The sequence below is a fragment of the Methanomassiliicoccales archaeon genome (assembly GCA_038740345.1).
GTDB lineage: Archaea > Thermoplasmatota > Thermoplasmata > Methanomassiliicoccales > UBA472 > JAJRAN01.
In genome coordinates this window covers 1-56,338 of record JAVYMA010000008.1, presented here as the reverse complement: position 1 = coordinate 56,338, position 56,338 = coordinate 1, and the positions used below count along the sequence as shown (strand labels likewise).

General features: G+C 48.4%; 66 protein-coding genes, 2 tRNA genes and 1 rRNA gene (1 of these 69 cut by a window edge). 19 read left to right on the top strand and 50 right to left on the bottom strand.

What is annotated here, in order from left to right; translation table 11 throughout:
• The 19 genes in view from QW520_04205 to QW520_04115 are tightly spaced (at most 11 nt apart) and all read right to left on the bottom strand, a layout consistent with a single transcriptional unit that may run on beyond the window.
• A protein-coding gene (locus tag QW520_04205) for a 50S ribosomal protein L32e (protein MEM0449006.1) crosses the window boundary here: on the bottom strand, positions 1-687 show its 5' portion. It extends 39 nt beyond the left edge of the window; the window shows 687 of its 726 coding nt (coding positions 1-687); the start codon lies at positions 685-687; its stop codon lies off the left edge, out of view.
• A complete protein-coding gene (locus QW520_04200; GenBank protein MEM0449005.1) occupies positions 684-1,235 on the bottom strand; it encodes a 50S ribosomal protein L6 in 552 nt (183 codons plus the stop codon). Before QW520_04200 ends, QW520_04205 begins: the two co-directional genes overlap by 4 nt.
• 9 nt (positions 1,236-1,244) lie before the next feature.
• Positions 1,245-1,634 (bottom strand): 30S ribosomal protein S8, encoded by a 390-nt coding sequence (locus QW520_04195; GenBank protein MEM0449004.1) that lies wholly within the window; start codon positions 1,632-1,634, stop codon positions 1,245-1,247.
• Between the two features lie 11 nt (positions 1,635-1,645).
• Positions 1,646-1,792 carry a 30S ribosomal protein S14 gene (locus QW520_04190; GenBank protein ID MEM0449003.1) on the bottom strand — a complete coding sequence of 49 codons (147 nt, stop codon included), beginning with the start codon at positions 1,790-1,792 and terminating at the stop codon, positions 1,646-1,648.
• On the bottom strand, positions 1,789-2,301 hold the full coding sequence (locus tag QW520_04185; GenBank protein MEM0449002.1) for a 50S ribosomal protein L5: 513 nt from the start codon (positions 2,299-2,301) through the stop codon (positions 1,789-1,791). Before QW520_04185 ends, QW520_04190 begins: the two co-directional genes overlap by 4 nt.
• On the bottom strand, positions 2,298-3,008 hold the full coding sequence (locus tag QW520_04180; protein ID MEM0449001.1) for a 30S ribosomal protein S4e: 711 nt from the start codon (positions 3,006-3,008) through the stop codon (positions 2,298-2,300). The genes QW520_04185 and QW520_04180 overlap by 4 nt, the downstream gene beginning before the upstream one ends.
• A complete protein-coding gene (rplX, locus tag QW520_04175) occupies positions 3,005-3,379 on the bottom strand; it encodes a 50S ribosomal protein L24 (protein MEM0449000.1) in 375 nt (124 codons plus the stop codon). Before rplX ends, QW520_04180 begins: the two co-directional genes overlap by 4 nt.
• Positions 3,380-3,390: 11 nt before the next feature.
• Positions 3,391-3,789: a 50S ribosomal protein L14 gene (locus tag QW520_04170; GenBank protein ID MEM0448999.1), complete on the bottom strand. Its 399-nt coding sequence runs from the start codon at positions 3,787-3,789 to the stop codon at positions 3,391-3,393.
• Positions 3,790-3,794: 5 nt separating this feature from the next.
• The gene (locus QW520_04165; protein MEM0448998.1) at positions 3,795-4,124 is read right to left on the bottom strand and encodes a 30S ribosomal protein S17; all 330 of its coding nucleotides are present in this window, start codon (positions 4,122-4,124) and stop codon (positions 3,795-3,797) included.
• 4 nt (positions 4,125-4,128) lie between these two features.
• Positions 4,129-4,392, bottom strand: coding sequence for a ribonuclease P protein subunit (locus QW520_04160; protein MEM0448997.1), 264 nt, complete (start codon positions 4,390-4,392; stop codon positions 4,129-4,131).
• 7 nt (positions 4,393-4,399) lie between these two features.
• Entirely contained in the window at positions 4,400-4,699 is a 300-nt protein-coding gene (gene yciH, locus QW520_04155; protein MEM0448996.1) for a stress response translation initiation inhibitor YciH, read from the bottom strand.
• Entirely contained in the window at positions 4,699-4,899 is a 201-nt protein-coding gene (gene rpmC, locus QW520_04150; GenBank protein ID MEM0448995.1) for a 50S ribosomal protein L29, read from the bottom strand. Before rpmC ends, yciH begins: the two co-directional genes overlap by 1 nt.
• Positions 4,899-5,645, bottom strand: a complete 747-nt coding sequence (locus tag QW520_04145) for a 30S ribosomal protein S3 (protein ID MEM0448994.1) — start codon at positions 5,643-5,645, stop codon at positions 4,899-4,901. Before QW520_04145 ends, rpmC begins: the two co-directional genes overlap by 1 nt.
• 1 nt (position 5,646) lies before the next feature.
• Entirely contained in the window at positions 5,647-6,093 is a 447-nt protein-coding gene (locus QW520_04140) for a 50S ribosomal protein L22 (protein MEM0448993.1), read from the bottom strand.
• A gap of 11 nt (positions 6,094-6,104) precedes the next feature.
• Complete coding sequence (locus QW520_04135) at positions 6,105-6,569, bottom strand: 30S ribosomal protein S19 (GenBank protein MEM0448992.1); 465 nt, start codon at positions 6,567-6,569, stop codon at positions 6,105-6,107.
• A gap of 5 nt (positions 6,570-6,574) precedes the next feature.
• Positions 6,575-7,276 carry a 50S ribosomal protein L2 gene (locus QW520_04130; GenBank protein MEM0448991.1) on the bottom strand — a complete coding sequence of 234 codons (702 nt, stop codon included), beginning with the start codon at positions 7,274-7,276 and terminating at the stop codon, positions 6,575-6,577.
• A gap of 10 nt (positions 7,277-7,286) precedes the next feature.
• On the bottom strand, positions 7,287-7,577 hold the full coding sequence (locus QW520_04125; GenBank protein ID MEM0448990.1) for a 50S ribosomal protein L23: 291 nt from the start codon (positions 7,575-7,577) through the stop codon (positions 7,287-7,289).
• Positions 7,574-8,341 (bottom strand): 50S ribosomal protein L4, encoded by a 768-nt coding sequence (gene rpl4p / locus QW520_04120; GenBank protein ID MEM0448989.1) that lies wholly within the window; start codon positions 8,339-8,341, stop codon positions 7,574-7,576. The genes QW520_04125 and rpl4p overlap by 4 nt, the downstream gene beginning before the upstream one ends.
• Before the next feature lie 3 nt (positions 8,342-8,344).
• Positions 8,345-9,343, bottom strand: a complete 999-nt coding sequence (locus QW520_04115; GenBank protein ID MEM0448988.1) for a 50S ribosomal protein L3 — start codon at positions 9,341-9,343, stop codon at positions 8,345-8,347.
• A gap of 42 nt (positions 9,344-9,385) precedes the next feature.
• Between QW520_04115 and QW520_04110 the strand changes: the two genes are divergently transcribed.
• Entirely contained in the window at positions 9,386-9,538 is a 153-nt protein-coding gene (locus tag QW520_04110; GenBank protein ID MEM0448987.1) for a hypothetical protein, read from the top strand.
• A 399-nt stretch (positions 9,539-9,937) separates the two neighbouring features.
• Here QW520_04110 and QW520_04105 read toward each other — a convergent pair whose 3' ends face one another.
• Positions 9,938-10,258, bottom strand: a complete 321-nt coding sequence (locus QW520_04105) for a DUF5611 family protein (protein MEM0448986.1) — start codon at positions 10,256-10,258, stop codon at positions 9,938-9,940.
• A gap of 55 nt (positions 10,259-10,313) precedes the next feature.
• Positions 10,314-11,318, bottom strand: a complete 1,005-nt coding sequence (locus QW520_04100) for an archaeosine biosynthesis radical SAM protein RaSEA (GenBank protein ID MEM0448985.1) — start codon at positions 11,316-11,318, stop codon at positions 10,314-10,316.
• 741 nt (positions 11,319-12,059) lie between these two features.
• On the opposite strand from QW520_04100, the gene QW520_04095 reads away from it, so the two are divergent.
• On the top strand, positions 12,060-13,415 hold the full coding sequence (locus tag QW520_04095) for an FAD-dependent oxidoreductase (protein ID MEM0448984.1): 1,356 nt from the start codon (positions 12,060-12,062) through the stop codon (positions 13,413-13,415).
• Between the two features lie 92 nt (positions 13,416-13,507).
• Here QW520_04095 and glnA read toward each other — a convergent pair whose 3' ends face one another.
• Positions 13,508-15,007, bottom strand: a complete 1,500-nt coding sequence (gene glnA / locus QW520_04090) for a type I glutamate--ammonia ligase (protein ID MEM0448983.1) — start codon at positions 15,005-15,007, stop codon at positions 13,508-13,510.
• 352 nt (positions 15,008-15,359) lie between these two features.
• Between glnA and QW520_04085 the strand changes: the two genes are divergently transcribed.
• Complete coding sequence (locus tag QW520_04085) at positions 15,360-16,400, top strand: tyrosine--tRNA ligase (protein MEM0448982.1); 1,041 nt, start codon at positions 15,360-15,362, stop codon at positions 16,398-16,400.
• A gap of 5 nt (positions 16,401-16,405) precedes the next feature.
• Here QW520_04085 and QW520_04080 read toward each other — a convergent pair whose 3' ends face one another.
• The 13 genes from QW520_04080 to QW520_04020 form a co-directional block, all read right to left on the bottom strand.
• A complete protein-coding gene (locus tag QW520_04080) occupies positions 16,406-17,353 on the bottom strand; it encodes a DHH family phosphoesterase (protein ID MEM0448981.1) in 948 nt (315 codons plus the stop codon).
• A gap of 101 nt (positions 17,354-17,454) precedes the next feature.
• Positions 17,455-17,823, bottom strand: coding sequence for a prefoldin subunit beta (locus QW520_04075; protein MEM0448980.1), 369 nt, complete (start codon positions 17,821-17,823; stop codon positions 17,455-17,457).
• On the bottom strand, positions 17,824-18,057 hold the full coding sequence (locus QW520_04070; GenBank protein MEM0448979.1) for a KEOPS complex subunit Pcc1: 234 nt from the start codon (positions 18,055-18,057) through the stop codon (positions 17,824-17,826).
• A gap of 4 nt (positions 18,058-18,061) precedes the next feature.
• Positions 18,062-18,196 carry a DNA-directed RNA polymerase subunit P gene (locus QW520_04065; protein MEM0448978.1) on the bottom strand — a complete coding sequence of 45 codons (135 nt, stop codon included), beginning with the start codon at positions 18,194-18,196 and terminating at the stop codon, positions 18,062-18,064.
• Positions 18,197-18,469 carry a 50S ribosomal protein L37ae gene (locus QW520_04060; protein MEM0448977.1) on the bottom strand — a complete coding sequence of 91 codons (273 nt, stop codon included), beginning with the start codon at positions 18,467-18,469 and terminating at the stop codon, positions 18,197-18,199.
• A 5-nt stretch (positions 18,470-18,474) separates the two neighbouring features.
• A complete protein-coding gene (gene rrp42 / locus QW520_04055) occupies positions 18,475-19,254 on the bottom strand; it encodes an exosome complex protein Rrp42 (GenBank protein MEM0448976.1) in 780 nt (259 codons plus the stop codon).
• Entirely contained in the window at positions 19,251-20,021 is a 771-nt protein-coding gene (gene rrp41 / locus QW520_04050; protein MEM0448975.1) for an exosome complex exonuclease Rrp41, read from the bottom strand. Before rrp41 ends, rrp42 begins: the two co-directional genes overlap by 4 nt.
• Before the next feature lie 4 nt (positions 20,022-20,025).
• A complete protein-coding gene (rrp4, locus tag QW520_04045; protein MEM0448974.1) occupies positions 20,026-20,739 on the bottom strand; it encodes an exosome complex RNA-binding protein Rrp4 in 714 nt (237 codons plus the stop codon).
• Positions 20,740-20,801: 62 nt separating this feature from the next.
• On the bottom strand, positions 20,802-21,497 hold the full coding sequence (locus QW520_04040; GenBank protein MEM0448973.1) for a ribosome assembly factor SBDS: 696 nt from the start codon (positions 21,495-21,497) through the stop codon (positions 20,802-20,804).
• Between the two features lie 10 nt (positions 21,498-21,507).
• Positions 21,508-22,233: an archaeal proteasome endopeptidase complex subunit alpha gene (gene psmA, locus QW520_04035; protein MEM0448972.1), complete on the bottom strand. Its 726-nt coding sequence runs from the start codon at positions 22,231-22,233 to the stop codon at positions 21,508-21,510.
• A 149-nt stretch (positions 22,234-22,382) separates the two neighbouring features.
• A complete protein-coding gene (locus tag QW520_04030; protein ID MEM0448971.1) occupies positions 22,383-22,688 on the bottom strand; it encodes a hypothetical protein in 306 nt (101 codons plus the stop codon).
• A 4-nt stretch (positions 22,689-22,692) separates the two neighbouring features.
• Complete coding sequence (gene ftsZ / locus QW520_04025) at positions 22,693-23,742, bottom strand: cell division protein FtsZ (protein MEM0448970.1); 1,050 nt, start codon at positions 23,740-23,742, stop codon at positions 22,693-22,695.
• Between the two features lie 105 nt (positions 23,743-23,847).
• Positions 23,848-24,618, bottom strand: coding sequence for a zinc ribbon domain-containing protein (locus QW520_04020; protein ID MEM0448969.1), 771 nt, complete (start codon positions 24,616-24,618; stop codon positions 23,848-23,850).
• Positions 24,619-24,832: 214 nt separating this feature from the next.
• Here QW520_04020 and QW520_04015 point away from each other — a divergent pair, with 214 nt between their 5' ends.
• The 5 genes from QW520_04015 (at position 24,833) to QW520_03995 (ending at position 31,278) form a co-directional block, all read left to right on the top strand.
• Positions 24,833-25,093 carry a hypothetical protein gene (locus QW520_04015; protein MEM0448968.1) on the top strand — a complete coding sequence of 87 codons (261 nt, stop codon included), beginning with the start codon at positions 24,833-24,835 and terminating at the stop codon, positions 25,091-25,093.
• 129 nt (positions 25,094-25,222) lie between these two features.
• Positions 25,223-28,246: a CoB--CoM heterodisulfide reductase iron-sulfur subunit A family protein gene (locus QW520_04010; protein MEM0448967.1), complete on the top strand. Its 3,024-nt coding sequence runs from the start codon at positions 25,223-25,225 to the stop codon at positions 28,244-28,246.
• Positions 28,247-28,717 carry a hydrogenase iron-sulfur subunit gene (locus tag QW520_04005; GenBank protein ID MEM0448966.1) on the top strand — a complete coding sequence of 157 codons (471 nt, stop codon included), beginning with the start codon at positions 28,247-28,249 and terminating at the stop codon, positions 28,715-28,717.
• Between the two features lie 15 nt (positions 28,718-28,732).
• Positions 28,733-29,770 carry an oxidoreductase gene (locus tag QW520_04000; protein MEM0448965.1) on the top strand — a complete coding sequence of 346 codons (1,038 nt, stop codon included), beginning with the start codon at positions 28,733-28,735 and terminating at the stop codon, positions 29,768-29,770.
• Positions 29,767-31,278, top strand: coding sequence for a Ni/Fe hydrogenase subunit alpha (locus QW520_03995; GenBank protein MEM0448964.1), 1,512 nt, complete (start codon positions 29,767-29,769; stop codon positions 31,276-31,278). The genes QW520_04000 and QW520_03995 overlap by 4 nt, the downstream gene beginning before the upstream one ends.
• A gap of 128 nt (positions 31,279-31,406) precedes the next feature.
• Here the strand turns inward: QW520_03995 and QW520_03990 are convergent, their stop codons facing one another.
• Genes QW520_03990 through QW520_03980 form a run of 3 tightly spaced genes read right to left on the bottom strand, consistent with a single transcriptional unit; the run spans position 31,407 to position 34,319 of the window.
• The gene (locus QW520_03990; GenBank protein ID MEM0448963.1) at positions 31,407-32,174 is read right to left on the bottom strand and encodes a metallophosphoesterase; all 768 of its coding nucleotides are present in this window, start codon (positions 32,172-32,174) and stop codon (positions 31,407-31,409) included.
• Positions 32,175-32,182: 8 nt separating this feature from the next.
• Positions 32,183-32,860, bottom strand: coding sequence for a metallophosphoesterase family protein (locus tag QW520_03985; GenBank protein MEM0448962.1), 678 nt, complete (start codon positions 32,858-32,860; stop codon positions 32,183-32,185).
• A gap of 16 nt (positions 32,861-32,876) precedes the next feature.
• Positions 32,877-34,319, bottom strand: coding sequence for an NAD(P)H-hydrate dehydratase (locus QW520_03980; protein MEM0448961.1), 1,443 nt, complete (start codon positions 34,317-34,319; stop codon positions 32,877-32,879).
• Between the two features lie 88 nt (positions 34,320-34,407).
• Between QW520_03980 and QW520_03975 the strand changes: the two genes are divergently transcribed.
• Complete coding sequence (locus QW520_03975; GenBank protein MEM0448960.1) at positions 34,408-34,698, top strand: DUF211 domain-containing protein; 291 nt, start codon at positions 34,408-34,410, stop codon at positions 34,696-34,698.
• Here the strand turns inward: QW520_03975 and QW520_03970 are convergent.
• From QW520_03970 to QW520_03955, 4 genes are all read right to left on the bottom strand, one after another.
• Positions 34,686-34,973, bottom strand: coding sequence for a signal recognition particle subunit SRP19/SEC65 family protein (locus tag QW520_03970; protein ID MEM0448959.1), 288 nt, complete (start codon positions 34,971-34,973; stop codon positions 34,686-34,688). The genes QW520_03975 and QW520_03970 overlap by 13 nt on opposite strands.
• Positions 34,974-35,010: 37 nt before the next feature.
• Positions 35,011-35,391 (bottom strand): 30S ribosomal protein S8e, encoded by a 381-nt coding sequence (locus QW520_03965; protein MEM0448958.1) that lies wholly within the window; start codon positions 35,389-35,391, stop codon positions 35,011-35,013.
• Positions 35,392-35,592: 201 nt separating this feature from the next.
• Positions 35,593-36,237, bottom strand: coding sequence for a metallophosphoesterase family protein (locus tag QW520_03960; protein MEM0448957.1), 645 nt, complete (start codon positions 36,235-36,237; stop codon positions 35,593-35,595).
• Positions 36,238-36,768: 531 nt separating this feature from the next.
• The gene (locus QW520_03955) at positions 36,769-37,686 is read right to left on the bottom strand and encodes a presenilin family intramembrane aspartyl protease PSH (protein MEM0448956.1); all 918 of its coding nucleotides are present in this window, start codon (positions 37,684-37,686) and stop codon (positions 36,769-36,771) included.
• A 132-nt stretch (positions 37,687-37,818) separates the two neighbouring features.
• Between QW520_03955 and QW520_03950 the strand changes: the two genes are divergently transcribed.
• Entirely contained in the window at positions 37,819-38,340 is a 522-nt protein-coding gene (locus tag QW520_03950; GenBank protein MEM0448955.1) for a hypothetical protein, read from the top strand.
• 204 nt (positions 38,341-38,544) lie between these two features.
• Here the strand turns inward: QW520_03950 and QW520_03945 are convergent, their stop codons facing one another.
• From QW520_03945 to QW520_03930, 4 genes are all read right to left on the bottom strand, one after another.
• Complete coding sequence (locus QW520_03945) at positions 38,545-39,213, bottom strand: translation initiation factor IF-2 subunit beta (protein ID MEM0448954.1); 669 nt, start codon at positions 39,211-39,213, stop codon at positions 38,545-38,547.
• Positions 39,214-39,243: 30 nt separating this feature from the next.
• Positions 39,244-40,851, bottom strand: coding sequence for a CTP synthase (glutamine hydrolyzing) (gene pyrG, locus QW520_03940; GenBank protein MEM0448953.1), 1,608 nt, complete (start codon positions 40,849-40,851; stop codon positions 39,244-39,246).
• 222 nt (positions 40,852-41,073) lie between these two features.
• A 16S ribosomal RNA gene (locus QW520_03935) occupies positions 41,074-42,541 on the bottom strand.
• A gap of 30 nt (positions 42,542-42,571) precedes the next feature.
• Entirely contained in the window at positions 42,572-42,769 is a 198-nt protein-coding gene (locus QW520_03930) for a hypothetical protein (GenBank protein MEM0448952.1), read from the bottom strand.
• Between the two features lie 458 nt (positions 42,770-43,227).
• Between QW520_03930 and QW520_03925 the strand changes: the two genes are divergently transcribed.
• Positions 43,228-43,311 (top strand) — tRNA-Ser (locus tag QW520_03925).
• Between the two features lie 859 nt (positions 43,312-44,170).
• On the opposite strand, the gene QW520_03920 is transcribed toward QW520_03925, so the two are convergent.
• Complete coding sequence (locus tag QW520_03920) at positions 44,171-44,566, bottom strand: hypothetical protein (protein MEM0448951.1); 396 nt, start codon at positions 44,564-44,566, stop codon at positions 44,171-44,173.
• A 420-nt stretch (positions 44,567-44,986) separates the two neighbouring features.
• On the opposite strand from QW520_03920, the gene QW520_03915 reads away from it, so the two are divergent.
• The 5 genes from QW520_03915 (at position 44,987) to QW520_03895 (ending at position 49,808) form a co-directional block, all read left to right on the top strand.
• Positions 44,987-45,364, top strand: a complete 378-nt coding sequence (locus tag QW520_03915; GenBank protein ID MEM0448950.1) for a YbaN family protein — start codon at positions 44,987-44,989, stop codon at positions 45,362-45,364.
• Positions 45,365-45,717: 353 nt separating this feature from the next.
• A complete protein-coding gene (gene crtI, locus QW520_03910; protein ID MEM0448949.1) occupies positions 45,718-47,196 on the top strand; it encodes a phytoene desaturase family protein in 1,479 nt (492 codons plus the stop codon).
• 1 nt (position 47,197) lies between these two features.
• Positions 47,198-48,058, top strand: a complete 861-nt coding sequence (locus QW520_03905; GenBank protein MEM0448948.1) for a phytoene/squalene synthase family protein — start codon at positions 47,198-47,200, stop codon at positions 48,056-48,058.
• An 8-nt stretch (positions 48,059-48,066) separates the two neighbouring features.
• A complete protein-coding gene (locus QW520_03900; protein ID MEM0448947.1) occupies positions 48,067-48,921 on the top strand; it encodes a prenyltransferase in 855 nt (284 codons plus the stop codon).
• A 296-nt stretch (positions 48,922-49,217) separates the two neighbouring features.
• Positions 49,218-49,808, top strand: a complete 591-nt coding sequence (locus QW520_03895; protein MEM0448946.1) for a hypothetical protein — start codon at positions 49,218-49,220, stop codon at positions 49,806-49,808.
• A gap of 37 nt (positions 49,809-49,845) precedes the next feature.
• On the opposite strand, the gene QW520_03890 is transcribed toward QW520_03895, so the two are convergent.
• Entirely contained in the window at positions 49,846-51,429 is a 1,584-nt protein-coding gene (locus QW520_03890; protein ID MEM0448945.1) for an aldehyde dehydrogenase family protein, read from the bottom strand.
• Between the two features lie 726 nt (positions 51,430-52,155).
• Here QW520_03890 and QW520_03885 point away from each other — a divergent pair.
• On the top strand, positions 52,156-53,400 hold the full coding sequence (locus QW520_03885; protein ID MEM0448944.1) for a tRNA (N(6)-L-threonylcarbamoyladenosine(37)-C(2))-methylthiotransferase: 1,245 nt from the start codon (positions 52,156-52,158) through the stop codon (positions 53,398-53,400).
• Between the two features lie 139 nt (positions 53,401-53,539).
• A tRNA-Gln gene (locus QW520_03880) sits at positions 53,540-53,612 on the top strand.
• A 4-nt stretch (positions 53,613-53,616) separates the two neighbouring features.
• Here the strand turns inward: QW520_03880 and QW520_03875 are convergent.
• Entirely contained in the window at positions 53,617-54,135 is a 519-nt protein-coding gene (locus QW520_03875; GenBank protein MEM0448943.1) for a nitroreductase family protein, read from the bottom strand.
• 112 nt (positions 54,136-54,247) lie between these two features.
• Here QW520_03875 and QW520_03870 point away from each other — a divergent pair, with 112 nt between their 5' ends.
• A complete protein-coding gene (locus QW520_03870; GenBank protein MEM0448942.1) occupies positions 54,248-54,505 on the top strand; it encodes a KEOPS complex subunit Pcc1 in 258 nt (85 codons plus the stop codon).
• Here the strand turns inward: QW520_03870 and tgtA are convergent.
• A partial coding sequence (gene tgtA / locus QW520_03865) for a tRNA guanosine(15) transglycosylase TgtA (GenBank protein ID MEM0448941.1) occupies positions 54,470-56,338 on the bottom strand: 1,869 nt, incomplete at its 5' end. The two genes, QW520_03870 and tgtA, sit on opposite strands and share 36 nt — an antisense overlap.

The window sequence follows — 56,338 nt, the reverse complement described above, 5'->3', positions numbered from 1 at the left end:
AGCGCGCTTCTCGATGGCGAGCCTCTTCTTATAACCCACCGTGCCGCCTACGCGGACAGCCTGAGTCTTGGGATTCACCTTCTCCAGCTGTGATGGGTTGTGCACGATCACTTCCTCGAAGCCTGAGGAGTGATAGCCTCTCACCTCCTTAGGTCCGCGGTAGCCAATGCTTACCACTGGGGGTCGATAGCCATAATGTCGGCGCATCTTGCTGTGGATTCCCTTTGGCCTTCTCCATGTCTCACCTAGGCGTTTGAAGCGGAACCATTCCTGACGGCGGAAAGCGGGACGGCGAGAATCTATCTCCTCTCTGATCGCCAATGCCCTCCTTTTCTCTGGTGTGAGCTCTGGCTTCTTGTGGGCCACATATGCCTTTTGCTCTACCACTTCAGCCGCCTCTTGCACCACTTCCGCCTTCTTTTCCACTTCCACATCAGTTATCTCCACAGACATGCTCTCGGCGCCCTGGGCTAAAGCCTCCTCGATTACCTCTATCCAGTGGTCAGCTACCCTAGGCCCTACTCCTTTCAACTCATCCACAATTTTTTTGTACTGGGCCTCATCGTTAAGGGCATCTAGAAGTTGCTCTAGAGTCTCTATGCCCATGCCCTTGAGCTGTTCCGTAAACTCTTCCTTGTAATAAGGCAGGTCGGAAAGCTGTTTGATCTCCTTCTTGGGTTTACTCATGCCTTCACCTTCCTAGCCTTCTCCACGATGTATATCCCATCCTGAAAGACGCGGGGGTCATACCCCTTTATCCTGCAGGCGCGTTCGATATTCGCTGCGGTCTGGGAGACCTCCTCCAGATTGATGCCTGACACCACCACCTCTGCGCCCTTGACCGCTACTTTGGTCTGGCCGATGATGTTGGCGTATCGTGGCGACTTCTCACCCAAGAAGTTCTCGATCACGAACTTGTCTCCCTTAACTGAGGTCTTCATGGGGAAGTGGGAGTAGACCACCTTCATATGGTATTCGAATCCTCCCTGTACCCCATCTATCATGTTCTGGATATGAGAGGCAATAGTGCCCACCATGGCCTTGTCTTTTATTTTAGGGTACTCACAGCGGACCACCACGTGTCCTTCGGAGGTGAGTATTTCTATCCTTGGACTCTCGAATCTGCGCTTAAGCTGCCCGGCCTTTCCAGCTACTGTAACCTCTGGCCCGTTGATGGTGACATTCACTCCTTTGGGAATCGTCACCCTCTCCTCTATCACGCCAGTTATCGTCATGTCAATCCCTCAATACACATATGCGAGCAGCTTGCCACCCACACCCAACTCCTTAGCCTTGGTGTGCGATATCACACCCGCCGTGGTGGTGAGGATGAGCACGCCGAAGTCCTGTGCTGGGAGGTACCTTGACTCCCATTTTTCCAGCTCAGTCTTCTTAACAGCATAGCGGGGCTTTATGACGCCGCAATTGTTTATCTTGCCCTGCAGCGTGACCTTGAACTGCCCGGCCTTGCCGTCCTCAATGAATTCGAATTGATTAATGTATCCTGATTCCTCCATGACCTTCAGCACGCGTCCGATGAGCTTGGAGGAGGGCTTTATGGTGCACTCCTTCTTTCCTACTACGGAGGCGTTCTTGATTGTTGACATGGCATCGTTTAGGGGGTCGTTCTGCATCTTGGCTCACCTCACGAATATTTCTTGAATCCTATCTGCGGCGCGATCTCCCGGAAGCACTGGCGGCACAGATGCATGCCATACCTCCTCACTATGCCTCTTTTTCGACCGCAGCGGGTGCAGCCTACTGACCTTCCGAACTTCTTCTTTGGCTTCACTCGACCACCTCTGCGTTGAACTTCGCCTTCATGAAATTGATGGCCTCTTCCCGTGTCATGCGGTGCTCTTTCGGCAAGCGTCTCTTCATGACGCGCCTTTGCGTTATACGGTAACCCGGCCTCTGGATCACGACATTTACATCCATTCCGAAGATGCCGATCTCAGGGTCATATTTCATGCCCTCGAAATCGGTATAGTCGGGAATGCCGAAGGAGAGATTGCCCTCAGGGTCGAAAGAGTACCAGGCCACTTTCCTGCCTCTGGTGCTTAGCGCCTTAACCAAGAATTTCTCGGCCTCCTCGCCGCGCAGGGTCACCTTACAGCCGATGGGCATTCCCTTTCTCACTCCCAGCTCACGGTTGGTTATTTTGGCGTGCGTAACCATTGGCTTATGGTTGGTAACCATTTGAAGCACTTTCTGTGCCTTCTCCAACCTCTCACCGGCATCGCCCACTCCGATATTGACGACAACCTTCACGATGCGGGGCTGTCTCATTATTTCGCTCATAATACGCTCGCCTCCGGAAGCTCGACTTCAGGGGCCTTTGACCCCACCACGAAGACGTTGTCCTTGATAGTTACTTTTCCATCCCTGAATTTCACCAGATTGGGAGCCACTGTCCTTTGAACGATGTATTCTTCAACCACTTCTAGCTGGCCGACGTTGGATCCGGAGGTGATGAGCGCGGTAGATCCTTTAGCCAGCTTGTATGTGTCCAATATCTTTTGAGAAGGAACTTCTAACTTCAGCACATCTCCTACCTTGTAAACGTCCTTAGAGACGAGCAGATTGCGCCCATCATGCAGATTCAACTGCGTCCTGCCTCCGGAAACCGTGGTCTTACCTTCTATCCGACACAGCTTCCAGGTATGCTTTCCCTCCGGCACCTTCACGGGTCGGAACTTGCCATTACGGTCCAACATCATGCGGTAATGTTGTCCCAGCTTGGGTATCGAGAGCACGTCCATGAGTCCTAGGGGGAATTCGTGGTCCGTTACAACACGGCCATCCACCAAAACGTCCCTGTTCCTAAGGATGCGCTTGACCTCCTTGGCAGTATCCGCTACCTTCAGGATATCGCGCAGCACCACCACCAGCGGCATGCTCTCCTCCACTCCATGTGGACCAGGAGAGGGCTTGGCTATCCAATGAGCGACCTTTCTCGGCACGGGCCAAGAGCGTGGGGCGGTTAATCTTTTCATATCCCTCGTCACGCTGAACCCTCCTTGCCCCTCTCAAGGCTTTCCTTACGCCAGGCGTCGGTGAGGTCCAACTTCGTTATCATAAGATTCGAAGAATGCACTGGACGGGCTTTTAGCGTGCCATCGGCTTTGGCGATGGTCACGCCCTCAACTATCACCCTTCCCGTTTTTGTATCCACTTTTGTCACCTTCCCCTCCATGCCCTTCACCTTTTCATCACCGCGCATTATTTTCACAGTATCGCCCACGATCACCATGGCCGAACGGGTTCCATATTGCTTCCTTAACTCCTCGCTGAGGTGGGACGCCACCATCCTGCGGCGGATATGCAAGGGAGCATTCGCCTGCGCCTTGCGCTGCTTTCTAGCCTGCTTGCTTACCATTTGCTCTCACCTCAAACGATCATGGAAGCGGTGGCTGCGATGCGTGGCCATCTTTCTGCCGCTTCTCTAGCAACCGGTCCTTTGATATCAGTTCCTTTTGTCTCGCCTTCCTCAGTAGTTATCACCGCGGCGTTGTCCTCGAACATGACCATAGTGCCGTCTGGTCGACGGAAAGGTCTCCTCTGCCTGACAATCACGGCATATACCACTTGGCGTCTCATCTCAGGGGTTCCCTTCTTGACAGAGGCTACTATTATATCGCCCACTGCCGCCGAGGGCTGCCTTCGGTTAACACCATGGTATCCAGGAACTGCGATGACAGAGATGGTCTTGGCACCGCTGTTATCTATAACGTCTAGAACGGTACCAGTCATTATGCCCCTAGTCTGTTTTCCCGCTAGTCCCTTCATCCCGCTCACCTCTTCTCCACTATCACGAAGGAAACCGTCTTACTCAACGGACGGCACTCCATTATACGAACCTCATCCCCCTCCTTGACTTGCAGGCAAGGGGGGCAATGCGCGGAGTATCTGGAGGTCTTCTTGGCATATCTCTCATACTTCGAGTCGTACTTCAGAAAATTCCGCTCCACCACCGCGGTGTTAGTCATCTTCTGGGAGACGACCTTACCGTCGATGAGCTGGCCGCGGACGGATAAGCTTCCGTGGAATGGGCAATGCTTATCCTGGCAAGCGGTAGCTGGAGCCTTGACGTCGATGCCTATGTCTCTGGCCTTTTTCTCCATAACATCACCTGATTTTCTTGATCCTATCCTCGGGCCGGTGTTGGATTTCCGTGCCCTGCACGGTTATCTTCTCGCTGCCCCATGTGAACTGGAAAGTGTTCGAGGGCTTGGGTACCATAACCTCCTTCTTTCCTGTGGCTATGGTGATGGTGTTCTTGGTCTCGTCCACCACCGTCCCTGCGATATGCAGATATCCGGGATGGTTGGATTCGATGACCTCAACTTCCAAGCCTATGAACTCCATTCTCATGAAATCCCTCTTCTTCATTCGCTCCTCATCTGACCTCGGTCTTGAAGCCCATGTCCTCCAAGGCCTTCTGCACCTTCTTCTTGTGGTCGCCTTGGAGTTCGATCTTGCCGTCCTTGGCGGTTCCACCGGCGGCACATTTGGTCTTCAGCTTACGCGCTAGGTCCTCAATGTCGATATCATTGGGGTCGAATCCTTCCACTATCGTAACGACCTTGCCATAGCGTCGTGAATCGGTGCTTATCTTCACCGTCTGCTGCTCACGTGCGATCTCCTCGCACATGCACAGTTCCTTCGGCAGTCCACACGTGGAGCAAATCTCTGCCATTACTTCTTCTCCTCCCTCTGGACGGTCAGGATACGGGCGATGTTGGTCCGGATGGCCCTGATCCTGCCGGGATTGGCCGGGGCTCCACCCATCGCCGCTGTTCCTCGCTCATGCATGAGCTCATCGCGGAGCTCCCGCAGCCTTTTGGCCCTATCCTCTGGGGACATTTCTCTTATCTCTTTTGTCCTTAGAAGCGCCATTAGCTCGTAACCTCCTTGTTCGTCTCAGCCTTGGCTACTTCTGTTGAAGCTGGGTTTGGCTCGCTCTCAACCCGCACCGCCTCTGCCAAGGCGCTCTCCTCCTTTGGCAATATCTTATCTGCCATCTCTGGCAGGATCTTTACCGCCTCTTCCACTGGCACCACATCGGTCTCATCAGGAAGTCGAGCGTCAGGAGCCATGATCTCCACTTTTACGCCTATCACTCCTGGTTTTAGCTTGGCCACGGCGAACCCCTGTCGCACAAACCTGAGCTTGGGCTCACCGCAGAACTTGATGTAACCTTCTTTGAATTTCTCTGTGCGATGCCTTTCTCCTGTAAGCTTTCCAGCGATGACTACATGGCAACCTCTAGCGCCCGCGTCCATCACACGACGGACCGTAGAGTGCCCGGCGCGGCGGAAATGCCAACCTCTTTCCAATGCAAAGGCCAGCTTCTCTGCCATGATTTGAGCGTTGAGATTGGGATTGTCAACCTCCTGAACTTCTACCTGTGGGTTGTCGAACTTGAAATCCTTTTCTATGGCGGTTGTTAGCGTTTTAATGGCCGCTCCACGGCGGCCGATGACTATCCCTGGCCGCTCGGTAATCAAGGTCACTCTGGTGCCCATAGGCGTGCGCTGCACATCAACACCGCCAAAACCAGCTCGGTCTACGGCTTTCATCAGGTACTCCTTGAGCAGCACCCTGCGAATGTTCTCCGTTACGAATTTCCTTTCATTGGCCAAATCACTCGACCTCCTCAAGAATCACCTCGATGTTTACCGTCTGCTGATTCCAGGGGCTGCTCCGTCCGTAGGCCCTTGGCATGTATCCGGGTATAGTTCGGCCGAGATGTGCCGCTACTACCCGTATCCGCATATTGTCCGCATCGAGTCCTTTGTACTCAGCGTTAGCCTTGGCGTCCTCCAACACCTTGCGAATGGCTCTCGCTGCTTTTTTTGGGAACCGCCCCGGCCCTACCCCCTTTTTATGAGCGATCCCTTTTTTGTAACGGGCCATTGGAACCGGTCTTTTCAGAGCTTCTACTTCTTCAAGCATAGAAATTGCCACTGTGACGTTCTTACCACGGATCATCCGGCATATCTCGCGCGAGTCTTTGGGAGAGATAGGCATTTCCTTGCCAATCGCGCGCGCCGTTTTGTCGGGGTCCGTTTGTTGAGTATACCCTGCCATATTTCAACACCTCACTTGAGTGGCAGGAACTTCGAGGATCTAGTAGCACCAACACCAGGGCCACTGTGGGTGACTGGCTTGCGAGTCATGGCGAACTCTCCTAGGTAGTGCCCAATCATCTCGGGTTTGATCTCGAATTCCTTGAACTCCTTGCCGTTGTGTACGGCAACTTTCTTGCCCACGAATGCAGGAACAATGGGGATATCGCGACGATGGGTGCGCACCACCTCAGATTCAGCTGCCACGATTTTATCGAACGTCACCTTCTGTTCCTCGTTCAAGCCTCTGTTGAAGGTGCGGCGGACACGTGACGGCATGAGCCCCAGGACCTCTTCAAAAGGCATTTCCAGGAGCTCGTCCAAGGTATATCCACGATAGGTGAATTCCTTCTTTCGCCTGGCTTGGATCGCGCCCTTCTTCTTTCTTTGCTTCCTTCTCGAGGCCTTGGTTCCTGTCAGCGGTTTTTCCTCAGCCATCAGGTTCACTTCTCCTTCTTCCTCTTCTTAGGCGAGAGCCGGCCTACCTTCCTTCCTGGAGGGGCATTCCTTCCTACTGTGCTCGGTTTGCCAACATGGGGATGCCCTCCACCTCCATGAGGATGGTTGACCGCGTTCATCGCGATGCCTTTTACTTTGAAATAGGCTTTAGCACGCGAACGATAGGCATGGAATTTGTTACCTGCCTTGCCGAAAGGCTTTTCTGTATGCCCTCCTCCCGCAACAGTGCCGATGGATGCGCGGCACCGAGGGTCGAAACTCTTGAACTCTCCGCTAGGCATGAGCACTATAACCTTCTCGCCACGACTGACCAGAGTGGCTGCACTACCAGACGTCCTGACGAACTTACCCCCATCGCCTGGCCTAGCTTCTATATTGTGCACCAACGTCCCTTCCGGTAGGGAGGCCAAGGGCAGAACATTGCCTGATGCTATCGGTGCGTTGCCTCCTATCACGATTTCCTGTCCTACCATCATCCCTTCTGCGGCGAGTATATGCTGTACACAATTTGCGAATTGCACCTTAGCCAAGGGACCAGAGCGACCTGGAGCGTGCACGATGTCGATTATCTTACCTATGACGTTATCACCCTCAGGGTGCCCAACGGCACCCAGGTGCCTATGACTGGGAGATCTATATACTGGTCCTCCTCGACCCCGTCTTTGCTGTCTGAGTTGTTTCCCCATTCATCCCACCTCAGAACACTCCTATCCTCATGCCGATATCTTCGGCAGAGTAACCTTCTGCCAGTTTGATGATCGCATGCTTCCCTTCCTTGTCTATCTTTGTCCAGACCTTCTCTACCTTGACCTCGAACCTTCTTTCAAAAGCCGCTTTAATCTCTGCTTTGGTGGCATCGCGTTTGACGATGAACTCCAGTCTATTTCCGTCTTTGAAATTCTGGGTGGGCGTGCCCGTCATCTGATTCATGGTCTTCTCTGTAACATAGGGATGTAATAGTATCTCATCTAGTTTCGACACGCTCACCACTCTCCTAACTTCTTAAGGGCGGATTGTGAAAAGACTGCCAATCTCCCCGCCGCTCCCCCTGGGGCCAAGATACCCGTGCTCAATTCCCCAGGAGCAACCACTTCAACTCCAGGCAGGTTCCTAGCGCTTCTGTACAGGGGAGCATTCTTGTCCGTCACTACTATTAAAACTGATCGTGCCGCCTTATAGCGCCTTCCGCGCATTTTTCCCCTGCCAGGGCGGACCTTCTTGCTGTCCTTGGCCCGGACCAAATCATCGTGGAGGCCGACAGATGCAAAGGCAGAGATGACCTCCGCGGTGCTATCTAACTGCTCCACTGCATCCTCGAATACTACTGGTAGTGTTATCTCCTCTTTGACTTGATGCCCTCTTGCCTGGACCATCTTTATATCTGCCATAGCGGCAAGGGCTGATTTTCTGGCCAAAGCCTTTTCTTTCTTATTCACTTTCAACTTCCATGACCTCTCAGGCTTGGGTGGGAAGGCCCTTCTACCTCCCACGTTGTTAGGCGACTCTGCCGCTCTTGCCCCTTGGCTCAAGCGCTGCACACGGGCTACACCCCTTCCCTTACCCCATGTGGATACAGCGTGCCTCATCCCCGCCTCAAATTTAGAACCATATGGTTGCCGGCGGTTCGATTCTTCAGCGATCACTGCCTTCCTTATGACATCTGGGCGGTGAGCGGTTGAGAAGACAGAGGGCAACTCCTCTTTCCCTACGACCTCACCTTTCAATGAGTACACATTGACATTCTTTTTCATTCCTTATGCCCCCTGCTTGCTCTCTGTGGAGATGTATACGATGTTCGGAGCCTCTTTCAAGGGAGGACTCTTTCTTACTGGATCACGCAGGCGAACCAATCGCTTGGCTGGTCCTGGCACAGAACCGTGAATGAGTACGTACGAATTCACCACCTGCCCATAATGGAGGAATCCTCCCTTGGGAGTGACTTCCTCTCCTTTTTCACCAATCTTAATAATCCTCTTGTTCAACTCTGTGCGCTGATGGTATCCCATCTGACCTGCTTGAGGAACGGTAGGTCTTACATAACCCGGTCGCTTGGGGGCCAATGTCCCAATCATGCGTCGGTGTTTACTGTTCTTGTGATGAAGAAGCTTTAGGCCCCATCTTTTGATGGCGCCTTGGAAGCCTTTACCTTTCGTGATCGCGGCGACATCAATCATTCCCCCATCCTTGGCAAAGTCGTTTATGGTTATCTCTTTGCCCAGTATGGATTTAGCATACTCTAACCTAGCCTCCATGTTGCCACCGCCAATCCGCAGCTCCATAAGTTCAGGCTTTTTCTTCGGCACCCCTTTGACCAATTTTGGCTGTGTATATGCAAGGATGCGGACATCTTCAATGTCCACATTCTTTAATTTGGTCCATGCCTCTTCGGCATTAACCTGCTTTGGGATGGGCAGCAGTCGAGCTAAAGTCTCATCGACACTGGAAGTCCAAACTTCCCCAGCAGTCCTCAGGCCATAGCGCGTATTTTCGTAGACTCTAACCGCTGCCACTTTCATTGGTGGCACTTCAAGCACTGTCACTGGTATTTTTATTTCCTGACCAGCAGTAGTGCTCTGGGAACGGAAGTCTGTTATGAAAGCATGGGTCATACCAGCCTTGTAGCCGGCGAAACCCTGCACCTTAGGGCCTTCGCTAATCTCTGGCCAAGCCTCCAATCTGGGTACTTGGCGTTTCGCCCTAACTCGAGGCGAATACCCTTGTGATCCTTTCTTAGGACGTCTTTTGTTTGGCATGGTTCCCCCTCTGCGCAATTTGCGAGAGAGCACACTCTCTAATTGGCTAACGCATGCAAGAGTGCATTTGTTCGAACCTTCGACCGTGACACCGTTTCAGCCTGCCAGAATGGTTGGCAGGAAGTAGAGGGTTGCTTCCGCATTGCCCATGGAGTCTGGTCGAACGTCCTCAGCGCGTTGAGCAATGTCGCATAAGGGTTTCCATATTTAATCTATTCGGTGGGGAAAAGCATTACCATATACATGTCTGGCTCTTAACATCAAGGTAACTTTCCATAAAAAGATGGCCGTTCGACCATTCCTTCGATGAAACTCGATTTTATCTTTTTTCCTCACATACATTATTAGCCAATATCCCAAGTGAATCTTAATAAACATTCACTCGCATTCCAGGTGTAAAAGTATCTTCCACAAACTGTTTTCGGGCTCTTTGATTTTAATGTCATCGAAAGCTCGTATAGCCAATCAATTTGATTCTCTTGTCTGACACAAACCAGCATGTCTGGTATAGGTGCATGACTAATCGCTCATCCTTTCGAAATATACTATAAGGACTGAATTTTTAAATTAATTATTTTAATATATAAATTTATTTCAGAGCTTTCCTTCTTTGGCTTTCTTTTGTAGGCGCTTTAATCTTTCTTTTGCCGTATAACCGGTAGCCTCTTCAAGGAACATGTTCCAATGCTTGATGGTGTCAACCTGGACATCCTCAGATGCGTTCTTGTCGGTCTGGGAAGTAACTTCGAGGGCTGTCTTGCTGACTAGTTTAGCTTCCACCCTAATAATAGCTCCATAAGAAGACACCAATTTGCCATCTTCTTCCTTAACATTGCCGAAGGCTCTTTTCATCACTTCTTTCAGTCCTTGCCCCTCAATTTTTTGATAATGACCCTTTCTAATCTCATATTCCATAAAATCCCTTCTGAGGGAACCTTAAATCAGAACAATAATTTAAAATCGATTGGGGTTAAGCCTGATTAAATCCTAGGTCATCGGAAAGATATTTATCTATGTCCACTGAAGTTCTCATGAAATTCTGAAGTTCAAGCTGGGCTTTCCAAATCCTCTGACAATCACATGAAAGCCCCTGAAAGACACTTATATCTTGGGAAAATGAAAACTGGTGTAAAGCTGAAATAACATCAGGGTCGCACCGAAAACAATTGTGGGCGCCTCGGGGGGTACCAGCGCCGCTAGGTATGGAAAAAACTCTGGAATCACACCCCTCCTTTCCTCGTTTCAAGACCTCCACTACCGACCAAAGCCAAGGAGGTCGATAGTCTCCGCGGCGGAACAAGGATTCAACATGCGTTTCTTTCTGCACATTTACGGGATTGAGAGAGATGTTTTCGGAATACGACGACGCGAATCTTATGGATGAGATTGCATCATCCAAGGCCTGGAGCTCGGTAAGGTATGGAGGTTTCAGGAGTAAATAGGTACGGAGTCTCATGCCCATTTGACGGATAAGTTTGGCCGCTCTTTCATAATCCTTCACACCGAATCCCTTATTTATGCAATTGTGCAGGATCTCATCACTACTGCTCTCCAGGCCAATGGCAATCTCCATTCTGTCTCTGGGTAACGAGGATAAGGCCTTTTCAGTAACAAACTCAGGTCTACTCTCTATGAGAAAATTTTGGCATGAGGGGAATGCATTGAACAGCCTTTCTCTCACATCAGCAGGCACCTCGCGCTCGTCAAGAAAGCTGCCCGATGTATAGACCTTGACCATTTCCTCCCCATCGTAGGACTCCATTGCGACCTCCAATTGGCTCATGAGTTCCTTAGTTCCGATTCCCTTTTCACTCGTTGCTTGGTTATAACCACACATGAGGCACCCCTTCTTTTGCGACCACCAGCAACCTACCGTTCTAAGTATAAGTACCATGGTGCGGACCTTCCGACCACTGATCATATCTTCCTCTTTCCAGATGGCTTGGGGAGTTTGCTTACGGTCTCGCGATTCCATATTAATGCCTAATTAAGTTGCAGGAGTCTCTCATAGATAAATCATCCCTCAAGTGTTCCTGCTTCATAATCGTTCAAGCATGTTAAAACGCGATTCGTTCAGTACCATTTTCCTTTCCATTTTAAGCAAACAATTTCCTCCAATCAGAAAACATTTAAAAAGCGTTTACTGGTATCCGACCTTTTCTTGTAGCAATTTATTTTATGGTTAAAGCTGAACTAGGAATTAATCTGCAAATGATCTTCATAATTTAGAGCTATCTTGAAGAAAGCCAGGCTTATGTAATCGAACTATCCATTTGATTTCATCAAATGATTAAAATGTAAAGGTTCTGAAATGAAGTTTATCGTTCTTTGATATGCAAAGAAAACTTGTTCAAAGTTCATAATCCAACCCTTAAATGCTTATGGATCTAACTAATATCAAAATTTTATCGATTTCAAGCTTCAGAAGATGGATCAGGATGGTAGGATGGTAGGGGTGAAGTTTTTATGAAGAATGAATGCAAAACATTTACATTTAAATTTTATAATATATAAATTTTATAAAAACATAAATTCTCGTGTGAAGACTTAAGACAATAGCCAACATCATGATTACATCTTTGTTATTTATCCGGTTGATGGTCGCAGTAGAAGTAAAGAGTGAGAACCCATCGAAAACATAATAACTCTGGATTCAGTCATAGACCGCAAATCTTTATATGGCCTTTTGGTGAATCGGCCGTGGAAGGTTCGCAGCATGGCGAGGAAAATTGTGGTAATAGGGTCAGGAGCGGCAGGATTAACTGCGGCCTCAGCCGCGAGGAGGCACGATCCCACGGCGGAGATAACTGTATTCACCATGGACGAATTTATTGCTTATTCGCCATGCGCCATACCTTATGTGATCGAGGGCAGGATAAAAGATTTTGATTCCCTCGTGATGCACACTCCAGAGTTCTATAAAGAACGAAGAAAAATCGATGTGCGCACGAAAGTCAAAGTCATTGCTTTAGATGTGGATAAAAAAACCTTGACCACGAGTGAAGGGCGGTCATATGATTTTGACAGCATAGTTATCGCGACTGGTGGAACTGTTTTTCTGCCTCCCGTTGAGGGGATCGACCTCAAAGGCGTATTCTCTGTAAGAACTATTTCAGATGGCAAGGGAATAAAAGAAATGCTTCCTAAAGTGCGCTCGGTAGTGATTGCTGGCGCAGGTGTCATAGGTTTAGAAATGGCTGTCGCCATGCGCAAGACCGGAAAAGAGGTTACAGTGGTAGAGATGCTCCCACAAGTGGTACCGCGGATAATGGACCAAGACATGGCTAACATGCTGCAATCCAAGCTCGAGTCTTTGGGTATAAACTTCGTGCTGAACGCCCCTATTAAGGCCATAAAGGGCAAGGAAAAGGTGGAAGCGGTGGTAGCAGGAGCAGAGAATTACCCATGCCAGATGGTAATAATGGCAACAGGGATAAGAGCTAACCTCGAGATTCCTAACATGATAGGCTTAGATATTGGTCCATTGGGCGGTGTGCGAGTGTCTGCAACATTACAACCCTATCGGAAGGGGCGAATGGTGAGTGATGTGTATTTAGCAGGGGACATCATCCAATGTGAGAGCGCAGTGGCGCCTGGACCTACAATGAGTCAGCTGGGTTCTAGCGCGGTCCGTCAAGGCGAAGTGGCTGGAATCAATGCTGCCGGTGGGTATGCGACATATCCAGGCGTGGCATCGGCATGGGTCAGCTATTTGGGAGAGGTCCAGGTCGCTGGAACTGGCCTTTCTAAAGCTCTGGCAGAATATTATGGCATCAGGGTGGTGGAAGGCTTAGCTAAAGGCCTCACCAGAGCACGATACTATCCCGATGGGAAGGAATTAATAGTCAAAGTGATAGCTGATGCTTCAACTCACAAGCTGATTGGGGCTCAGATATTGAGCGGAGAAGAAGCTACAGGCAGAATCAATTGGCTCACTGCAGCCATCATCAAGGGAGTGACCGTTGAGGAATTCAGCAATGCCTTCGAAAATGCCTATTGCCCGCCCACCTCCATGGTAAAGGATGTAGTGAATCAAGCCATTGATGAACTTCTGTCTCGATTGAAAGACTGAAGGAAAGAGGTTTAGGGGGAGGGGCAGGGAGCACCCCCTCCCCCAACGAGCGTCCAACTCATAGACGGCTCGTTGTTCTTCCATTTCGTGCATTAGGCATCGAAGTAAAGGAAGAACTCGTAGGGATGAGGTCTCAGTCTTATTGCATCGTTTTCTTTTCGCCTCTTATAGTCTATCCATGTTTCTATCAGTCCCTTAGAGAATACGCCTCCTCTCAGCAAGAAATCATGATCCGATTCCAAAGCATCCAGAGCCTTATCCAGACTCCCTGGCACTTGCTTTATCTTCTTGGCCTCCTCACTGTCAAGATCGAATAAGTCCATGTCGTATGGTTCTCCTGGATGGATCTTCCGCTTTATTCCATCTATTCCAGCCATGAGCATGGCCGAAAAGGCGAGATAGGGGTTACATGTACAGTCAGGCGGTCTATACTCTATCCTCTTTGCTTTCTTACTCCTGGAATACACTGGTATGCGGATGGCTGCGGATCGATTCCTCATCGAATACACTAGATTAACCGGTGCCTCATAGCCTGGTACCAGCCTTCGATATGAATTGGTCGAGGGTGAGGTCAGGGCAAGAAGGGCGGGGGAGTGCTCCAAAAGACCTCCAATATAATACAATGCAGTCTCTGAGAGGAGAGCATATCCATTCTCATCGAAGAAGATATTCTCATCCTTGAGTGATAGGCTCTGATGCACATGCATACCTGTGCCGTTGTCACCGAATAGCGGTTTGGGCATGAAGGTTATGGTCTTCCCCTTCTCTCTGGCCACGTTCTTCAAGATGTATTTGTACATCATTACCTGATCAGCCATTTTTGTCAGCGTCTGAAAGCGCATCCCTATCTCGCCCTGACCGGCTGTGGCCACCTCATGATGGTGCACTTCGCACTCGATTCCGGCTTCCATCAGCCTCATTACACATTCAGAGCGGAAATCCTGCAGTGTATCAACTGGTGGGGCCGGGAAATATCCTTCTTTATTTCTCGGTCTATGCCCGAGGTTAGGGCCATTTCCATTATCAGAGCTACGACCAGAATTCCAAATGCCTTCATCTGAGTCTATGTAGTAGTAACCATAGTGTTGATTCTGATCAAAGCGAACGGAATCAAATACGAAGAACTCAAGCTCTGGCCCGAAATAAGCGGTATCTGCTATACCGGTCTCCTTTAGATAATTCTCTGCTTTGCTGGCAACGAAACGGGGATCGCGATCGAATCTTTCACGGGTTACAGGATCTACCACATTGCAAATCATAGAAAGCGTTGGGACTTTATACACTGGGTCCACTACAGCCGTTTGTGGATCAGGCAGCAATAGCATATCGCTCTCATTTATAGCCGAAAAACCGCGAATGCTCGAACCATCAAACCCGTGCCCCTCAGTGAATTTTTCTACAGTAAGCTTGCTAGCTGGAATACTGACATGTTGCAGGGTTCCTGGAAGATCGATGAATTTGAAATCCACCATCTTGACCTTGCCCGATGTCACCATTTCCATGACATTTTCATAAGGTTCACTGGCTTTTCTGACCTTTTTCGAGGAAAGGCCTGATGCTTTTAGAGCATCTCCTTCTGATGTTGCCATCATTTTTCATCTCCCTATTTTTAAGATTTTTTCTTTTTCGAGGGTAGTATCCCTTCTAGCCGGCATAATATACATATTGCTAATTAAAACTTTCTTTTTTAGATGAATATTGTAATATTTTCTAAATTAATAGACGAATGTAAAGAAGGAATCAAATTATCATGTACATTATCCGTATCATAAGATGGCCAGATAGAGCTAAGGTTAGATCGCAGAATTGTCTGGCCATTTTGAGTCTTTTAGGAATATATAATCCTTCGAGAATCTATACTCGTGCTCCAAAAAGGGAAAAGGGTTGAAGTCTGCTGCAGAAACTAACATTAAAATAAGCTGGGCCTAATCCTCGGGTGATAGCATGGACATTGAGGCGCGCTATGAACTGGTAATTCGCAATAGTGAGGAAATAGTAACGCCAGATGAACTCAGGAGTCTATTGTCTTCCAATAACCATCCTCGTGCCTATATCGGCTTCGAACCATCAGGCTTAGTTCACGCAGGTTGGATGGTCTGTGCCAGCAAAATTGTAGATCTGATAGAGGCGGGCTTCGACATGACCATTTTCTTCGCGGACTGGCATGCTTACATCAATGATAAGCTGGGAGGCAATATAGAGAAGATAAGACTATGCGCTAACTATATGCAGGATTGCTTTGAGGCTCTGGGAGTTCCCCGAGATCGCGTCAAATTCCAGTTCGCTTCTGTCATAATGAATGATATTAGTTATTGGGAGAAGCTCATAAACATAGGGAAAGTGTCATCCCTTATGCGAGTCAAACGTGCTATGACAATCATGGGAAGAACGGAGGATGAGGCGGAGGTAGACTCTTCGAAGCTGCTCTATCCTCTCATGCAAGCCGCTGATATCTTCGCCATGGATTTGGACCTCGCTTACGCTGGCATGGATCAGCGCCGGGCTCACATGTTGGCAAGAGATGCAGCGGACAAATTGAAGTGGAAGAAGCCCATTGCCCTGCACACCCCTTTGCTCCCTGGGCTGAAGGGGGCGAATAGAATGGATCCCGCGGCAGGAAAGATGTCAAAAAGCGATCCTGATTCTGGCATACTGATTCACGATAGTCCAGAGGAAATAAGGCGGAAGATATCCAAAGCCTTTTGCCCTCAGGAGATCGAAGGGAACCCCATTTTGGATATGGCTAAGATGGTAATTTTTCCCCGGAAAGGTTCTCTTAGCATCGAAAGGCCAGTCAAGTTCGGGGGCAAATTAGAATTCAGCTCATATCGTGAATTGGAAGACACCTATCGTGAGGGAAAGCTGCATCCTATGGACTTGAAAAACGGAGTAGCAGAGGCACTGATCGATGCACTTGCGCCTGTGAGAAGGTATTTCCAAAATAACCCGAGCAATCTTAAGGCGCTAATAGATGCGATGGCCTAAGATACTCATCGATAAATGGTTCTCAGGAATTCCACGGTGCGTGAGACACATATATTCAAAATAGCCTCAACATCACCCTGCCCGATAAGACCAGCGGCACCACCGTGCCCCCCACCATCCCCCGTGGTCTCGATTCCGATATCTTCCAGCATCTTTCCCAAGTGCATTCCTTGGCGAACAAGGTCAGGCTTTGCTCTCGCACTCACTCTGAACTGCTCCCCTCTTTGAGAGCCGACAAAAGCCACATCCGCTCCTATCGTAAGCAGAGATTTGCAAACTGAGGACTCAAATGCGCTACCCAGCGACATGGCCACCAATTTATCTCCTACGCGTTCGAATCGCAACCTCTGTGCGCCTTTAAGCTGCGCAATGCGCTCTGAGATATCCTGTTCCAGGTCCACCAGGTCATAGATCTCATCCATCTCTATACCGCTTGATTCCATTATCTCCGCGAAAACCGAAAGGAGTGCAGGAGTGGCGAACTTGAAATGCCCACTGTCGGTCAGCATACCCGCTAGCAAAGCTAAGCTGGCATTTCGGCTTAGCTTCAGATTGCATACCTTGAGCAGATCATAGACTATCTCGGCGCAAGAGCGCTTGCTCTCATCGCAATAATAGAGGTGACGATTCCAACGTTCGTTTCTTGCATGGTGGTCAAGGACGATGCAATCGTCAGGCAGATCCTGAAAAGGAGCCAATTGGTCAGGTGAAGAGGTATCAAGGACCACAATCTTGTCGAAATGGCTGATTTCAACCTTATTTTCTGGCATGAAGGAAAGCTTTTCCGCGATAAGCTTTGAAACTCGGTCCAACCCGTCAGGCGCGACCACAGTGACATCCGGAAAGGCTGAATAGAGTGCGTAAGCACTGCCCAGAGCGTCAGGGTCAGCATTCCCATGGACCAGCACTAGCTTGCGACCGTGCATCAATTGCAACCCGATGTCCTTGAGCATGGGATGTTGAGAAGGAAGGAAAATATAAGGACGTTTCGAGATTCTAGAAGAAGAGCATATTCTTCGTTGGGTCGATAAATAAAAAGATTTAGGCCCAGCCTTTAATTCTCAGCGCTAGGCCCGCCAGCTTGACCGAGGGCTTTAGAGATCTGCTCTTGCATAGAATTATATTTTTCACGGAGAGCCTTCTCCTGTCGATCTAAGGCTTTGATTCTGATCTCCAATGTCTCCTTGTCCTCTTCCACATCTTTCAGTACGGAGGCCTTATCTCTAGCCTTTATAAGCAAGGAGCCCACATTTTTATATATTGTCGCATCCTCGCCTGTTTTTCCCAATTCTTCTATAGTCATCTGGATTTCCCTGAGCTGCGCCTCCATGCGAAACTTCTGCTGGAGAACTGATTGCAGCTGCTGCTGAAGTTGCTGGAACTGCGCAATCTGGTTCTGTAGTTTGGGGGATATTTCATTCATTCAAACACCTGCCATACCATTAACATCGTCAGCGATCTTAATCCACCTGAGGTATGAATTCAATGCGGCCCTGAGGGCTGAGAGGTCCTTCGCCTCTATCTCCAGCACCATATTTTCATTTTCCAACCAGACCTTGGTCTTGGTACGGGGTATCTCTCTTCCTGCTTCCGGGGAAATGGCGCCGAAAATTGTGGGAGCGCACTTTCCCGATACGACCAAGGTAGCAGTAGGCAAAGGCTCACCTGGCCTTTATGGTCTTCTTAACGTTGGGCCGCTCCTTATAGAATATCTTGGAGCCGCAATTCTCGCATTGCATGCCCACCTGGTTGGTATGTGATCTTATAGGCTTCCCACAGCTTCCACATTTGTACATTTACTTTTTTCCCTCCGCCTTTTCCTCCATTCCTTCTTCTGCTAGCAATTTCTTAGTGAAGGGGGAATAGGAGGCGGCTGCGAACTTGGCGTCACAATGTTTGCATTGCCAAATCCCCGAGGCCTTGCGCTTCACTGAAACATGGTGGCAAGTAGGGCACTCATAGCGAGCCTTCTCCACCTTTTCTATATCCCTGGTGAGTTTCCTGACGACCACACCGTAGCGAGCGCCGAAACGCCCTGCGGTACCGGCCTTCACCGTTCCTTTTGCCATTTGCATCACCCAATCAATTTCCTAAGGTCATTCCCCAGGCGTTGAGAGGTCTCAATCACCTTATATACCTGGTCCAGGGTCAGCGCACCGGCCAACCCTTTCTGCATGGCCCTCAAATCGCCGTTCTCGTCGGTTGTGACGGTCAGCCTGGCCTCTGCGACCTTCTCTTCGTCGAGAGTCGGATCGACCAATATAGAGTTTTCTATTTGCACGGCCGTCACGCTCATGGGCATGTGCTTAATTGGAAGAGGGAAATCATCACCTCTATCATTGGCCTTGGCAGGAACAATGGTATTCTTCAACGCCGCCACAGAGCCTAGGAACGAGGCATCGAACAGATTACCGTCATAGTCCAGTACATAAATGTCGACGAACATTATCCAGACTTCCTTTCCTGGCTCGATGCATAGCGCTTCCAGGTCGATCATCTGCGACTCGCGAATGCCGCGGTCGACTACCCGAGCAAGTTCTATGGAATTTTCATCTGGAGGCCCGGCCTCAAAGGTGGGAGAGGCTAGAGGTATTAACTCAGCATTGGTGCTCAGCACTCCTTTATTAGGGGTGTCGGCGAAGGGCTCTCCCAAGGACATCTTTACCCCCACGAGGACATCTGTATTCCCGAGACGCACCCTAGCACTGCCTTCAGCGGTTTCGGAGAAACCAGGTTGGATGCTGATAGGCCTATACTCATCCCAAGCCCTACCGTCCACTCTTCGGCCCTTTGCCAACAGCTTATGGATGTGATCTCGTTTAATTTCAGATATTACGGTCCGCGCCAACCTCATCCCTCCTGCTCAGGCATGGTATCTTCGATTGGATCGTCCAAGACCTTCTCCACGGCGTAACGCCTAGCTAGGGCATCCTTCTGCATTTCGTAGATGCGCTTGCACGCCCTCACACCCATTTCTATGGCCCGGTCGAATTCCGCTCGCGTCATATGCCCATCCATCTGCAGCAGGAGTATCTCACCAGTGCGCGGGATCATGGCGATGGGGAGGTCCGCCTGTCCAAAATTATCCTCCTCCTTTTGCAAGTCGAGCACTACTTGATCATTTACTTTGCCCACGGCCACTGCAGGAACTAAATCTCTCATCGGTATGCCAGCATCGGCTAGGGCTACACTAGCGGCGGTAAGCCCCGCGCATCTGGTCCCAGCATTGGCCTGAAGTACTTCGATGTATACGTCAATAGAGGTTCTAGGGAAATTTTCTGTGAATACCACATACTCCAAAGCCTCAGAGATTATCTTAGATATCTCCACCGATCTCCTGTCAGGCCCTGGCCTCTTCCTGTCACTCACCGAAAAGGCGATCATGTTGTACTTGCATTGTACGATAGCCTTGGCTGGGTCTTGCATATGTCGGGGATGGCATTCTCTTGGGCCGTAGACTGCAGCCAGAACCTTGTTCTTGCCGAACTCCACATATGCCGACCCATCGGCGCGCTTGAGCACCCCAGCCTCGATACGTATGGGACGAAGCTCATCAACCCTCCTGCCATCGAACCTTATACCATCGTCGCTGATCAATTTTATATCACTGTTTCCACCCATTTCATCACCCTTCTCCTGAATCTCCTACTGAGGCTGGTTTACATACAGATTCGAGATATTCCTTCACCCTTTCCGTCAAATGCATGGTCTGCGCGTTTTCCTCTATCATCTTTATTGCCCTAATCGCGAAAACTATATTCTCAATCTCACCGTCAAGCCATATGCGTCCATTCTGCCCCACGAAGATGCGCGTGTTGGTCATGTTCTTGATTATTTGTATCATGGACCCCCCTTTACCTATCACGCGGGGAACCTTACTGTAGGAAATCTCAACAATCTGGCCCCCTTGGAGCTTCCTCAACCCTTGCTCCTTCATAGTCACCTGGACACGTTTCGTCTCATCCACCATAAGCACCTTGGCAAGAAGCGTATCTCCCACATTCATGAATCTGGCTGTGTCGCCAAAATCCACCCTCCATGGTACTTCATTTACATGCAAGGGAGCAGGATAGGGAGAATTGATGTCTATGAGCCAATTGGAAGGCCCTATGTCCACTACTTTGCCTATCACAGTATCCCCTGGTGTGGGAATATATCTACCACTGAGAGGTATGACGTTGACGAAATTCGATTTGATACTCTTAATCCCCACCTGGGCGGCAAATATCTTACCGTCTTCCACATAGGTCCCGGCACCAGCTTTCATGCGCCCTACTGGTTCCAACATATCTCCAGGCAGGACTATTTCTCGGGAGGACCCCTGTCCTTCTTTATTCATATTCTCACTTCTCATACTCCATTCACATTAGCGTTCTGCATGTTTAATAGACAAGGGCTGCATTACTTCAACTGCTTTGTCTCCGCATTGCCCTTTGTCTTCTCATTCAGTTTGGCATAGAAGTCGTCTCTCAAGCCAGCTGGTATCTCCACCACACCTATCCAGGAGCCGTTGGGCTGCCATTCTTCCCTTAGTATCTTGCCGAAATGTATCATATCTTCATAGCAGCGGCCGTACTCCTCGCCACTCAGCTTCACGGCGATGCGAAGCTTGTCGAAACGAATAGGAATGATGGGTCTTAGCTTATCCAATACTTCTTTGACTTGCTGCTCTACAGGCTTGAAAGCGTCTATGTGCACTTTGGCCTCTTCCATCGCCATTTCGATCCGCTGAGGAGTATGCGGGGCACCAGTCTGTGGATTTATGGCATTCCTGGCTATTTCTGATATAATCCTGGCTTTTTTGTTTGCCAGCATCTCCTTGCGCTGCTCGGCGGTTAAATGTACTTCTCCTTTGAGCACGATAGTTTTTGCCACCTGCATGACATCGGTGGTGCCGAAAACTTTTCTGATATCCTCCTCTGCTGCCCTGGTGCCCTTATGCGCATTTTTGAAGATCTCATCGACTACCATGTGGTCATAAAGATTCACATCCTTTCCTTCCTTCAGCGCCTTAACCACCTTGGGGTCGATGAGTATCTCGAAAGTTTCCCCATGGGACTCGTAGCGAGCGATAATGGCATCTTCTATGTCGACCATTTATACCTCATCAGGAGGCTTCAGCCTTTTCGATGTAGGACTCGACCTCCGACTCGTCAAGTCGCCTGAAGTTCTCGCCCCTCACCACCACTCCTATTTCAACTGCTTTAGGGTTGAGCTTCTCCTCCTCAGTGGCTTTTTTCAGAGCTTTAAGGCCGAGGATTATGGCGGACTCCATATCCATTCCTTCTTTGTATTCCTCCTCGAATACCTCCATCACAGCATTGCGCCCTGCCCCAATAGAGCCTGCTTTATATGATACCAGAGCACCACTGGGATCGGTTTCGAAGAGGTGTTCTCCTTGCTCGTCCACACCTGCCACCAACAAGGCAGTGCCAAAGGGACGCACTCCGCCGTATTGAGTGTAGTTCTGCTTGTAATCGCAAATGCGCTTTACCAGCTCCTCTACACTCATATTTTCATCATAGGTTATTTTGTTTATCTGAGCGATAATCCTGGCCTGATCCACTAAAATCCTCGCGTCAGCCACGAGTCCAGATGTGGCACATCCGATATGTCCATCGATTTGGAATATCTTCTCGATGGACTTAGGTTCCATTAGACGGCTAGCTATCCTCTTATCAACGATTAGAACCACTCCGTTCTTGAATTTGAGACCGACCGTGGTCGTTCCGCGTTTGACCGCTTCCCTAGCGTATTCCACCTGGAATAAACGCCCGTCAGGGGAAAACACTGTTATGGCTCTATCGTATGCCATTTGTCCCGGCTGCATCATTTCACCTTCTCTCGGCTGATTCGCAACCTACAGAATACACCCAATATATATTTGTTGGGGGACTTAGTGGATATTAATAAAATTGGTCTGGCTCGATGGGAAAAAGGAATTTCTTAGCTCACATTTAGCTCTTATTTTACATATCTATTCTATGTTTTCTTGAGATCAAGTCTTTTTCGTAGAGCCAACAGGGTTCCAGATGTACTCAGGGTTTGAATCTCCGCTCCCATCTCTTCGCCTATTTTTAATAATATGACTCTAGTATTATTTAGGTCCTTAAGCTCGCAGCGTACTATCCCATGGTTTCCATCGAATTGTATCAACTTGGGAGGCTTGCCTCCTGGAGGGCTTGATTTTTTCAAGGCGCTCATGAAGGCGTCGGTGGATACAGGTTTTTCTGAAACTAATTTGAAGGCCACATACCGGCGTCTACCCCGCTTATCTTTCACCACCATTTCTTTAGCACTTCCCTAGCGTATAGCGGCTGAGGAAGTTATTGGACTTCACCCCTGTAACCACGACCATAACTCTCATCCTGTTCTCCATAGCAGGATCAATGGCACACCCCCAGATGATACGCGCATCAGGTCGGACTTTCTGAGCTACTAATTCAGCTGCCCTCTCTGCCTCGCTTACTGTCATATCCGGTCCGCCTACCACTCTGATCAATGCGCCATGCGCTTCTCTGGTATCGATATCTCCGAGAAGCGGCGACCCCATAGCTTCGGTCACAGCTTTATCCACTTTCTCCAAACGGCCGTCTTCTTTCGTTCCCTCGCCCAAGCCAATCATGGCCACGCCGCCGCTCTTCATTATGGTCATGAGGTCATTGAAATCGACATTGACTAGCCCCGGCTTAGTTAATGCCTCAGTTATTCCTTTTATGCTTTGCATCAATACTTCGTCAGCCACTTTGAAGGCGGCTTCCAATGGCAGCTTGGGAACTAATTCTAGTAGCCTGTCGTTCGGGATAACGATGGTGGTATCGCAATGCTGCCTCAATCGGTTCAGACCGCGAAGCGCATTCTCCATCCGTACCCTACCCTCGGCCTTGAATGGCATGGTAACAACTCCCATTACCAATGCACCCCTCATGCGCGCCATCTCTGCTATGACTGGTGCTGAGCCCGTACCGGTCCCTCCCCCCATGCCAGCAGTAATAAAGACCATCTGTCTGCCGTCAATATAACTCATCAGCTCATTCCTAGCTTCCTCGGCAGCTGCGGCACCCACTTCTGGTATTGCACCCGCACCTAAGCCTTTCGTTCTTGTCCTGCCTAGAAGGACCTTGTTCGGCACCTGCACCGAGAGAAGATGCCGAGCATCGCTATTGGCTGCGACCAGAGTGACATCAGATATTCCTGATTGAGCCAAGCGCCTAATGGTATTTGATCCCCCGCCTCCACATCCAATAATGGTGATCTTTACTTTGAATTGTTCGACAAGTCTTCGAAGCTCTTCATCCTCAGCTGAAGTAGCAGGTCCTCCTGAGTTAACGTCCATGCTCATTTCTGACCTTCTGCAAGCAAAGTCATTATTCGGCCTCATGTGCACCCATCCCTATCATGGGTATCTCATGGAGCGTATAAATTCGTTTTGAGGCTGGCAGCCTCCTTAAACCAACTCGAAAGTCGTCCCGCAAGAAGGGCATTTTGTGTCCTGCGGTGCCAACGACGCACCGCATTCGGGGCACTCATCCTTAGCGAGCCCTCCGCAATCACATACCCCATCTTGGGAAGATACTAAAAGCCCACATATAGGGCAAATCGGCTCTTCTACAAGGTCGAATCTCTCTTTGCATCCAGGGCATTGCATCATATTGGCAGGCACTTCCGTCCCACATGAGGGGCATTCGAAGACTTCGTCTTCCTCTATGATAATGGCCCCGCAGACGCACTCCCTTTCATTCTCATCCATTTCTCGACCGCAAACCGGACAAGATTTTCTAATCGCTGGCTCCCAGAGAATGCGCACCTCAGGCTTTTTCCTTCCATTGAGTTCTGTCGGCGGTGCGGGGCGCACAATGTGTTCCTCAGGTACCCCATCCTTAAAAGTCTCATTACAGTAAGGGCAGAAGGCAGTGCGTGTCAGGCAGGTGATATGAAACGTCCTTCCACATCCGCATTTGGCGAATTCCAACCCTTCCTTGATCCGCCCTATGCATATCTGGCATACTATGGGCTTTACTTTAGGGCCTTGCACTACAACCCTAGGCCTTTCTGCTTTGCGAGCGGGTCTCCAAAGAACCCTCTTTAGGTTCCCTGCCCTTACTTCCACGGCCTCAAGAATTCCAGGTGATGCTGTGTGGGTGAAGGTTCTCTTTATGGCCATGGCTGAGGCCAAGGAGAGAGCTCCGACAACAGAGGCTAATATCAACTCTATCAACACATGCGTTCCATCTCAATTGAAATTAAAACTATGTATCTTCCTGATACCGAATTTGATTATCAGCGAAGGTACTCATTATCTCTCAGCCTGAAATGGAAGATTGGCGTTCAGATGAGAAATTGCGTGAACCCGTCATGCATCACATTCGGAGAGGGCGTTCGGAAATAGGAGACGAAATTTCGAAGAAATTATAAATGATGATTGTAAGAGGATGAAAGTAGGCGAGCCGATGCATCTATCAAAAGCTTCGAATGTAACTTTCAAAACGTTGAAATATGGTAGTCTTAATCGGGGAAGCAGCCCATATGATACAGGCATCGTGGATGGGCTTCCTACCCCAGTAGGTTGGCCACGCGCAAAAGTCATTGCGGTTTCGAGGTCGACGGCATGCCATGTGAGCATGGCAATAGGAACTATACCTTACAGCCGCAGTGACTGCGCTGGTGGACATGAGTTATGGGAGGAATATTAGCTGACCATGAGCGAATTCGTCTTGGCAAGATCGGTCAACTTCGAGGCGAGCTGCGAGGAAGCACGCTCGACCCCTCTGGGGCTTTTGCAAATGGACGATTTTCTGTGAGTTGAGGAAGGAGGAGCGCGGATGGAAAAGAAGACTGGATCGGTGATGGTGGTCGGCGGAGGCATCTCCGGCGTCCAAACTGCCTTGGACCTAGCAGAGTCTGGATTCAAGGTGTATATGATTGAGAGCAAGCCAAGCATAGGAGGTGTGATGGCACAGTTGGATAAGACGTTCCCCACGAACGACTGCTCCATGTGCATCCTTTCTCCCAAGCTTGTTGAGGCGGCTAGGAATCCAATGATAACCATGATGACCTTGACTGAGGTCGTCAAGGTGGAAGGGGAGGCGCCAAATTTCGAAGTCACCTTGAAAAGGAAACCAAGGTATGTGAGGGAAGATCGTTGTGTAGGTTGCGGTCTGTGCGCAGAGAAATGTCCTTCGAAAGCATTGAATGAGTATGACCTCGGCCTGGTTCAAAGGAAGGCTATCTATGTGCCTTATGCGCAGGCCGTACCGATGAAGTATTCGATTGACGCTTCAAAGTGCTTGTATCTTACTAAGAATCGTTGTGGCAACTGCAAAAAGGTATGTCCTGCGGACGCAGTGGATTATGAGCAAAAAGAGACTATTGAGAAGGTACATGTAGGAGCCATAGTGGTGGCGCCTGGGTACGAGATCTTCGATGCCAAGCTAAAAAAGGAATATGGGTATGGCGAGTTCAAGAATGTGGTAACATCCTTAGAATTCGAGCGCATCCTCTCAGCCACTGGTCCTTTCCAGGGTCACGTTGTGAGGCCTAGCGATCATGTGACTCCACAGAAGGTCGCCTTCCTGCAATGCGTTGGCTCCAGGGACGACAAGGTGGGGAACACATACTGCTCGAGCGTTTGCTGCATGTACGCCTTGAAGCAGGCCATCATAGCTCAGGAACACACACAGGGACTGAAACCGACCATATTCTTCATGGATATCAGAGCCTTCGGTAAGGAGTTTGAGGATTATAGGGCGAGGGCAGAGAATGAGTATGGCATTAAAATGTACAAGGGCGTGAGGGTAGCGTCAGTCGAGGAGGATCCAGAGACCAAGAAGTTGATACTGCGCTATTCGAATGGAGCTGAGACCAATCAGGAAGAGTTCGATATGGTGGTCCTTTCTGTGGGATTTGAGCCCCCCTCTGACGCACACAAGCTTTCCGAGGCCTTGGGGATCAAATTGAACAAATACGGATTCGCCGAGACCACGGTCTTCGACCCGTTGTCCACGAACCGCAAGGGCATATACGTCACTGGTGCATTTAGCGCCCCTAAGGATATCCCTCAATCTGTAGCGGAGGCATCAGGTGCTGCATGCAAGGCTGGTTCCCAGGTTTACAAAAACAGGGTACATTATGTGCCGCCTGAGATACCCGAGATCGACGTCACGGGTCAAGAGCCAAGGATTGGGGTGTTCGTTTGCGATTGCGGCATAAACATCCGTGGCACAGTGGATGTTCCTAAAGTCGTCGAATATGCTAAGACTCTCCCCAATGTGGTCCATGCTGAAGAGGGCAAGTACACATGCTCGGCAGACTTCCAAGAGAACATCAAGAAGAAGATAAAGGAGCTGAATCTGAATCGTGTAGTGGTGGCCAGCTGTACCCCACGCACGCACGAACCACTGTTCCAGAGCACAATAAAAGAAGCAGGGCTGAATCCCTATCTATTCGAAATGGCTAACATCCGTGATCAATGCTCTTGGATCCACATGCATGAGCCAGAGAAGGCCACGGAGAAGAGCAAAGACTTGGTTCGCATGGCTGTGGCCAAGGCCAGATTGCTTGAACCCCTCAGCAAAAGCAAGTTGGGCGTTCTACACTCAGGCATGGTCATCGGTGGCGGTCTAGCAGGGATGACGGCTGCCTTGGATATGGCGGAGCAGGGATTCAATGTGCACCTGATCGAGAAATCGGGTGAGCTAGGCGGCAATATGAGAAACATCAAGTCGGAGGAAAACGGTATTCCCACATCCAAACGACTGGATGAGCTCATATCCAAGGTGCGAGCGTGCCCCAGGATTACCGTTCACCTTAACACGACTGTGACTGATGTGTCAGGCTTTGTAGGCAACTTCAAGGTCAAGACCAATAAAGGTGAAGAACTGGAGACAGGGGCCATTATTGTGGCTGTGGGAGCCCAGCAATACAAGCCCAAGCCTGGCGAATTCATGTATGGCGATCCCAGGGTGATGACGCAGTGGGAGCTTGAGGAGAAGATGATGGCTGGGCCCTTGAATGCCAAGAACGTGGTCATGATTCAGTGCGTCGGCTCCAGGAATAATGAGGCACCCTATTGCAGCAGGGTATGCTGCACTGAAGCCGTGCGCAATGCTATCAAGATAAAGAAGTCCTCCCCCTCCACTGAGGTCTATGTCCTCCACAAAGATATCAGAACTTATGGTTTCAGAGAGGATTACTACAAGGAGGCCGGTGAGCTAGGCGTTAGGTTCGTCCGCTTCCCTGACAACGAGGATCCGAAGGTAGAGAAGCACGGCAGTGGGCTAAGGGTCCTGGTGAACGATGTAGTGCTAGGGGAAAAGTTGAGCATACCTGCGGATGCTGTAGTGCTCTCCGTGGGCATAAGACCGTATCACGACAACGAGGAATTGGCCAAAGCTTTGAAAGTTCCGTTAAGCAAGGATGGCTACTTCCTTGAGGCCCATATGAAACTAAGGCCGGTGGATTTCGCTACCAACGGCGTATACCTCGCTGGACTAGCCCATTGGCCCAAGTTCATGGATGAGAGCATAGCTCAGGCTTCGGGCGCAGCAGCCAGGGCCATGACGGTGATCTCTCGCGACTATCTCGAGACGGAGGGAATCATCGCTGCAGTCAATGAGATGATATGCAATGGTTGCGGTGTTTGCGAACCCGTCTGCGAATATAAGGCGATAACTATAGTCAAGGACCCATCGAATCCAGACAAGCTTAAGGCGGTGGTTAATGAAGGTCTGTGCAAAGGATGCGGCACTTGCGTCGCAGCCTGTCCTTCTGGGGCCATGGAGCAGAAGGGATTCAAGAATGTGCAGATGTACGCCATAATCGACGCCGCCCTGGAAGGAGGGAAATAAATGAGCCAAGTGCAAGTGACAAAGACGGAGGCCAAGGAGGCTGAATGGGAACCCAACATCCTTGCGTTCTGCTGCAACTGGTGCTCCTATGCCGGCGCTGACCTTGCGGGTGTTTCTAGACTGCAAATGCCTACCAACTTCAAGGTCATCAGGACCATGTGCTCAGCGCGAGTAGATCCCGAGTTCGTGCTCCGTGCCTTCTCCAAGGGCGCGGATGGAGTGCTGGTGCTGGGCTGCCATCCGGCCGACTGCCATTATATAGGAGGAAACTACCGCACTAGGAGACGCATTGCGCTGCTGCGCATGCTGTTGGAGCAATATGGCTTCGATCCTAATCGGCTGCGCCTTGAATGGGTGTCTGCCTCAGAAGGAGCGAAGTTCCAGAAGACTATTAAGGAGTTCACCGAGACTATAAGAGAGCTCGGACCGAACCCCCTCAAAGAGGAAGAGTCAGAGGAGAAGAAGCACTGAGGAGCGTGATATAATATGGGTAAGATTAGGATAGCCCAATATTGGGGCGCAGGGTGCGGGGGATGTGATGTCGCTCTGCTGGACATAGACGAGAAGATTCTTGGTGTGGCCGAGATAGCAGACATAGCATTTTGGCCCATAGCCGTGGACACCAAGCTGAAGGATGTTGAGGCGATGCCAGATGGTTACATCACCGCCACTTTATACAATGGTGCCATACGCAACTCGGAGAATGAGTATGTGGCCAAGCTGCTGAGGAAGAAATCAGCTTTATTGATCTCCTTTGGCTCCTGTGCATGCTATGGTGGTGTGCCAGGCCTTGCCAATTTGACCAATGCGAAGGACATATTGGAGTATGTTTACACCAAGACACCCTCCTCAGACCAGCAAAACACCAAGGATCCAGTATACCCTCAGCATGAGACACATACGAAATATGGGGATTTGGAGCTTCCAGTGCTTTATGATACCGTGAAGACCTTGGACCAAGTGGTGGATGTGGACTATTACATGCCAGGATGTCCTCCAACCACCAATTTGATCAACCAATTCCTGAGCATTGTGGAAAAGCACGTTAAGGAAGGGGCGCCCTTGCCTCCCAAGGGCTCAGTGATTGCATCCACCAGGACGCTATGCGATGAATGCAAGCGTAAGAAAACGGTAAAACAGGTGGAAAAAGTCCATGAGGCATTTGAGATAGATATCGATCCAGAGAAGTGCATGCTAGAGCAGGGCGTGATATGTCTTGGGCCAGCCACAAGAGCCGGATGTGGTGCCAAATGTCTCGAAGGCAACCAGCCCTGCCGTGGTTGCATGGGCCCCACCGATCAGGTGCTGGATCAGGGTGGCTCAATGCTCTCAGCGCTGGCATCCATCTATAAGGTCCAGGACAAGGAATCGCAGCTGAGCGAGGAGGAGATTCTCAAGCTCATGGCGCAGGTGAAGGATCCGTTGGGAACCTTCTATTGCTACACCATGCCTAAGAGCATAATCAAGAAGGCCGTTAAAGAGAAGAAAAAGATAAAGAAAGAAGCTAAGGAGGCCACGGCATGAGCCCGGAAATATTCGACAAGACTGTTAAAGCGGAATCCAAGCGCATCACCATCGACCCAATTACGAGGCTCGAAGGACATGGAAAGATAGAGATATTCCTTGATGATAATGGGAATGTGGAGAAGGCATACTGGCAGGTGCCAGAGCTTCGTGGTTTCGAGAGGTTCTGCATAGGAAGAGCGGCGGAGGACATGAACAAGCTCACCTCGAGGCTATGCGGCGTATGCCCGGGCGCACACCACATGTGCTCCACCAAGGCCTTGGACGCAGTCTATAAGGCCGATCCCCCGGAGACGGCAAAGAAGTTGAGAGAGCTCTTCTATGCCGCTCATTATGTGCACTCCCATATCGCGCATTTCTATGCCCTGGCAGCTCCGGACTTCGTACTCGGTCCCGCTGCCCCTGCTGCCAAGAGGAACATTTTAGGCGTGGTCGATGCGGTGGGCGTGGAGATTGGATCACAGGTCATCAGGGCGCGCTCCTATGCTCAGAAGATCCAAGAGATGTTAGGCGGAAAGGCAACTCATCCGGTCTGCGGTATCCCAGGAGGCATGGCCAAACCCATGACCAAGGAGATGCAGGCCGAGACGATCAAGATGGCCAAGTATTGCGTTGACTTCGCCAAGTTCACCAACCAGCTCTTCGCCGACGTAGTGCTCAAGAACAAGGACTACATGAACATAATCACGTCGAAGGACATATTCTACAATGAGACCTACCATCTAGGCACCGTGGATAAGAACGGCCACGTCAACTTCTATGACGGTACGCAGGTCATGATAGATCCCGATGGGAATGAGGTGGCGAGATATACTGGCAAGGATTATCTGAAATACATCGCCGAGCACACCGAACCTTGGAGCTACGAGAAGTTCTGCTATTTCAAGCCAGTAGGCTGGAAGGGGTTCGTGACGGGGAAAGACTCTGGTATCTACCGCGCCACTCCCATGTCCCGCTTGAACGTGGCCAAGGGCTTCTCCACACCAGAGGCGCAAAAGCTCTTCGAGGCCTATAAGGGGACATTCCGCGACCTGGGCATCAAGGGTCCAGTGCAGCATACTCAGGCGATGCATTGGGCGAGGGTCATCGAGCTGATGTATGCGGCGGAAAGGATGCTAGAGTTGGCAGAGGATCCAGAGATAACCGATACCAATATAAAGGCCAAGACGGACACCCCCGGCGAAGGAGTGGGAATATTGGAGGCCCCCAGAGGCACCTTGGTGCACCACTATGTGGCTGATGAGAAAGGCATCATCACGGATGTGAATCTGGTGGTGGGAACGACGAACAACAACGCTCCCATCAACGTCTCTGTGGCCACGGCTGCTAAGGCGCTCATAAAGAATTGGCAGGTGTCCCCAGGTCTGCTGAATATGATTGAGATGGCCTACCGCGCTTACGATCCCTGCAACTCCTGTGCCACTCATGTGCTACCGGGACAGGCTGCCTTGGTGGTCAACATCCGCAGGCCGGATGGCTCGATCTTCAAGCAGATCAAGAATTATTGAAACTCTTTCCCCTCTAATATTTTTATTCATTTTTTTTTAATTTTTTATAAAAATGAAAAGCGTATGTGTTAACTTTAATGTAAGACGATGATGGGATTGAAGATCCGGATGACTAGTTTTAGAAACGCTCAATCCAGGTATCTGTTCGGCCCCTTCACCATCAGCGAGCCGACCGTCCCTAGATAAATGCCATCCAGAAGATACACTCGAGAATCTTCCAATTCTATCAGGCTGTTGGCAAAAAGGGGCCCTATATGCCTTGCCTCTTCTATATTGATCGGAGATCCCTTCAAGCTACGATTCATAGACGGGACCACGATGACCTCACTTGGGATCTGAGAATAATACGAATATGCATCCTCTTTCAGCCTGCAACGCAGCCAGCATCTTTCTATGGTGATGTGCCCCACACCATCGCGAAAGAGAATTGCGGGGTGGTTGTGCGCCATGATCAATGTCCCCTTTGACATGACCGAGTCCGAGGGCCATATATGGCCATGGATGAATCCAACATCACCCAAAGAGAAACCAGAGGCTGGGTGGATGTGCACTCCGGTGAATCCTATATCCTCTATACCTACATCGTGGTTGCCTCGAACCAAATCCACCGATGAGTATGTCGTGCATAGCTCGGAGAAGAAGCGTGGCAATTCAGAGTATTCTTGCCGACTAGTGCCTGGTACCTGGTGCTTTACATCTCCCAATAGGACAAGTCGTTCGCAACCATCCGCCAACTGCTTCAATTCTCGCAACATGCGTTCGGTTTGGGATGGGACGACAACACCTTTAGAGCGCATTTCATCCTCTAAGCCGATGTGCAGATCGCCGGCGCAGAGGATGGCTTCATCAGCAAAGATGCGTAGAGCGGGATGATCAACCACAGGCGAGATCTGCATAGCCTACCTCATATACCGCTTAACAGCCTTAGGCCGAGAAAGTCTGGAAGTCCCGCGGCAGATATAGCCTTAGCCGCCTCTTCCACTGGATAGTCCAACCTCCTCAATTCAAAGCGCATTTCATCCCCATCGAGGATCAAATAACTGGCTCTCCTATCTCCATCCCGGGGCTGACCCACCGACCCTGGATTTAAGAGCACTCCTTCTGAATATCTCTTAACATACGGAACATGTGTATGTCCACTTATCACCACCCTCGCCCTCGCCAGATTCAGGAGCTCTGGAACTGCGTCTTCTTCATACACATACTCATCGTCGTTACGCACTGAGCCATGGAACATGGCTGCTGGTATCCCAGCTAAGTTGAGAGTGGCTCGGGGCTTGAGCTTTTTCAAGTAGCCCAATGCCTCAAAAGAAATTTGTTTCGCCGTCCAATAGACAGCTTTGGCTGCTAAAGGATTCATTCCAGAGGTATCTATGTTGAGGACGGCGCGGTCATGGTTGCCGCAGATGGAGATGATTTTCCGCTCCTTGATCTGGGCTATAACCTCATTAGGAAACGCTCCATAGCCGACTAGATCGCCAGCGCAGAGCACCTCATCGACTCCCTGTTCATCGATATCCCTAAGCACGACGTTTAGGGCATGCAGGTTTGAATGGATGTCAGAGATAATGGCGCAGCGCACAACTCACCCTTTCCTTTTACGAGTATAGGAATCTGTCGATGAATGGTTTCACCGCCTGCGGTATGCTGTCCGCGACATCAGTGGCAAGGTAGCAATATGCCCATTTCTGAAAGGCGACATCTCCCGCGGTACCGTTCACGAATGCCGCCAGACGAGCGGCGTCGAATGGTGCCACTCCTCTCGATAAGAGACCAACGGCTATGCCCGCAAGAACATCCCCTGTTCCCCCTACGGTCATCCCTGCATTACCAGTTCGATTCATCTTAACCCGTTCGGCGCAAGCGATTATGTCCACTTTCCCTTTCAGCAGCACAGTCATCCCTGTTTTCTTGGCCAGATCCAATACCTTTGGGATCTTGCCCTCGGTATCCTTGGGCAATGGGATGCCAGTGAGAAGTTTGAACTCGCCTGCATGCGGAGTGATTATGCCTTGCTTCCCCTTCAACAGTTGAAGGTTCTCAGAGACAGCACGCAGCGCATCAGCATCGATTACCATGGGCTTGTTGCATCTTTCAATTATATCTCGCACTGCTTCCAAGGTCTCTTTTTCATCTCCTAGCCCAGGCCCTATGAGCACTGCATCTGCCCAAGGAAGCAGCTTCTCCACCTCTTTGACATCTTTCTTGTTAAGATGATCTTTGCCAGAAAGTTCGTGAACTATGAAATTGGGAGAGTATCCTGCGATTGGAATGAAGGCGCGCTTTGGAACCGCGATTCGTACCAAATCCACTTTGATTCGGTAAGCCCCCATGGCTGCCAAAGCGGGAGCACCGGTGTAAGGGCCTCCACCCAAAATGAGGACCCGGCCATTATCTCCTTTGTGGGATTCAGGGGAAGGTATGGGATAATAAACGAACTCTCCTGGTCCAACATATTGTATTGCTTCTGTAGGAATGCCTATGTCCTTGATCACGATATCCCCTGAGTTCGCTTCTGTCATCCCTTCCTTGACATCATGAAAAGTAACAGTGATGGTGGGGTGCACCATCACATCCCCTCCGAATCCTGAGGGCACGTCAACTGAGACCACATCGGCCGAGGAGTCGTTTATCAGGTCTATCAGCCTTGAATAAGGCTCTTGAATACGTCCTGTCACACCAGTTCCCAACAGGGCATCAACTATAACGTCGTAGCTCGATAGGTCGACCCCATCTGCTGGCTGGACTATGTCCTTGATAGCCTCGAAGGCGTCCCGTGCTATGTCCGAATGGATCTGGTCCGGGGATTTGGCCAAGAAAACGGAGACACTATTTAGCTCCTTTAGATATCTGGCCGCGACGAAGCCGTCTCCTCCATTATTACCAGTTCCACATAGGATTGCGATGCGTCTCCCTGTCCCATATCTCTCCAGAATGACGTCCGCGACGGCCTTGCCGGCATTTTCCATCAGGTAGCCAGGTGGAATCCCTAAATGCTCGGCATTAATATCGAGGACAGCAAACTCCTTGACCGGCAGCATGTGCCGATTATGAGAACGATAATGAATAATCCTTTCCTTAAGAGGAACGCTTAAAACCAAAGGCCACTATCTCTGACCGGGTAGATAAGTGCCTGACATTCGAAGATTGGTATTGGACGTATTGAAGCCGCATCATCCTAACATCGTAGAGCTAGCGCGCCGGCTCAGTGTGCTAGAGGGAGTGTCGGGAGTCAATTGCACCTTGGAAGAGGTGGACCAAGAGACAGAGAGCATTAAGATAACCATCGAAGGGAATGCCATCGATTTCGATGCGGTGGAAGAGGCGATCTCACAGTCTGGAGCAGTAATTCACTCAGTCGACAGCGTATCGGCGGGGAAGAAGCTGGTAGAAGAAGTAGAAACGCCTCAGGACCGTTGAGTTCTTGCTAGGCGCTCCCCTACTTTCAACAACAGAAGGGTCTTAGGCATGCTCCTCTCCACTAAAACCCTGCCTTTTTTATCGTACCATTTGCTAGGATAGGCCTTGTTTATCTCAATTTTATGTTCTAAGCCGAGGCTCTGACAAGCCTTAGAGATCATCTCCACTGTAGGCGAGGAAACCGCTAATTCCTTCCTCACCTTGCGTCCTTCTGCCCTGCTTAGGGCGACATCAAAATACTCTGGCCAGAGGACCCAGGCCTTTTCCTCGTCCATCGCCCATCACCTTATGGCACCAGGCAGGGCTATTTCTTTATTTAATCAAGACTGCGTCCACCGAACCGTCTTGTCCCGGGCGCGACGTAACCTTGGCCAGCCCTATCTCGGTCTGGATCACCGCACCTTTGGTGATGATGTTGCGTTGCACGAAGTTAGGGTTGGCGGAGTTTTCCTTAACGGTGAGAATCTTGACCCTCTGCGTCTTTCGGGTCGAAGGATCGGTGACATTGGCCATATCTGCTTTGAGCAACCTCACCTTGACATTCCCACCCCGAACTCGTAGCTTCTCTAAGCGCACAGGTCCCAGATAGGTATATTCCGCGTCCCTTCCGATTTCGAAACGTCTTTTCTTTCTCGCAAGGCGCAATCTCCCGCCTGAAGGCTTGCGCCTAGACTTGCCCTGCCATAGTGCCATAGTAACCAGGAGGCAAAAATGGAATGTGGTATAAATATGTTTGCGGCTTGGAGGCTTTGTACCAGAAGCGGCCGATGACACCTGAAAATAGCATTCGTACGAATCAATGTAGTAAGTGATTACAAAGAGTCATTCTTCCTACTTTCAGACTTTAATCCTCTTTTTCAAGCTCATACCTCGATATCTAAATATCTTGAAGTTTCACTCTTCACCAGCCTTTTCTAATAGAATAGCCTTAGGCTCGTCTTCTAGTTCTAGCACGCCAGCATAACCATCCTTTGCCGCTCCGGGATTCATGTATAGAATCCCATCCTGCTGCAATATGCCTCTCGCTTCATGGATATGACCGCTCAATACGACTCTGGGTGAGAATTCTTCTATCATCCTAGCCACAGCAGTACTGCCCGCATGCCTATTGACTGAGGTCATATCCAGAATCCCATAAGGAGGGCAGTGGACGACCAGGACCATGCCTTCTTGCATGATGGGTCTCAAACCCTTCTCCAGCTCTTCCTCGGTGAGTTCGTTGGGGGTGTTAAAAATGGTGATGTTGGAGCCTCCATGGCCACCTATGGTCCACCCCCCTACCTCTACCCTATTTCTATGCAGGGATATAGCACTGCGCTCTATCTCTTCCAACGTTCCTGGTGGATCACAGTTACCAGGTATGGCATAGGCGCGCTTCTCCAACTGAGATAGAAATTCTGATGCCCATGAGGGGGGGCCAAAATGAGTGATATCTCCTAATACTATTACTGCATCTAAATCTAATTCAAGGATATGACGATTGGCGAATCGAATCACCTTGTTGCGCGAATGTATGTCTGAGAGCACCAGATATCTCATACGAACCGCTCTCCACATAGGTTCTGGAACTATTTGTATAATTCTGGGAGATAATTATGCCCTCCATCAAATAGATTAAGCTTATAGATAAATCATTCAAACAGGTTACGATGATTCCCACCTGTGTCATAGCCTTCATCATCATCCTTTAATCAAGGATAGATTGTCGATTCTCATCCACCCTATAATGCCTAGTGCTTTTCTCAAAGACAGTATGGTTCATAGTTCAAATCACACAATTTTTCATATTTCTATCTAGGACCAAGACAGAGATTTCTTCAAGTTTTTGTTCTCATAAGAACCAACATAGTCGGGTGAGAAGACTTTTGCAAAATTTTTCATCACCTATCTTATATTCACTCCCCTTTCAACCATCCATTTCACCATTCCATATATAACGACGATCCTATGTTATCTGAATAAATTCCTTGAGAAAGGAAGAACGTTCATAGAGAAGACCCTGCTTTCTATGTTCAGCTCTTTTATGGTCGCCGCTAACTTCAAGACCAAACGACATAGATAATATGTTCACTACACTACGATACCAAAATTGAAATCCCTGAAAACGAGCATGTACGTGATCAAAAAGCCAAGTATGGCTCCACCGTTCAGGAGAGGTAGCCCTGCTTGAGGCTTTCCTTTGGCAACGTAACCCATTAGGATCAGGAAGCCAACCACTGAACCTAACAGAGTCCCCAAGGCAACTATAAGGTTCGCATTCTGAAAGCTGTGGGAAGTTGATGGCAGGGTGAGGAGGACGGCTACGCTCAAAATCGAGGGGATGACAGCGTCGCCCACACCCATGAACATGGCACCCCTCTCTTCTGGAGATACTTCCGTCAACGGCTTTGTGGAAAGACCATCCAAGGTGAAGTCCTTGTCTTTGGGGACCACGAACATGATTGGAAGTCTCAAGGGAACCATCCCTTCAGCCAATCTAATCATATGCTTCGTCCTATACACTGAAATCGCATCGTAAACGCCAAGCAATATCAACAGGATTAGCACAGGCAATATTCCCAAGGAAATGCCCAGCACCACAGCAGCGCCCACGCCTACTATGAAGCCTACAAGGTTGATGACATACCACTCTGGCCGTAGGAGGAGTGCTAAGGCGAGCGCTATTCCAATCAATAGCGAGACCAGGACTGCGACATCACCGTTGGGATAGATTTGATATATTAAGGGTAGTAGAACGAATACCGATGTGATGGCCACAGCGAATAGGAATATCGCTTTTATCACCTTCTGCAGTCCTAATTTCAACATGACCAGAACCAGAGCAGTCATGATGAGCACCATCACAACATAAATCAGTGGATTGAGAGGGTCGTCCTGGTTCTCGAAGGCTCCCATGTCAGAAGGATAGAAGGTTGAAAGGAACATAGCGCACAATTGGACCGAAACGAATAGCGCCAGCATGAAAATCAAAGTTATACGATAGCGCATCAAACGGCCTATTCACCCTCCACTAAATAACTCTAACCAATTATCGTAACGTCCTGATGCACTATGTTTGATTCGTTCCTTCAGTTTTAATCGTTGATAAGTTTATTTAATAAGTCACTTTTCAAATCTCCAATGCGCCCCACCAGCTTAAGGGATTTCTTCCCTGATCGCTATGCAAGAAGGCTCGAGTCTTCGCAATCGATTGCGGAAATTTTCGAATTAGTTAGGGATGCGGTGGAGGAGAGGGAGGGAGTTAGGCGCTATGGTCTAATGCTTGGTTTGGCGGTCATGAAGGGAGATGAGGACCGCATGCCGGGTGGCCTGCATCCTTTGGCATCGAACATGATCCTCCTCAACAAAGCAGCGCTTAGCCGGGTTCAGTCGCTGAGACCAGAGTTGCTAAAGTCATTCATTTTTCACGTCCTGCTCTATGAGTATTTACACACCCTTGGCGTTGGGCTGGAGGAGGATTTGCGTAATAGGGCCTTGGAGATCTCTACCCATCTTTTTGGAAAGGACCATCCGGTTACAATACTCGCCTCCGGCATGAGCAAACTCTTACCTTTCATCGTTTACGCTGAACGAGCTCAACTACCGGCAGGGACTAAAATCGAATCGGTTGCGGAAAAAACTGACCTAGATTTCACTTATTAAGAATGAATTGAAAAAGTGTGATTCCGTCCTCTCCTCTCTTAACGATAGGTCTAGTCACCTATTTTAAAAGAAAATTTCAGACACTCTTTTTCCTCACACCTCTTAACTGTGCTTCACATCAAGTGGCCTGAATGGCATTGACGCATTCATTATCTTGATATGCGTTGGACATTTTGAATTAATTAAACATGAATTTGCGACGCATCATCGGGAGGTGGCAGGCTCCTGTGTCATAGTAGCAAAGGCCACATTGCCAGATTTCTTGGTGATCTTGACACGGACCCTCGCCCCTTTGATCGTACCGGGAACATAGATTATGACGTCTCCACGTCTAGCTATGCCATCCCCTTTCTTACCTACATCTTCAATCATGACCTCGTATATCTGGCCTTCAACCACGGCGTTAAGCTCTTCTTTCTTGGCCGCCACCTTACGCACATTGACAGGTCGATGCGCCCCGCAAGCCTCGCACTCCAGGATCAGCACTCGGTCCTCCTTGTTGATTCTAGTATCTGGCCTGCCGCACTCAGAGCAGAGGACGAAAGTCTCCGTATAGGACATGATACGGTCCATTATCTGTTGAGGTAGCAGCTTAGCCTTTAATATCAGCCTCTGGCCCTCTACATGACCCGGAGTTCCGAGCTCTCGCAGTAAATACTGAACGATATGCTCCTCATCTCGACGTAGAGCATCGACGATATCCCCGAAGTTGCGAATCACTGTCGTCTTCCCTTCTTGGAATATATCCGGCTCGGGCACAGTGAACCGCTCGTGCTTCTCAATCTTCTCAGGCAACTTTTGCTTAGCCCGCTCCAGCAAAGAAAGATATTCGTCATCGGTCATGGCATCGTCATTCGCTTGGTAGCATGACATCACTTATAAACATTGCTTTAGGAGAAGCTCTTAGGTCTTGTACTTCCTATACAAGGCAGCCCTGACCAGGCCTAAGTGCAACGGTGAGGGCTTTCCTGGCCGGGACTTGAATTCAGGATGGAATTGCGATGCTAAGAAATAGGGGTGACTTTTGAGCTCTCCAATCTCCATCTTCAATCCATCTGGAGCCTTGCCAGAGAAATGCCACCCCACCTTTTCAAAAGCATCGATATACTTAGGGTTGACCTCAAACCTATGGCGGTGTCTCTCCATAACCAGATTCTTGCCATATAGCTCATGAGCGCGGCTGCCCTCCTGAATCACAACAGGTTGAGCCCCTAAGCGCATGGTGGCTCCCTTCCGCTTCACATCTCTCTGCTCTGGTAGAAGATCTATCACAGGGTACTTCGTATCTGGGTCAATCTCTGTGGTGTTGGCCCCCTCCATGTCTAAAAGATGGCGCGCGATCTCCACCGTGGCCATCTGGAAACCAAGGCAGACGCCTAGGAAGGGGACTTGATTCTCTCGCGCATATTGGGCGGCCATGATCTTCCCTTCGATTCCACGGCTTCCGAATCCCCCTGGAATCAAAATCCCATCCGCATTCATTAAATCAGGCACGATTCCTTTGCTCTGGATAATCTCCGAGTCAACGAAGAATATCTCCACTTTTGTATCAAGCTCAGCCCCAGCATGATGGAATGCTTCTAGATGCGAGATATATGAATCAGCCAGGTGAGTATACTTCCCTACGCAAGCGATCTTTACGCTCCTTGTGGGATTAATCACTCTGGATAGGAAGTCCCTCCATTCTGCAAGGTCCTTGCCACTATCGGGCAGTTTAAGCCTTCTCAATATGAAATCTGTCAATCCCTGCTCTTCCAAAATGAGTGGGACTTCGTATATGGAACGAGCATCAGGTGCTGAGATGACTGCCTCCAAAGGAACATCGCAGAACAAAGAGATCTTGCGCTTAATCCCATATTCCAATGGCTCCTTGGCCCTGGCCACAATGACATCTGGTTGTATTCCTATGGCTCTGAGCTCCTTCACCGAATGCTGAGTTGGTTTGGTTTTCTGCTCTCCCACCGTTCCTAATATAGGGACTAGGGTTGTATGCACGAACATGCAGTTCTCTCCCTTCCCCAGTTCGGTATTCATCTGGCGAACGGCTTCCAGGAAGGGCATGGATTCGATGTCTCCTACCGTCCCTCCCAGCTCCACGATGCAGACATCAGCACCAGTAGCATCAGCCACCGATTTTATCATGCATTTTATCTCATTCGTGATATGAGGGATGATCTGGACGGTCTTTCCTAGATACTCACCCAAACGCTCTTTCTCAATCACGGAACGGTATACCTTTCCAGTGGTGATGTTATGAGAACTGGTCAACGAGATATCAAGGAATCTCTCATAATTACCCAGATCCAGATCTACTTCCCCACCATCATCCAGCACGAAAACTTCTCCGTGTTCGAAAGGATTCATGGTACCCGCGTCGACGTTGAGATAGGGGTCGATCTTGATGGCTGTTACTTTTAGGCCTCGAGATTTGAGCAGGCGTCCGATTGAGGAAGATGTGATACCTTTACCTAGGCCTGATATAACTCCTCCCGTGACAAAAATATATTTCATTTGCGCCACGGGAGTGGGAGATTAGGTAGTGTCTATTTATTATTTCGTTCTCCAGAAGGGGCATGGAGGCCTAAAAAATAGTTACCTAAAATCAATAATGTAAATATCATTCTCGTTACAAAATAAATATGCTGATGACGCTCGATGCATTTTGGTGCTTGGTGTGCTGCCTAGGAATTGGTGGGGAAAGGCACTGAGCCTATCCCCTTGCGTATTTTTCGTAGGAGGTGATCCATCTGCAGGTTCCCCTACAGATACCTTGTTACGACTTAACCCTCCTTGCTAAATCTCAGTTCGAAAGCCCCAATCAGAGACCTCCTTACTGAGACCCAACTCGGGTGGTTTGACGGGCGGTGTGTGCAAGGAGCAGGGGCATATTCACCGCTTGATGTTGACAAGCGATTACTACGGAATCCAGCTTCATGTGGGTGAGTTACAACCCACAATCCGAACTACGATTGGGTTTCGGGATTGCCTTCACCTCTCGATGTCGGAGCCCATTGTCCCAACCTTTGTAGCGCGCGTGTAGCCCAGGAGATTCGGGGCATACGGACCTACCGTTGACCTCTCCTTCCTCTGACTTAGCGCCAGCGGTTCCATTAATGTGCGCCCTCTCCGGAGAGAGGGTTGGCAATTAATGGTGAGGGTCTCGTTCGTTATCTCACTTAAGAGAACGCCTTACGGTACGAACTGACGACGGCCATGCACCACCTCTCGAAAAATCAGGCAAGGTCATCAGCCTGGCCTTCATGTAATCGTCGCTCCTGGTGAGTTGTCCGGCGTTGAATCCAATTGAACCGCACGCTCCTCCCGTTGCGGTGCTCCCCCGCCAATTCCTTTAAGTTTCATCCTTGCGGACGTACTCCCCAAGCAGCAGGCTTAACAACTTCTCTCCGGCACTGGGCGCCCACAAAGGACCCCCAACACCAAGCCCGCAGCGTTTACACCCTGGACTACCGGGGTATCTAATCCCGTTTGCGCCCCAGGGCTTCGTCCCTCACCGTCGAATTCGTTCTAGTCAGACGCCTTCGCCACCGGTGGTCCTTCCAGGATTACAGGATTTTACCCCTACCCCAGAAGTACCTCTGACCTCTCCCGATCCCAAGTCTCACAGTCTCCTCGGACTTCGGACAGTTAAGCTGGCCGATTTACCCAAGGATTTATGAGACCGGCTACGGACGTTTTAGGCTCAATAATATCGACCACCACTCGGGCCGCGGGTATTACCGCGGCGGCTGGCACCCGTCTTACCCGGCCCTTACTTCTCCTGTTTTTTAGACAGGAGAACAGCCAACGCAAAGCGCTGGCACTTGGTATTCCCTCATCGGGATTGCTCCCATTGTGAAGTTTTCGCGACTGCTGCGCCCCGTAGGGCCTGGACTCATGTCTCAGAGTCCATCTGTGGGCTCCCTCTCTCAAGGCCCATACTCGTCATAGGCTAGTGGGTCCGTTACACCCACTACAACCTGATAAGCCGCAGACCAATCCTGGGGCACCGGAGTTTTCAGCCCAGAAGCATTCCAGCATCCTAGACCTATGGGGTATTATCCTCAGTTTCCCGAGATTATCCCCCACCCCAGGGCATGTTATCCGCGTGTTACTCAGCGGTCCGCCGAGACCTTTCGTCTCTCGACTCGCATGTCTTAATCGAATACCAATAGCGGTGGCCGCCGGCAGGATCAACCGGAATCGATCCTGTGAAACATCTACTTGAAATGTCTCAAGGATGTATCTTTTTGAAATTGGCAGTACAACCAAGTTTCACCAGCGATACCACTTCTCGCGATATCTTGATGCATCGAGCGTCAGAAGCAAGAGTACACGTCCTCACGAACGGAGATCTTGCCTCTCCATCTTTGTACATGGTCTTGGAATCTAGGCACATCATTGATGGCACAATGCCTTCCTCAGCACCCATACGCAGACCATGTCTGAAGGTAGTATCCCCTTAACCTCGGTCCTATATATAACCGTTTCGAGGGGCCATTTTTGCATCATCATCTCTCAAATGATGCTATTATTTCTTTACATCATCATCGTATTTGAGGATTTCGAACTCACAATGTCGATGATTCATTTTGTATGTGTTCAGAATGCAGCATCGTACATATATGTACATAGGAAAATATGATACTTCGAAAAGTCCGAAGTAATTTTCAATAGGCTATCAAAAAGCTAGTGCTAATTTTAATTCAACCTCCTAATCTGAATCAAGTTCGTAGGATTATTTCTATATTTTAATAATAATTTATGATTGAGAAATCTGTTGATGTGTAATGCCTGTACATATCTTAGCGGTAACACCTAAATCGATTTGGTACAAGGTAAGCGAGAAGAAAACCTTTAAAAGAGTAGGCCACTTTCCTGAGGCCATAAGCGGAGGTGGCCCAGCCAGGCAAGGCGTTGGATTGCTAATCCAATGCTCGAAAGAGCTCGGGGGTTCAAATCCCCCCCTTCGCGCTCTAATTTCCTATAAATATTAGTTTTTTTAGGTACTTTTTAATTGAATTCCCACTGATCTTACGATTGTTTGCCTGTGACAGGATCTCATTCTGGCTTCATTTACATATTTCAAAGCCTCAGTGTTCTCGTCAATTCATCTTAATCTTTACGTAGGTGATAAGATTCGCCTCTTAAATCGCCTAAAATAAAAATTCCGAAATTGGGTTAAAATAGAAATATCTATGTAGCGTCATAGGCAATCATATGATAATTAAACATAGAGACATTAGGTAGCGCCAAAGTATATGTGATAATGGATTTAGATAGCTGTTCATGATAAGCGAGGAGCATTTGCATACGGGAAGTTAATAAATTATTTTATCGAATAAATTCAGAAATACGTAGTCGAATTTCCCGTTGGCTATTCCGATGATAAATCCATAATCGAGCTGACATTCGCTAAGAACATGTTAATTTTTTAGGATGATCGATTCTGTGACTATCTGCTTCAGCACCCGATATAGCAGACAAATTCATTCCAAAACTCATGAAATACAAATTTGTCGAGAGTTGACTTGTTATCATGAGATTCAAGCATTCCGTAATTTATGACAGGTGAGTAACGCGAAACGTCGTCTCATGGCTAAAACTTTACTGAATCCTTATTCATATTGACGTGTATCAGAAGAATGAATCTTCAAAAGAATAAAAAAATGATTTACCAGTGGCTCGGTTCAAAACTTGCTCATAGAAATATTGTATGAGGCGTCTAACTCAGACCGAAGACATGTCCCATCCTTTTTTTGTTTTATTGTCTCAGCTTGTTGTGAAAAATTTTTTGCTTAAGGATTTAAATAGAAATCTATATAAAAATCATTTAATTATATCTTGTGATTTTTGGCAAATTATGACAAATCCTCATCTCACCTTTTTTTGGCAATCTTATAAGAAATAGGGTAATTTGGTCAAGTTCTGTTTTTATATCAACCTCATCCAAGAACGCGGTTTCATAATCGTGATATAAAAAAACTAAAATGAAGGAATGTTGGGCATAACAAGCATCTTTTAGTTTATAAGCATCGTTAAGAATATGACACATGAAATTGGTACGCTCCTTTCCTTTTCCTCTTGGATATTCAAATTCGATTCCATAATTTATTCCATCTGGACCAACGATAATAAGATCGATTCGTCCCTTTCTGCCTTTATTGTCCCTATATAATTTTCCGGCCTTTCTCTTGAATCTTGATAGCGTCTGTCTTTCATGGATCACTGCTCTCTGACGAGATGATACTCTGGGGGTAGAAGACACTTTAATCGCCCAAGAAAATATCCAGAAATCTCAGCCTCTGATGTGAAAGCTCGCTCGTTCGATTGGATGCCAATTTCATCAATAATTTTCACAATTAATTTTTCAAAATCCATATATCAGGATATTTTCAACTTTCAATTTATTAAATTTTTCTATTTATTTGTAATCGATTTATTCTTCTTCTATTTAATAATATGAAGTTCAAATAATTATTTTTAATAAAATATATATTATTATACTAATTAATAGTACTTTTCCACCAAAAGAAATCTCTGCCCTATAATTCAATCACATGATAATTCCCAGTCCGTTCCACTGTAAGTCGATTGAAGAAGAGGTAAAGAAAGGGTCATTAACCATCCAACCTTGATTGATTACTTAATGTCAGAACCGAGTCGGTGGAAAAGTGGATTCTGGATCGGAATAGGTACGATTTCTCTCGCCATCGGAATTATGGGCATCATTATACCGTTGCTCCCCACAACTCCTTTCCTTCTTTTCGCGGCCTTTTGCTATTCTCGGGGATCCAGAAAACTTCATACTTTGATTCTACGGCACAAATATTTGGGGGCTTACATAAGAGCTTATGAAAAAGGCGAGGGAATCAGCTATTCCGTCAAGGCGACCAGCTTGTTATTGCTTTGGGGGGCAATGTCCATAACCATTGTCTTCTTCATCGATGAAGTTATTATAATGATCTTAATCGTCCTGATTGGTCTAGCTATCTCTGCACATATTCTCCTCTTGAGGGCAAACTAAGAAGTCAAAGTCAAGATCGTTTCAGTTTAAATTTAATCGTATTTAAAAATTAGGGAATAACAAAAAATATGTATTCAAATGGTAAAATTAGTATTTCAGTTTTTTATAATAGCGAGTGTTTATGGGCCAAGTGATGGTATTGGTTTAAGGATAATATATTTTTTTATTTATAATAATTTTAATTTATTTAAAATATTATATTATCAAAAATCATTTTAATATTTAAAAAGCTTAAATTAGATACAAAAATTGGATTTGAAGAAGTTATAATAAACTTTAATATAGGAATGCTCACCTAGTTTTTATGCCAATTTAGTCGAAATGTCGTAAAACCATTTTGAAGGAGGGTATATTTGGACATTAAAGTAATCGGCGCTGGCTTCGGAGGTCTTTCTGCAGCCGCGCTATTGGCCAAAGAAGGGCATAAGGTTCAGGTATTTGAGAAGAACGAGATGGTGGGAGGCAGGGCCTCATATCATAGTGATAAAGGCTTCACTTTTGACATGGGGCCATCTTGGTATCTTATGCCAGATGTGTTCGAAAGGTTCTATGCGAATTTCAAGAAGAAGCCTGAGGATTTGTTCTATCTCTATCGGTTAGATCCATCATATCGTATTTTCTTTGATGGAGGAAAAGTAATCGATATTCATGCCGAGCTGGAGAAGAATTTCAAACTTTTCGATGAGTTGGAGACAAACGGTGCTGATAAGCTCCGTAGATATCTGGCTTCAGCCAAGGAGATCTATGAGCTCGCCGTAAGGGATCTCTTATATCGAGACTATCGGCGTTTCACCGACCTGCTAGACACGAAGCTCATAACCCAAGGACGGAAAGTCCCGGTCTTCAAGTCCTTAGAGTCATTCGTGAACGAGCATTTTCAAAGTGATGAGGCGCGAAAGATAGTCGAATACAGTATCGGATTCTTAGGAGGGAGCCCCAAGAACACACCCGCTCTCTATCATATAATGTCTCATATAGATTTCAATCTCGGTGTTTGGTATCCGGCCGGGGGAATGCGTAAGGTCGCATCCACCGTGGCAGACTTGGCTCAAAGTTTTGGAGCGGAGATTCGCCTCAATGAAGAAGTGGAAAGAATTAATGTTAAGGACAGAAAGGTCGAGGGGATCACCACAATAAGGGATACATATCGTACAGATTCTGTGGTGGTGAACGCGGATTATGCCCATTCGGAATTGAAAATGCTCAAGCCAGAGTATCGTACTTATGATGAGAGATATTGGGAGAAAAGGACCCTGGCTCCATCGGCATTCGTAGCCTATGTAGGGGTGGACACACAATTCAAGGAATTGGCACATCACACACTCTTCCTTGAGAAGGATTGGGCGGAAGGGTTCGATGTAATCTTCGACAAATCTAAAGCGGCCTGGCCTGAGAACCCTTCCTATTATGTAAATGTGCCATCTCGAACAGATCTAACGGCAGCCCCTAAAGGTTGCGATGCCTTATTTATTCTCGTTCCTTTATCATCTTATATTGATGACACCGAAGCCTTAAGGGATAAATTCTATTTGAAAATCCTTAAGCGGTTGGGGAGCACGATAGGAGACGACATAATAGGCCACGTGGTCACCAAGAGGATCTTTTGCATCAAGGATTTCGCTGCTCGGTATAATGCTTTCAAGGGAACCGCTTTAGGATTGACCCATACCATTCGGCAAACGGCTTTATTCCGGCCATCCCACTCCTCGAAGAAGGTAAAGAATCTATTCTACACTGGCCAATATTGTCATCCGGGAATAGGAGTTCCTATGACGTTGATATCCTCCACCATCGTGGCCAATGAGATAGCCCAGTCCTTAGGGAGGAAATAGCATGGTCGAGCAGGAACTTCATGCCATATTCAAGAAAGGCTCGAAGACTTATTTCTACAGCACTATGTTCTTCCCTCGTGAGGTGAAGGATGACATCTTTCGTCTATATTCATTCGTGAGGGTGGCGGATGATCTGGTCGATGTCATTCCGCAGAATAGAGCTGGTTTCTTAGAATTTTGCGAAAGGTATAGGCGTGCCCTGAAGGGAGAGCCGGCAAATGATCTGGTGATCGATTCATTCGTGGATCTATCGCTTAGGAAAGGGTTTGAGGCAGAGTGGGCAGAGGCGTTCTTGCGCTCCATGGAAATGGACTTGCATGTGAGAAGCTACCGCACACTGGATGACCTCAAGGTGTATCTCTACGGGAGTGCTGAGGTCATAGGCCTCTTCATGTCTCGCATAATGGGGCTGACCAAAGCTGCGGATCATTACGCTCGAATGCTAGGCCGAGCTATGCAGTATATCAATTTCATAAGAGACATAAATGAGGACCTGACATTGGGCCGACAATATTTTCCCGAGGAATCTCTCCAAGAGTTCGGCCTACCGTCGCTAAAAGAAGAGCATGCTCGCGCCGATCCCAAAGCCTTCCGCCGCTTCATCCGCGCCCAGCTTTGCCAATATTGCAAGTGGCAGGGGGAGGCTTTGCGCGGCTTTCACTTCATACCTTGGAAATATAGGCTGCCAATAATGACCGCCTCCGACATGTACAACTTCACTGCCATGAGAATAATGAGAGATCCGTTTGTGGTTTACCGTAAGAAGGTGAAGCCCTCCATTCCAAGAATCATGACTGGATATGCTTTAAATCGACTCTCTAGGCCACAACATGGCCAGGAGATAAGCTGCATAGCAGATTGAGGTCTGGGATGCCTTCGCTCGAGGCGCTTAGGTTCGCTTTCAAGGTCTCCCGATTCCGTTTCTGGATCTATACTGGAGGAACGTACGTAGTTGGCTTTGCACTAGGGGCATCCTCTTTAGAAATTTTCTTCAACCCCTGGTATTATGCATATTTGTTCTATTTCTTCTTCCCTGCCAACCTTTTCATCTATGGCGTTAACGATTTATGGGATGAGGAAACGGATAGAAGGAATCCTAAAAAAGATGTCAAAGAGGTTCGATTGGACATAAGCCATAGACGTTCATTGATAATCATCGTTCTTACAGTATTGGTTTTATCGCTCATTCTCATGCTCTTTCAGGACTGGATGGAAAGATTGTTGATGAGCTCTTTTCTATTGCTCTCCTATTTCTATTCAGCGCCCCCCCTCAGATTCAAAGGGGTACCTTTCCTTGACTCCGCCTCTAATTTCTTATACATCATGCCGGGGATTTTCGGATATTACTTGGCCTCAGAGGAGCTACCTTCGCTCTTGATAATGCTCGGGGGCTTTGCTCATGTGTACGCCATGCATCTGTTCTCAGCCATTCCTGACATCAAGTATGATAAAGAGGCGGGAATCCGCACAGGCGCGGTTCTCTTGGGGGAGCGAAGATCTTTGGCCCTTTGCGCCATATGGTGGTCTATATTGGCCGCCATAGTCATCTTCTTAGCTCAATTCCATCCCCTCTCGTTCTTATCATTGACCTATCCTGCGTTTCCCGTGGCTCTTTTGGTCTTTAAAGATTTGAAGATAGAACGCGCTTATTGGCTCCTCCCCTATGTCAACACTCTTCTTGGTGGCCTACTCTGGATAAGCCTGGTTTGGCCATTGATTTTTTGAGCCAATCAAGCTATGAGGGAAACTTACCCTAAGTTAGAAGGCTCGATGCTGGAAAATTAGGCATCTACTGTAGCGAGGATATGGAACTTATGATAGAATGAGCACCATCTAAGGCACAATTCACCGAATCTCATTAAACTAAGTCAAGTTAGAAAAGGTGGAATCTATTTATCCAATGAAATTATAGATTATAAATTGTTCTCAATCCAATATTAATTATAAGTCTGCGCCTCTTATTGTCAAAGGGAGAACATTAATCTTGATATTTATGTGTGGAGCAACCAAGGGGGCGGTTCGTGAAGGAAAGTAGGAAAGAATCATTCATTGATTTGAAACATCAGCAGATATTCGAAATCGAGGTCGATGACCTAAAGTATCTAATGCTGCCCCCTGAAAAAGATCCCTATTCGTCACGCCCAATGGACTTTCTGGGGCAATCGGTTATGGAACGGATGCTGAACAACTTCAGAACGGATCGTTTCTGGATGAGGTCTAGATTAACATTGGTCCTAAGAATGCCATCGAATAAGGTAACCGAGGACACCGAGAGCCAGGTGAAGGAGATGCTTCATAGGTACTCTGAAAAATTGATTCGGGACAACAAGAACCGGCTACGTCGCATCCGTAGAAAGGGATTGCGCATGATACCTTATTCATTACTCATCCTGATTCTTTGCACCAGTCTGGGAATTCTTTTCTCTTCGGATCAATTGATAGAAAGCAATAGGATAATTTGGAGAGCCATTAGTGAAGGCTTCTATATCATCGGTTGGGTGGCCCTTTGGGGGCCGATTGACACTCTTCTTTTTGAGCCGGTTGATATCAAGAAGCAGATAGAGCTTCTTAAAAAGCTGGAGGATATGGAGATCAAAATAGTATTTCAATGATCGCCCCATGAATGCATATTGTTTAAGGGGAACTGTGCTAGCGCCCTATCGCTCTTCCCTGCTGCCTCATGAATTGCATCAGATAATATATGTCCCCAGACCCTCTTCCCGTAGAACCGCTCCCCTTCCACCCTCCAAATGAATGCGTTCCGATGATGGCCCCGTTCGTCGCGCCTCTGATGCCGTTGACAAAGACCATTCCACTTTGGATATTATCAAGGAAATAATCCACTTCCTTTTTATCTTCGCTATAAATGCCAGCGGTGAGACCATAGGGCACAGCATTGGCCCGCCTCACGGCATCTTCTAACGACCGATATTCTTGCACGCAAAGGAAGGGCAGGAAAAGCTCCGTCTTAACTAGATCGTGAGAATCATTCAGCCCCGCTACCACGGTGGGCTCGACATACCATCCTTTGGACAACGACCCCTCCACCCGCCTATGTCCTCCCGTCAATATTTTCCCATCTTTTACAGCCTGAGAGACCGCATGCTCGAATTTCCTTAAAGCCTCCTCGTTTATCAAGGGCCCCGTTCGGGCATGTCGCAGGCGCGGGTCGTCAACCTTGAACGATTCTGTCTCCCTAATGAGCATCTCAACAAAACTATCGAATATAGTGGAATGGATATATGCGCGCGAGCAGGCCACGCATTTCTGACCGCTATATCCAAACGCCGATGAGACCACACCACGTACTGCTTTTTGCAGATCCGCTTTGTCAGAAATTATCGCGGCATTCTTGCCTCCTAGTTCCAGGATGACTGGGATGGGGTATTCCCTATCAGAAATATGTTTGAGTATGGCATAGCCTACATCCTTGGAGCCTGTGAATACCACGCCTTGGATTTGCTCGTGCTTGATTAGCGTTTCCCCCACTGTATTGCCAGGACCTGTAATCAAGTTCAATACTCCTTCGGGAACTCCTGCTCGAATAAGAACGTCGTATAATGCATGGCAGACCACTGGGTTTATGGAAGAGGGTTTGATGATGGCGGTGTTCCCGGTGAGCAAGGTTCCTACTATCATCGTCATGGATATGCCAAAGGGAAAATTGAAGGGGCATATCACAGCCCATGGACCATAAGGAAGGAACACATTACTAGCGTCCTCGTTAGCAGACGGGGAAGGCATTTGACGATTGTACCCATTGTTCCTTTCCATTTCGTGAGTGTAATATTCGATGTAATCCACCCCCATGTCCACCTCACCAATGGCCTCTCTTCGAACCTTCCCATTGGCCAAAGTTAAAAGTGCAGCGATTTTGAACTTCTCTTTACGGATGATATCCGCAGCTTTCCGCAAAATTCGAATTCTCTCTTTCAAATCGGTGCGTCTCCAATCGTTGAAGGCGCGCGCGGCCGCTTTCACAGCCTCTTCTACATCTTCGCATGTGCCTAGTGGAAATCTTCCCATCACAAGATCGATGTCGATTGGACTAAATGAATCAAAATATGAAATTGCTTCTCTTCTCTCCTCTCCAACGCGGTTGAAGAATTTAGTACGCTTGCAACGGATTTCTTCCAATAAAGTATCGACAGCATTCTCAAATTTCGCATGTAGCTCTTCTTCAGCATTTCGTGAGGCGAAGCTTCCCCAGGTGTTCTCATGAACGAAGGGCATTTTTTTCCACACCTGACCTGGAATCAGCTAGAGCGGTATATGAACGAAACCTTTTCTTCAACATCGCAGATAAAAAAATGGCAACCTAATGATGGCCAATCGCAAGATTTCAAAAATAAACCTTTGGGCATATCGATTAATTAGTTGCAAACATATACATTCAAACAAAATACAAGAAGCGTTGGTCTCTATTTTACCCTCTGCTTAGCTTAAAAACAATCGAAAAAGAGGTGACATTTTGGTCTGACCTCGAACGCTTCCCGTCCATCCATGGAATCTATTTGCATTAAATCCATTTACTGATAAGATGGATTTAAGATAGAGTTCCGCTTTTCCCTCCTCTTTAAGATTTCCTATTCCAGTTATCTGTTTGTCCTAACTGGTCAATCTCATTATTTTTTCGCTTTTTCTATGAATGAGCTCGGCAAGCATTGAAGATTTAAAATTGGCCGGTGGAAAATCGAAATTTGATTTGTGATTTTATAAAGGAGCAAATATAACTGATACATTAAATATCATCACTACGAAATATTAATTCGCTTCTCAATTGAAATTTCGCGCATAAATTTTAAAAATTTATCATGTTCTGAAAATGATCTATTTTGATTGAAAGAGTGAGCTGCATAATTAACCTTCGTTGAGTTAATCCATGATTTAAGTCTTAAGTTTCCTCATCAGAGCAAATCACTCATAATGCTAAATATCCTGAGTTATTTGGAGAATAGCGTGAAGGCTTGCGTCGAGACCTACGGTTGCACCATGAATCAGGGTGAGGGTCGTGACCTCCAGCGCCGCCTGGCTCAATTAGGCTATGAAATAGTCGGAGTGCCTGAGGATGCGGATATAGCAGTGATTAACACGTGCGTGGTGATTAAAGCGACAGAACTCAAGATATTGAAGCGATTGAGATACCTCGATAAACAAAAAAAGAAGCTAGTTATCACTGGCTGCATGGCTTCGGTGATGTCCGATGAGCTTTTCAAAGAATTTCCAAGAGCTTTGATTCTATCCCCAAGGAATTATGATAGCTTCGAAAATGAAATCATGACTAAGTTCGGAGATTTTCGCCATCAGGCGAAAAATTATGACGATCATCCCCTGACCGCTATCGTCCCTATTGCCCAAGGATGCTTGGGGAATTGTTCTTATTGTATTACTAAAAAAGCACGGGGAGGGTTGGACAGCCGACCTATGGAAATGATCGAAGAGGAAGTTCTCGCTGCAATCAAAGCAGGAAGCAAAGAGATCCTGCTCACAGCGCAGGACACCGCAAGTTATGGGCGTGATATCGGAACTGATCTGCCTGAGCTACTTCATCGCATCACCCGCATCCCAGGAGATTTTAAGGTTCGTGTGGGGATGATGAACCCTGATACCTTGCGCAGCATAATGAAACCTTTAATGCTGGCCTTCCATAACCCAAAAGTCTATAAGTTCTTACATCTCCCGGTGCAGACTGGATCTGACAGATTGCTAAGTCGAATGAATCGTAGATACAGCGTACGTGAATTCGAGCAGCAGGTATGGTTATTCCGCTCTGAAATATCAGGGTTGACTCTTTCCACGGATATCATCGTCGGATTTCCTGGTGAGACTGATGAGGATCATGCCGCTAGCATGGATTTGATGCGAAGGATCCGTCCCAACATCGTCAACATCACTAGATTCTCACCCCGGCCTGGTACCAGCGCAGCGGCGTTCAAAGAACAGGTGGTGAGCCGTATCGCCAAGGAGCGTTCGCGTCAGCTGGCTCGATTGCGCTTCCAGATCGCCAGCGAGGAGAACGCGTCCAAGATCGGCGAGAAACTTACGGCTGTGGCCGTGGAAGAAGGCAAGAACGGAACCACGATATTCAGAGATGACCGTTATATTCCCATAGTCGTAACGAATCGCCTACCACTTGGCTCAAAGTGCAATCTGCTCATAACGGGAAGCGCCCCTACTCACTTGTGGGGCAAGATCATAGATTGACACCTCATTCATCATGGCATGAAATAGGTCCGTGTTAAAAAATAGAAAATCGGGGACAAGGGCTCATTCCTTTTCTTTTCCCCTTTCATACTATTAATGCACCTAATCTTTAATACAGGATAGATAATCGAGGGTGCGCAGCCCCGTGGTGTAGTGGTCAATCATGCTGGCCTTTGGAGCCAGCGACGGCAGTTCGAATCTGCCCGGGGCTACCTCTCACCATTTCTCTCGATGGACGATCGCCTCCATTTTGAGACGAGGTGTCTTTCGTGGAGGCTCCAAAGGACGTCCCAATGGTAGAAGGACTACCGGTCTTACCTTCTCAGGAATACCAAGGAGCTTGGCCACTTGCAGTTCGTCGAATGCCCCTACCCAGCATGAACCGTATCCCTGGGAGGTCAAGAATAACATCATGTTTTCCACGCTGGCGGCCACATCCTGCAGACAATATAGATCCGTTCCTCTAGAACCATAATTCCTCACTCGTGCTAGGTTAGCGCAGCATACCACGACCACTGGGGCCTTCTCCACGAATTCCTGACCGAATGCCGCCTTGGCCAACTTCGCTTTCATATCCTTATCGCGAACCACTATGAAATCTCGGGACTGGAGATTGCCCGCAGAGGGGGCCAGGTTGCCCAATCTCAACATCTCCTCAATCAATCTTTCTGGTACATCTTCCTCGGTGAAAGCGCGCACGCTACATCTTTTCTCAATGGCCTCTACTAAATCCATCTATTCCCTCCCATTACTGATTTAGAATCTGTTCTGGTCCATAGATAAAACTTGTTCGCAGACGTTCGAGTGCGATACGAAAGGCATTTAACATAAAGTCGAATGTTCGTTCATGCAGTTGCGATGCAGGTTGGTTTTCGAGTACGAGACTGAGGACCATGCTAAGAACATCGCTCGATCCGTCTCATTGGACAACGGGAAATTCGCCGAGGCGGAAGTAAGAGGCCGGGAATTGATCATTGACGTCAAGTCGCACTCGGCACCATCAATGCTCAACACTTTAGAGGATCTTTTGTCATGTCTTAGGGTGGCGGAGCAAACGGTGAGAATCGGCTCAGGCCCTGACCCCCTCCCTAACCTTGACAGCTAGTCCTTTTTTCATCTGAAGCATCTCTTCAGCCACAAGCATGACTCGGCCGATCGCTACCAACCTATCCTCTTCATCCACAACTATTGCTTCATCCATTGGGATCAATTGCGGGTCGCAATCCTTCACGAATTGGCAGAAAACGTTCTTTCCTTCCCGGTTAAATGCGGCGCTGTCCCTATCCACCATTACCCTAAATCTAGGTGGCGCGAATCCTGCCAGAAGCCTTTTGGCACCGGCCGGGCGAAGGGTGAAAAAACCATCCGTGGCCCTCATCGAGAGGACATGTTCTCCATCAACAGACACATTTCTAATGCGGTCAGTGTTCTTGGACTTTGTCAGCTCTATCCGACCTTCCAGAAGAATGTCAGCAGCCCCTCTTCCGAATTGGTAATCGGCCACGGCGCGGACTCGAGCCAGGTCGAAGTCGATAGCCTTCCCTTTATCACCCAGAGAAGATACCATCTGCAGAGTGCTCTCCCCTTCATATAAAATCGAGAGCCCATATTGGTGCACATGAGAGAAGCGCTCCATCAGAAGGCGGATTCTATCATTCATTACTAGATCGGTTATTCGGGGGAAGACGGACTGAGAGATAGGATAGATCTCGTCCAGTTCTAATGGCACGGGGCCGAAGGGAGACATTATGAGGAAATGTATGTTGGATAGTTGCGATAGCTGAGTTATCTCTTGGGAATAGTGGCGCGAGTATGGCCTTTCCCCCTCTTCAAAAACGATGGCGATCTCGGCCTCAGCAGGTCTTTGGTATCGCTCGAAATATCTCTTCTCATATCGCAGAGCTGCTGGCCGATCCAAGGATTCTGGTCCGGTGTAAAAAAAGGCTCCCTCGCGGCTCAATGGCTCATATCTTTCCAGATAAGACTTGTACCGAGCTATTGTGCGCAACGCGTCCAGTAATGCTGGATGAGCTCGACAGCGCTGTTCCACCAACTCCCACAGTGAACCCTCCAGCAACGCCCTCTTGCATCTCTCAATCTCTTTTTTCGAAATGTAAAGGTTGTGAAGAGCTAGAACTTCCATTCTTTCATCTTCTGGCAACTCCATAAGCGAATCGATGGTATGATTTTGACAGGCAGGGCAGTTGCAATCCAGTCCCTTCATATCCTCTAGATGGTAAGTCCCCTCGGGGAACATCATGCGTCCGTCTTTGGCGAATTTGGCGTAGGAGGCGGAATCGAACATGTCGCACCCTAGTAGTATTGCCAGAGAGAATATCATGGGATGACCTGCACCGAAGAGATGCACTGGCCTGTCAGGTGATAGGCCCATTTTAGAGGCCACGATGATATCAATCAGTTCTGAGAAGCGATATCTTTCCATCAATGGCACTACTCCGCCTATGGGAAAGATGTCCACTGGTAAGCGGGACAAACCTTTGGCGCACGCGGTGCGCAAATCAGCAAAGGTGGATCCTTGCACCACCCCTGCCAGAAGCATTTTTCCTTTTATCTCGGCAGCTTCTGCGGTGCGCTCCAAGGTAGTCTTTACAGCCTGGGCCGCTCTATCATGACCCCATTCAGGCTCGGAAAAGATGTCCAGCACCGTGCCAATATCGCTGCCGACCTGCCTTTGAAAACTGACGATTTCCGCATTGCTCACCTCTACTTCTCCATACATGTGGCTTTGGAATGTACCGGAATCGGTCATGATGACCCCATCATAATCAAGCATGCTGTGGAGCCCCTCTGAAAGGGCTCTTTCTCTCATCGCAGGGTCATTACGTATGATGTATGAATTGGTGATCAGAGCGTTGAATCCCATTTCCTTAAGACGACGAGGAGATATCATCGTAAAGCGCGGGTTCACCACTGGCAG

Bases quoted from the DNA above. Each gene is read 5' to 3' on its own strand.
- QW520_03915 (MEM0448950.1), top strand. From the start codon at position 44,987: ATGTCAGAACCGAGTCGGTGGAAAAGTGGATTCTGGATCGGAATAGGT.
- QW520_04130 (MEM0448991.1), bottom strand. From the start codon at position 7,276: ATGGGGAAACAACTCAGACAGCAAAGACGGGGTCGAGGAGGACCAGTA.
- QW520_04200 (MEM0449005.1), bottom strand. From the start codon at position 1,235: ATGACGATAACTGGCGTGATAGAGGAGAGGGTGACGATTCCCAAAGGA.
- QW520_04185 (MEM0449002.1), bottom strand. From the start codon at position 2,301: ATGAGCGAAATAATGAGACAGCCCCGCATCGTGAAGGTTGTCGTCAAT.
- QW520_03960 (MEM0448957.1), bottom strand. From the start codon at position 36,237: ATGAGATATCTGGTGCTCTCAGACATACATTCGCGCAACAAGGTGATT.
- QW520_03995 (MEM0448964.1), top strand. From the start codon at position 29,767: ATGAGCCCGGAAATATTCGACAAGACTGTTAAAGCGGAATCCAAGCGC.
- QW520_03890 (MEM0448945.1), bottom strand. From the start codon at position 51,429: ATGCCCTTCGTTCATGAGAACACCTGGGGAAGCTTCGCCTCACGAAAT.
- QW520_03965 (MEM0448958.1), bottom strand. From the start codon at position 35,391: ATGGCACTATGGCAGGGCAAGTCTAGGCGCAAGCCTTCAGGCGGGAGA.
- rpmC (MEM0448995.1), bottom strand. From the start codon at position 4,899: ATGGCGCTTCTAAGGACAAAAGAGATAAGAGAAATGTCCCCAGAGGAT.
- rrp41 (MEM0448975.1), bottom strand. From the start codon at position 20,021: ATGGGTGGAAACAGTGATATAAAATTGATCAGCGACGATGGTATAAGG.
- QW520_03930 (MEM0448952.1), bottom strand. From the start codon at position 42,769: ATGGGTGCTGAGGAAGGCATTGTGCCATCAATGATGTGCCTAGATTCC.
- QW520_04000 (MEM0448965.1), top strand. From the start codon at position 28,733: ATGGGTAAGATTAGGATAGCCCAATATTGGGGCGCAGGGTGCGGGGGA.
- QW520_03955 (MEM0448956.1), bottom strand. From the start codon at position 37,686: ATGCGCTATCGTATAACTTTGATTTTCATGCTGGCGCTATTCGTTTCG.
- QW520_03945 (MEM0448954.1), bottom strand. From the start codon at position 39,213: ATGTCATGCTACCAAGCGAATGACGATGCCATGACCGATGACGAATAT.
- QW520_04040 (MEM0448973.1), bottom strand. From the start codon at position 21,497: ATGGTCGACATAGAAGATGCCATTATCGCTCGCTACGAGTCCCATGGG.
- QW520_04135 (MEM0448992.1), bottom strand. From the start codon at position 6,569: ATGGCTGAGGAAAAACCGCTGACAGGAACCAAGGCCTCGAGAAGGAAG.
- QW520_04030 (MEM0448971.1), bottom strand. From the start codon at position 22,688: ATGGTGGTGAAAGATAAGCGGGGTAGACGCCGGTATGTGGCCTTCAAA.
- QW520_03870 (MEM0448942.1), top strand. From the start codon at position 54,248: ATGCAGTTGCGATGCAGGTTGGTTTTCGAGTACGAGACTGAGGACCAT.
- QW520_04005 (MEM0448966.1), top strand. From the start codon at position 28,247: ATGAGCCAAGTGCAAGTGACAAAGACGGAGGCCAAGGAGGCTGAATGG.
- QW520_04100 (MEM0448985.1), bottom strand. From the start codon at position 11,318: ATGGAATCGCGAGACCGTAAGCAAACTCCCCAAGCCATCTGGAAAGAG.
- QW520_04085 (MEM0448982.1), top strand. From the start codon at position 15,360: ATGGACATTGAGGCGCGCTATGAACTGGTAATTCGCAATAGTGAGGAA.
- QW520_03875 (MEM0448943.1), bottom strand. From the start codon at position 54,135: ATGGATTTAGTAGAGGCCATTGAGAAAAGATGTAGCGTGCGCGCTTTC.
- QW520_04095 (MEM0448984.1), top strand. From the start codon at position 12,060: ATGGCGAGGAAAATTGTGGTAATAGGGTCAGGAGCGGCAGGATTAACT.
- QW520_04195 (MEM0449004.1), bottom strand. From the start codon at position 1,634: ATGCAGAACGACCCCCTAAACGATGCCATGTCAACAATCAAGAACGCC.
- QW520_04170 (MEM0448999.1), bottom strand. From the start codon at position 3,789: ATGAAGGGACTAGCGGGAAAACAGACTAGGGGCATAATGACTGGTACC.
- QW520_04160 (MEM0448997.1), bottom strand. From the start codon at position 4,392: ATGAAGAAGAGGGATTTCATGAGAATGGAGTTCATAGGCTTGGAAGTT.
- QW520_04105 (MEM0448986.1), bottom strand. From the start codon at position 10,258: ATGGAATATGAGATTAGAAAGGGTCATTATCAAAAAATTGAGGGGCAA.
- QW520_03980 (MEM0448961.1), bottom strand. From the start codon at position 34,319: ATGCTGCCGGTCAAGGAGTTTGCTGTCCTCGATATTAATGCCGAGCAT.
- ftsZ (MEM0448970.1), bottom strand. From the start codon at position 23,742: ATGAGCATGGACGTTAACTCAGGAGGACCTGCTACTTCAGCTGAGGAT.
- QW520_04010 (MEM0448967.1), top strand. From the start codon at position 25,223: ATGGAAAAGAAGACTGGATCGGTGATGGTGGTCGGCGGAGGCATCTCC.
- QW520_03905 (MEM0448948.1), top strand. From the start codon at position 47,198: ATGGTCGAGCAGGAACTTCATGCCATATTCAAGAAAGGCTCGAAGACT.
- rrp4 (MEM0448974.1), bottom strand. From the start codon at position 20,739: ATGAATAAAGAAGGACAGGGGTCCTCCCGAGAAATAGTCCTGCCTGGA.
- rplX (MEM0449000.1), bottom strand. From the start codon at position 3,379: ATGGTAAGCAAGCAGGCTAGAAAGCAGCGCAAGGCGCAGGCGAATGCT.
- QW520_04165 (MEM0448998.1), bottom strand. From the start codon at position 4,124: ATGGAGAAAAAGGCCAGAGACATAGGCATCGACGTCAAGGCTCCAGCT.
- QW520_04115 (MEM0448988.1), bottom strand. From the start codon at position 9,343: ATGCCAAACAAAAGACGTCCTAAGAAAGGATCACAAGGGTATTCGCCT.
- QW520_04015 (MEM0448968.1), top strand. From the start codon at position 24,833: ATGAAAGTAGGCGAGCCGATGCATCTATCAAAAGCTTCGAATGTAACT.
- QW520_04140 (MEM0448993.1), bottom strand. From the start codon at position 6,093: ATGGCAGGGTATACTCAACAAACGGACCCCGACAAAACGGCGCGCGCG.
- QW520_04060 (MEM0448977.1), bottom strand. From the start codon at position 18,469: ATGGCAAAAGGAACGGTGAAGGCCGGTACCGCAGGGCGTTTCGGCGCT.
- pyrG (MEM0448953.1), bottom strand. From the start codon at position 40,851: ATGAAATATATTTTTGTCACGGGAGGAGTTATATCAGGCCTAGGTAAA.
- psmA (MEM0448972.1), bottom strand. From the start codon at position 22,233: ATGATGCAGCCGGGACAAATGGCATACGATAGAGCCATAACAGTGTTT.
- glnA (MEM0448983.1), bottom strand. From the start codon at position 15,007: ATGATGGCAACATCAGAAGGAGATGCTCTAAAAGCATCAGGCCTTTCC.
- yciH (MEM0448996.1), bottom strand. From the start codon at position 4,699: ATGGCAGAGATTTGCTCCACGTGTGGACTGCCGAAGGAACTGTGCATG.
- QW520_04065 (MEM0448978.1), bottom strand. From the start codon at position 18,196: ATGTACAAATGTGGAAGCTGTGGGAAGCCTATAAGATCACATACCAAC.
- QW520_04080 (MEM0448981.1), bottom strand. From the start codon at position 17,353: ATGCTCAAGGACATCGGGTTGCAATTGATGCACGGTCGCAAGCTAGTG.
- rrp42 (MEM0448976.1), bottom strand. From the start codon at position 19,254: ATGAGGTTGGCGCGGACCGTAATATCTGAAATTAAACGAGATCACATC.
- QW520_04075 (MEM0448980.1), bottom strand. From the start codon at position 17,823: ATGAATGAAATATCCCCCAAACTACAGAACCAGATTGCGCAGTTCCAG.
- QW520_03950 (MEM0448955.1), top strand. From the start codon at position 37,819: ATGCGCCCCACCAGCTTAAGGGATTTCTTCCCTGATCGCTATGCAAGA.
- QW520_03990 (MEM0448963.1), bottom strand. From the start codon at position 32,174: ATGCAGATCTCGCCTGTGGTTGATCATCCCGCTCTACGCATCTTTGCT.
- QW520_03970 (MEM0448959.1), bottom strand. From the start codon at position 34,973: ATGGACGAGGAAAAGGCCTGGGTCCTCTGGCCAGAGTATTTTGATGTC.
- QW520_03900 (MEM0448947.1), top strand. From the start codon at position 48,067: ATGCCTTCGCTCGAGGCGCTTAGGTTCGCTTTCAAGGTCTCCCGATTC.
- rpl4p (MEM0448989.1), bottom strand. From the start codon at position 8,341: ATGAAAAAGAATGTCAATGTGTACTCATTGAAAGGTGAGGTCGTAGGG.